This window comes from Pseudoduganella sp., assembly GCF_041914865.1.
GTDB lineage: Bacteria > Pseudomonadota > Gammaproteobacteria > Burkholderiales > Burkholderiaceae_D > Rugamonas.
This window is the reverse complement of the sequence record NZ_JAYSCO010000012.1, coordinates 1-56,340: the sequence shown is the minus strand read 5'-3', so window position 1 is coordinate 56,340 and position 56,340 is coordinate 1. Positions and strand designations below refer to the sequence as shown.

Below are 56,340 nucleotides of genomic sequence, written 5' to 3'. Positions count from 1 at the left end.
GGCTCAGCTGCGAAGCTGGGCTGAAGTGGTACTGCGCCAGCAGGGTCGGCGGCAGGTGCTTGAAGGTGCCGATGGTTTTGCCATCCAGGTACACGTCATGCTTCTGCGGATAGGTCAGCACCAGCTCGGCCGAGATGTTCGGGGTGACGAAATAGCTGATATCCACTTCCGGAATGGTCTTGTCGCTGACGCCGATGCGGTCGGATGCGCCGGTGCCGCCTACCGGATCAGACTTGTCCGCCGGGTTGATGTGCACGGCACGTGCGCGCACTTGCCATGGATTGTCGACCGCCATTGCATTCAGTGCCAGGCCACCCAGGATAACTGCCAGAATCGCTTTCTTCATTTCACTACCTCTTTCATGTGGTCATCGATATTCGATAAGTGAAAGTCTATTGACGCGACGCAGCAAAATCTTTGACCTAAGTCAAAATTGTCCAAACGAGTACGAGTTGGCAAAACGGGAGTAAGATCACGCGAGTTCATATCCCCCAACATCCCACCCACATCCCCGGAGGCAGGAAATGAAATTGAACGTCAATGGCCAGGTCCGCGAGTTCGAGGCGGAAGAAGATACCCCGCTGCTGTGGGTGATCCGCGAGCAGCTGGGCCTGACCGGCACCAAATACGGCTGCGGCGTGGCGCAATGCGGCGCCTGCACCGTGCACATTGACGGCGAGCCGACCCGCAGCTGCGTGCGCCCGGTCTCCACCGTGACGGCCGACCAGAAGATCGTCACCATCGAAGGCCTGAGCAAGGATGGCAGCCACCCGGTGCAGAAGGCCTGGGCCGCGCTGGATGTGCCGCAATGCGGCTTTTGCCAGTCCGGCATGATCATGGCCGCCGCCGCGCTGCTGAAACAGAAGAAGAAACCGACCGACGCCGACATCGACGCCGCCATGACCAATATCTGCCGCTGCGGCACCTATAACCGCGTGCGCAAGGCGATCCACGTGATCGCCAAGGGCGGCGATGCCAAGCTGGCCGGCCTGGATATCGTGGAAGGGAGCAAAGCATGAGCGCCCCGACCTCCGCTTCCCGCCGCAGCTTCCTGGGCAAGTCGCTCGGCGCCACCGCCGGGCTGATGTTCGGCTTCCACATCCCGTTCGCGCAAGCGCAGCAAGCCGCCGCCGACGCGCCTGAAATCAACGCCTGGGTGGTCGTCAAGCCGGACGACACAATCGTGGTGCGCATCGCCCGCTCCGAAATGGGCCAGGGCACGCTGACCGGCCTGGCGCAGCTGGTGGTGGAAGAGCTGGAAGGCGACTGGGCCAAAGTCACCACTGAATACCCAAGCCCTGGCCGCCAGCTGGCGCGCAACCGCGCCTGGGGCAGCTTCTCCACCGGCGGCAGCCGTGGCGTGCGCGAATCGCACGACTACGTACGCAAGGGCGGCGCTGCGGCGCGCATGATGCTGGTGCAGGCCGCCGCCGCGCAGTGGGGCGTGCCAGCCGCCGAGTGCACAGCGGCGAAGAGCGTGATCACCCACACGCCGACCGGCCGTACGCTGACCTTTGGTAAGGTCGCCGACGCAGCGGGCAAGCTGCAGGCGCCCGCCGCCGCCGACATCAAGCTGAAGGACCCGAAGGACTGGAAGCTGGCCGGCAAACGCATGGCGCGCCTGGATACGGTAGACAAAACCACCGGCAAGCAAATCTACGGCATGGACCTGAAGCTGCCCGGCATGCTGAACGCAGCGATCAAGGACTGCCCCGTCTTTGGCGGCAAGGTAAAGAGCTTCGACGCGGCCGCCATCGCCAGCAAGCCCGGTGTAAAGAAAGTGCTGCAGGTAGGCGACAGCGCCGTCGCCGTGGTGGCCGACACCTGGTGGCGCGCCCGCAGCGCGCTGGATGCGCTGCCGATCGAATGGGACAAAGGCCCCAACGCCGGCATGAACAGCAAGGACACCGCCGCCTGGATCAAGGCCGGCCTGGATGTCGAGGAGGCCGCCGTGGGCAACAAGAACGGCGACGTGAAAGCCGCCCTGGCCAGCGCCCAGCGCAGGATTGAAGCGGTATACAGCTACCCGCACCAGAACCACGCCACGATGGAGGTGATGAACGCCACCGCCGTGTGGACGCCGGAGCGCTGCGAAGTCTGGACCCCGACCCAGAACGGCGAAGCCGCCCTGGCCGCCACCAGCGAAGCGGCCGGCCTGCCGCAGTCGAAATGCGACGTGACCAAGCTGCACCTGGGCGGAGGCTTCGGCCGCCGTGGCGCCACGCACGACTGGGTAACCCAGGTGGTGAAGATCGCCAAGGAAATGCCCGGCACCCCGGTCAAACTGATCTGGACGCGCGAAGAGGACATGCAGCACGGCCGCTACCACCCCGTCACCCAATGCAAGCTGACGGCCGGCCTGGATGCCAAGGGCGAGATCACTGCACTGCACATGCGCATTGCCGGCCAATCGATCCTGGCCGCGCTGTTCCCGCAGAACGTCAAGGACGGCAAAGACCCCGCAGTCTTCCAGGGCCTGAACCCACCCGGCCCGGAAGCATCGATCGGCTACACCTTCCCCAACCTGCTGATCGACCACGCCATGCGCAACCCGGCGGTGCCGCCAGGCTTCTGGCGCGGCGTGAACCTGAATCAGAACGCGATCTACCTCGAATGCTTCCTCGACGAGATCGCCCACGCCACCAAACAAGACCCGCTGGCGTTGCGCCGCAAGCTGATGAAGGACAGCCCGAAACACCTCGCCGTGCTGAACGCCGTCGCCGAGAAGGCCGGCTGGGGCAAGCCGCTGAAGAAAGGCGTCTATCGCGGCATCGCGCAGACGATGGGCTTTGGCAGCTACGTCGCCGCCGTGGCCGAAGTATCGGTGAACAAAGACGGCAAGCTGAAGATCCACCGCATCGTCGCCGCCACCGACCCAGGCCACGCCGTCAACCCGCAGCAGATCGAAGCCCAGGTGGAAGGCAGTTTCGTCTACGGCCTGAGCGCCGCCCTGTACGGCGAGATCACGATCAAGGACGGTGCCGCCGAACAAACCAACTTCGACACCTACCAGGTTCTGAAGATGGACGAAATGCCCAAGGTCGAAACGCACATCGTCGCCAGCGGCGGCTTCTGGGGAGGCGTAGGCGAACCCACCATCGCCGTAGCCGCCCCCGCAGTACTGAACGCCATCTTCGCCGCCACAGGGAAACGAATCCGCGACCTCCCACTGAAGAACCACAGCCTGAAGAAAGCGTAAAAAAGATGGCCCCCGGCCGCCGAGCAGACAGTGTCAGACCCTTGGGTCTGACACTGGTTTCCGGGTTTCTGCTAACAGCACTGCTAGCAGAACCAACCCAAGCCGCCCCCGGCGACGCCAAGCGCGGCCGCGAGATAGTCGCCAACCGCCAGGTCGGCCTCTGCCTGCTCTGCCACAGCGCCCCCATCCCCGAAGAACGCTTCCAAGGCAACCTCGCCCCCGACCTGGCAGGCGCCGGAAGCCGCTGGACAACAGAGCAGCTGCGCCAGCGCATAAAAGACAGCAGCGCGATCAACCCCGACACAATCATGCCCTCGTATAACAAGACGGAAGGCCTGACCCGCGTAGCGCCCGCCCAAGCCGGCAAGCCCATCCTCAGTGAACAACAGATAGAAGACGTCGTCGCCTACCTGTCCACCCTGCGCGAGGCCAGGAAATGACCACCCGCCGCCGCCTGCTCGCAGCGCTGCCGCTATTGGCCATCGTCCGCCCCGCCCAAGCCACGCCGGAAGAAATGGCGCAGGCAATCGCCGCCTACACGCAAAACGCCAAACCGCAGAAAGGCCGCGTCGCCATCGACATCGCCAAGCTGATCGACAACGGCAACGCAGTCCCGATCACGGTAAGGGTGGAAAGCCCCATGACCGAGCAAGACCACGTCACCGACATTGCCATCTTCAACGAAAAGAACCCGCTGCCGGACGTGGTCCGCTTCCAGCTCACACCCGCCAGCGGCAAGGCAGAGATCAGCACCCGCATCCGCCTCGCCACCAGCCAGACGATTACCGCCCTCGCGCGCACCAGCGACGGCCAATGGTGGCAGCAGACGATAGACGTCATCGTCACCCTGGCCGCCTGCATAGAAGGGGAGGCAATCTGACATGGCCACCGCCCTGATCCACATGCCAGCGAGCGCCAAAGCCGGCGAGATCATCGAAGTACGCGCCCTGATCGCCCACCCCATGGAAACCGGCTACCGCCCTGGCAGCGACGGCAAACCTATTGCCCGCGACATCATCCGCCGCTTCGAATGCAAGTACAACGGCAAGACAGTGATCGCCGCCGACCTGCACCCCGCCATCAGCGCCAACCCCTACCTGGCCTTCTTCATCAAGGCCAGCGCAAGCGGCCCGCTGGAGTTCACCTGGAGCGGCGACAACAGCTTTACCCAAACGGAACGCAAGCAACTCACGGTGCAGCCATGAAGCCGATACTCGCGCTGCTGCTAACGCTCCTGCTCACCACCAGCTGCCGCACAGACGGGGTCCGACCCCCCCGGGCGGACCCCCGTTTAACGGCGGCAAAAAAATCCCGCGCCGCCGACAAGGGCCCCCCCCCCCAAGCCATGCAGCGCGACGACACACAGAACCCCGCCATGCTCTGGGTAGCCAACGGCCAGGCACTCTGGCAGAACGCACCGCAAGGCGGCAACGGCAAATCCTGCGCCACCTGCCACGGCGACGCCGCAAAGAGCATGCGCGGCAAAGCCGCCGGTTTCCCGCGCTTCTCCGCCCCAGCCGGCAAGGTCATCACCCTAAGCCAGCAAATCAACCAATGCCGCACCAGCGCCCAGCAAGCCCCCGCGTTAAAGCCCGAGACAGCCGACCTGCTGGCGCTGGAAGCCTACATCGGCATGCAAAGCCGCGGCCACCCCATGTCCCCCGCGAGCGACGAGCAAACCAGGCAAGCCGCAGCCCGTGGCCAGAAGCTCTTCACCACTCGCATCGGCCAGCTCAACCTGAGCTGCGCCCAATGCCACGACGACAATGCCGGCAAACGCCTGGCCGGCGCCCCGATCCCGCAAGGCCACGCCAACGCCTACCCCATCTACCGCCTTGAATGGCAAGGCGTAGGAAGCCTGCAGCGCCGCTTGCGCAACTGCATGAGCGGAGTACGAGCCGAAGTCCCGCCCTACGGCGCCCCCGACCTGGTAGACCTGGAAGCCTACCTCGCCCAGCGCGCCCAAGGCATGCCGATGGAAACGCCAGGAGTCAGACCATGAAGACAGCCGCCGCAACCCGCAACGCCGCGCTCCGCACCGCGCTAGCCAGCGCCTGCCTCGCCGCCGCAACGAGCGCCGCCCAAGCCGCCGACAGCATCCCGGCAGGCGCCCGTCTCGCCGCCAGCTGCACCGGCTGCCACGGCACCAACGGCGCCACCCAGGGCAATGCGCTACCGCCCCTGGCAGGGCAGCCGAAAGAGCAGCTGCTGGCCGCCCTGAAAGACTTCAAGGCCGGCAAGCGCCAGGCCACGATCATGACCCAGCTCACCAAAGGCTACACCGACGAACAGCTGGAAGCCCTGGCAAGCTACTTCGCCGCCCAGCGCCAAGGAGACGCCAAATGAAACGCCGCGACTTCCTGCAAGCCACCGCGATACTGGCCGCCACCACGGGCTGCGCCAGCATCGCAAGCAAAGCGCGCCCGCACGTCGTCGTCGTGGGCGGCGGCTATGGCGGCGCCACCACCGCCAAATACATCCGTATGTGGAGCCAGGGCAGCATCGACGTCACCCTCGTCGAACCCAACGCCAGCTTCGTCAGCTGTCCCCTCTCCAACCTGGTACTCGGCGGATCGCGCCAGCTGCAAGACCTGACCCGCAGCTACGACGCCCTGAAACGCCGGCACGGCGTAAGAATCCTGCACGACAGCGCCTCCAGCATCGACCCCGACAAGCGCACCATCAAACTGCTCAGCGGAGAAGTGCTCAGCTACGACCGCCTGGTGCTCAGCCCCGGCATTGAATTCCTGTGGAACGAAGTAGCCGGCATGGACGTCGCCGGCGCACAGGACAAGATCCTGCACGCCTGGAAAGCGGGCCAGCAAACCACAGCCCTGCGCGCCCAGCTCGAAGCCATGCACGATGGCGGGGTGTACGCCCTGGCCATCCCACCCGCTCCCTACCGCTGCCCGCCCGGCCCATACGAACGCGCCTGTCAGGTCGCCCACTACTTCAGCCAGCACAAGCCAAAATCCAAAGTGCTCCTGTTGGACGCCAACGAAGACGTGGTCAGCAAAGGCCCATTGTTCAAAAAGGTCTGGAAGGACCGCTACACCGGCATCATCGAATACCGCCCCAGCTACCGCACCACCGCAGTGGACGTCGCCACCCGCACCGCAGTATCCGAGCTGGGCGACAAGGTAAAAGCCGACGTGCTGAACGTCGTCCCGCCCCACCGAGCCGGCGCCATCGCCGCGCAAACGGGCCTCGCCAACATGAACAAACGCTGGTGCGAAGTAGACTTCACCACGTTCGAATCCACGCAAGCCAAGAACATCCACGTGATCGGCGACGCCATCCAGGTCTCCCCATTGATGCCGAAATCCGGCCACATGGCCAACCAGCACGGCAAGGTGTGCGCCGCCGCGATAGTAGACCTGCTGGCCGGCCGCACGCCCGAACAAGCGCCCCTTCTCACCAACACCTGCTACAGCTACGTAAGCGACAAAGACGTGATCCACGTCGCCAGCGTGCACGCCTACAACGCAGAGAAGAAGACGCTGCTGGTCGTCCCCGGCAGCGGCGGCGTCAGCCCCGGCCCCACCGAACTCGAAGGCCGCTACGCCGACAGCTGGGCCCACAACATCTGGTCCGACATGCTCACCTGAAATGTCCATGTCGGGGTCAGGAAGAAAAGTGGACATTTTCCGTAAGGCAGCCAGCAGCACCTTTGTGCTAACTCAAATGCTGCTGTGCTCGTAAGTGCCACCATTGGTCGGGCTAGCCCTGACTAATGGTGACACCATGCGTAATCCCAGATCCACTGCGCAGGCCGGACCAAATCTTTGGCACATTTCCGCCCTGTCCTGGGGCACATGCAATCTGCTGCTCTCGCTCTTTGCCATGCCGATCTCCTTCAACCCGACCGGCATGCGCCTGCAGCTTTGCCTGATGCTCGCCCACTTCGCGGGCGTGCTCTACCTGTGGCGCTTGGCCTCCCGCCGCGGCAACCCCGAGCGCTTGCTGGATACCGCACTGGTCACCATGGTCTTCATCTTCTTCGTCCCGCTCTGCATGCTCGTTACTCCCGCAATCGTCCTGGCCGCGTACGCCCTGCCATCGCCAGCATGGAAGGCAGTGGCAATACTCATGGTGTTAGCCGGCGCGATGCTCGCGCTGATCCGCACCTGGTGCATAGCAACCGACAAGGATACAGGCCGACGCTTCGAATCGTTCCTGGCAGACGAGCTCAAAGAACACGTCATCACCACCCGCTCCATCACCACGCTGCTCACGCATATAGGCCGCCACCCCATCGGCCCCACCCGCATCGACGGGTGGTCAATGGTCGCCGCAGTGGTTGCCGGCGCGCCGATCCTGCTCTCCAACATCAGCTACGACAAATCCAGCTCCAGCCTCGCCATCTGCGCGCTCATCACCACACCGATGGCCGCGCACACTTTCTCCCGCCTGGTCGTACACACCTACCTGTGGGTATATCGCCTGGCCCGTTTTGAACGCGAGGTTGGAATAAAAATCGTTGTCACCATACGCCAATGACCATGGACAAACTACTGCAGCACTACGAGCAAGAGCTGGGCCGCCTGCGCCACGCCACCCGCCAGTACGCAGAAGCCCATCCCGCCACCGCCGAAGCGCTGGAACTCGGACCCGACGCCAGCACTGACCCGGAAGTTGAGCGCCTGCTGCAATCGGTAGCCCTACTCAATGCTTCCATGCAGAAGTGCATAGAAGAGAACCGGCGCGAGTTCCACAGGGCCCTGCTGCAAACGCTGCAACCGGAATATCTGAGGCCAATGCCAGCCTGCGGCATTGTGCAAGTAGATGTACCGAGCCTGCACGCGCATGCAATTACCACCGTGGGCCATATCCCGCGCGGCGCAATACTGCGCGGCGGCGAGCAAAAGTTCACGACCGCGTACGACGTAGCCATTACACCCTTCATCATCGCCAGCGCAAAGTTCCAGCCCACGCTCAACCTGCCCGCCACCTTGCGCCTACCTGGCAATGCAATCTCCGATTTCATTATCACCATCGAGTCCGCCGCCAGCAGCATCGCCTTCGACCAGCCGCCGATCCCCAAGCTGCGCATCTTTGTCGACGCCGAGCCACCATTGCGCGCCGCGCTGCTGGACGCGATGCTGATGCGAAGCCTGTGCATCTCCCTGGAACTTGAAGGTACATGGCGCGTGTTGGCCCATTCACCCTTCGCCTCTGCTGGTATCGAAGCCGGTGAATCCATGCTGCCGTGCGAACCGGGCCCCCAAAGCCCGCGCCTGCTCTCGGAGCTCTACCTGCTGCCAGAGAAATTCAGCTTCGTCGACCTGGACCTGGAAGGAATGGCCAGCTTCTGCCCCAGCGGCTGCCGACGGATGTCGCTGCACATCCTGCTGCCGGGCGGCGCGGCAAACCTGCGCCAGGCGCACGCGAAGAACTTCCAGCTCGCCTGCACACCGGTGGTCAACCTCTTCCCCCAGACCGCCGAATCGATCCTGCTGGATGGACGAAGCGAGTGCTACCCCGTTGTGCCGCGCAAGCCGGGATGCGAAATCTACAGCGTGGGCGAGGTGACGCGGATAGATATGGAAGGCGAAAAGGCCATACCGCCGTTCCACGGCACGAATCACTCCATGCCAGGCCCGTTCTGGCAACTTGATTGCAACGACGGCTGTGCGCTCAGGTTTGTAGACCGCGAACAGCGCCCGGCCGGCCTGAAAACTGGAACCATAGGCGTGCAGCTGATGTGCACCAACAAGGAAATCAGCGAGTACCCCGGTGACCTGGTGTGCGACTCAGGCAGCTGCGGTTTCCCCATCCGCTTCCTGCGCGGAATGGCGGCCAGCGACGACGTGTCCGAACCCGGCGCGCTATGCGATGCCTTGCTTGGCGAAGACGTATCCCTGCCCATCCTATGCAAGATGCTAGAGCTTCGCGGCTGCAAATACACTGCCAGCCTGAAACGCCTGGTAGCCAAGCCAGCCACCGCCTGGATGCATCACCCCATGGGGCGCGTGCATATGCACGGCATCGAATACACGCTGGTGATCGACGAAGCCGGCTTGCGCGAGCACAGCATACACACCATGGCAGCACTGCTGGCGCTAACGCTGGCCGACAAGCTGCGCGAGAACCGCTTCGCCCAGCTGCGTATAGCGAATGAAGACGGCCTGGTGCTGCACTGCACCGAGCCGCAGCCCGGCACACGCAGGCTGGCCTGATTCAGTTGTAGACCTCCCAAGGCCACTCCATAGCGCCGTCGCCATTCGGCCGGCGCCGAACGATCTCAAAGGAGAGCCGGTCGTCTATGGATTCGATCAGCGCGCGGTACTCAGCCACTTGTTCCTTTGGTTGCGGAAGTGAGGTATTAATCGAACGCCGCTCGCGGCATGCCATGAGACGGGCGCGCTCCTGTAACACCAGCGAATGGTTGAAAACCCAGTAGAGGAAACGCTGCTCAACCAGGGCCTCTTCCCAAAGATCGGCATAGGAGCCCAGATACTGCTTGGCCAGGGGCGGCATCTCGTTAGCCCAGAAATGCATGACAGCATAGGGATTGGGCACATGGCCGTTAAAGATCATCTCCGCGATATAGGGATTGATCGCAATGCCTCGCCGGAAGGCGGTGGCAGCTTGCACATACTGCTCGTCGCGCAGGTGACATAGGCCAAGCTCGTAATAGTAGGGCGCGTACTCGGTGCCATGGTCGACAAACCACGCCTGCGCTTTCTCCTGCTCGCCCGAGCGCAACAGCGCATGGCCCATGACGAAGCGCACACCGCAGCTATCGTCCGGATCGGCGCGTTGGACTATGCCGCACCATTCAGCCGCCTTGCCGAAGTCGCGGCTGGCGATGTGGCACAGCAGGATGGTCTTCAGCAGGTCCAGATACGGGCGGTTGCCGTCGTGGTGCCAGGGAATGGGGCCGCAGAAGTCATCCGGGAACATCTCGTTGACCGCGCCAAGCCCGCGCAGCGCGGTGTTCAATGCCTTTGCATGCTTGCCTTTCGATAGATGGATTGTGGCCAGGATGTGGTAGGGCCGCAGCAACGGCGGGAAGTCGCGCATCATGTTCTCGCAAATGGAAGCCATGCGCTTCTGGTGAATGCGCCCGTCCACAAAAGCCTCCACCAGCAGCTCGAACCTGTCTGCCGTTTCCTTCGAACCGGGGGCGTTAAAGACGAATGCACCGGACTTGTCCTCAAAGACCTTGAATTCCATGGCGGGCTCCCAAGCGCAGTCGATCGGATGTGAAACCGATTGTAGGCAGCAGGGATGGATGGGGCCTTTGACAAGCATCAATCCGGCGCCGGCATTTGCTCTATCTCAACGTCGGCAAAACTTACGCGTGCCACCATAGGCCTTCGCGTCAACCAGACGAACGGAGACCGCCGTGGATAGCGCCCTGCTTAGCTTCTTCCAGCTGGATAAGGACCTGGTCACAGATAGCCGTCCCTTACGCCTGCGACTGGCGCACCCAACGCAGATGCTGGAAGACGTACTGCTGCCGCAGCAGGTGCACGGCAGCGAAGCCATTTGCGGCAGCCTGGAGTACCGCATTCTTTGCGTTTCGCTGGACGCCTTCATCCCGCTGAAGGAACTGATCGCGCTGCCCATCGCGGTCGACATCGTGACTGACCGTGGCGACTTGCGCAGCATCTGCGGCATTGTCACCGAAGCCAGCGCGGGCGACAGCGACGGCGGCCTGGCCAGCTACCAGCTGGTGATGCGCGACGCGCTCTCCATCATGGAAAAGCGCACCAACACGCGCGTGTTCCGCAACAAGAACGAGATGGAAATCGTCGAGGTGATCCTGGACGAATGGCGCACGACCAACCCCATCATCGGCACCTGCTTCCGCTACGAGACGGATGAATTGTTCCGGTCCGAGAAGTACCCACAACGCGAATTCACCATGCAGTACAACGAATCGGACGCCGCCTTCATCCGCCGCATGCTGAAGCGCCGCGGCATTGCCTGGTATTTCCGCGCCGAGCAAGACAAGTCGCCCACACATACGATGGTGCTGTTCAACCACCCCCACAGCCTGCAGCCGAATGCCGCCGGTGTTGTGCGCTATCACCGCGACGCCTCGACTGAGGAACGCGACACAATCACGTCATGGTGCGCGGTCCGAACCCTGCAGCCGGCCAGCGTGACCCGCTTCAGCTGGGACTACAAGCGGCCAGGCACTCCCGGCCTGATGTTCGCCAGCGCCGAGGGCCGTTCAGACCAAGGTGCAAACGGCAACTTCATGGCCGCCAGCCTGGATGACTACCAGGTACTGGCCCCGCACGCAGGCGACGACTACGACGACCTCTGCCAGCTCGGCGAACTTGCCATGAAGCGCCACGACTTCGACTCCAAATGCTTCTACGGCGAGGGAAGCGTGCGCGATATGTGCGTGGGTGAGTACTTCACGCTGGAAGGGCACCCGGAAGTCGACAGCCACTACGGCAAGGAATGCGACTTCGTTGTCACCTCCATGCAGGTTACGCTCACCAACAACTTGAGCCAAGCCATGGCGGAGAGGGTTCAGGGCCTTTTCTCGCGAAACCGCTGGATGGCCGACGCCGAGCACGCGCTGCCAGGCCACTCACGCTACAACACCAGGATTCAAATCGGCTTTACCGCCGTGCGGCATGGCATTCCTATCGTTCCTGCCTACGATGCGCGGACAGAGGTGCCAAACGTGCCGATGCAAAGCGCAATGGTCGTTGGGCCAAGTGGTGAAGAAGTGTATTGCGATGAACTGGGGCGCGTGAAGATTAGGTTCCGCACGACACGCAAGAAAGACCATGACCATGCACAAGGTGCAGGCGCACGGGACAATGAGATGGACTCGGCGTGGGTTCGAGTTTCTAGCAACTGGGCTGGAAATGGGCCAGGAATCAATTACCAGTGCGGTGCACTGCACTTGCCGAGGATCGGAAGCGAAGTGCTGGTGATGTTCGTAGGGGGAGACCCAGATCGGCCAGTAGCTATCGGTCAAGTGTTCAGCGAAGCAGGGAGCCCGCCTGGGCTGAGCCGGAAGGGCGAATTGCCAGGGAACCGGTACCTCTCGGGCTTCCGTAGCAGGGAGGTTCACGGCGGACGAGGAAATCAGCTCCGGTTTGACGACACCAAAGAGCAGATAAGCGCACAACTAGCCAGCGACCATGGGGAGACACAGCTTAACCTTGGTTTTCTTACGACTGATCGCTCGGACGGCGTGGCTGAAAGTAGAGGGGCGGGGGCCGAGCTACGGACAGAGTTAGCGGCGACGATTCGAGGTATGGCGGGTGTACTCATCACCAGTGAGCAAAGTGGAGGGGAACAATGTGGTTCTCTTCACCGCACCGAACTAATGGAGCTGTTGGGTGGAGCGCGGAAAGTTGCGGAACAGCTAGCGAGACTTGCCAAGCAGTATGCGGCTGACGACGACGAATGTAAAGAGATAGGTTGTATAGAGAAGGTGCTGGCGCAATGGGATAAACACGGCGAGCCTGTGACCGCAATAAATGGGTCATCTGGCGTTGCAATCACGAGTGGCGAATCAATACTGGTAGGCGCTGCAAATGACATTGATGTTTGCAGTAGCGAAGCGACTCGTCTTTCGTCGGCAGGAATTACCTACATTCGTTCGGCCAAGGGCGTACGCGTGTTTGCGAACCGTGGTGGAGCGAAAATCGTGGCAGCAACCGGAAAGATTGAGATGAAGTCGAACCTGGACGCAATTGAACTAGTAGCGAAGAAGGTAGTAGAGATCATTAGCACGGCAGATTGGATAAATCTCAAGGCAAAGCAAGGGCTGCGCTTGCACGCAGGCGGAAGCGAACTGGTGATTAACGCGGATGGGATTAAGGGGTATACGTCTGGGAAAAGTGAGATGCACGCATCTGATCACCAGACGAAGAAAGGGAAGTCTGTGAAGGTGAACTTCCCCGGAGGAAGCGGCTGCGAAAAACAGGCTGGGAGCGCTGCGCAATCAGGCCAGGCTTCTTACCCTCTTAGTGGGAGTTAGCCATGAAGCTCCTTGAAGAATCGTGGCAACCACCGGCTGACCATGGTTATGCACTGCTGGAACCATCCAACCGCCCACATTTTGTCGAGGAAGCTGCCCTGGCAGGACTTCCATGTACGCCTTGCGGAGCGGAGAGAAGCGAACATCTGATGCCACGGCTAATTGACCTGGGCCGTGCCTCTGAGTCGGATCGAGAGCTTTTTCAAGATTTGTGTTCTGGCGAGCTTTCCGAAGTACGGCCACCATTCATCTGTGCCTGGTTCGCAAGTGACCTGACGGTGAATGAGTTGAGTGCATTAGTTGCGGAGCCGCTGGTCGGAAGTATAGGGGGCCGTCGTTTGTTATGGCGATACTACGATCCGCGCGTACTTTCGCTGGCATACAGCGTGTTGACGCCTATGCAACGCGATGCGTTATTTCATGGGATCAAGAGCTGGGCCTTTCCTTGGTCTTCTCAATGGTGGTGTATCGAGGGACATCAGTCTTGCGCCACGCATCTAGAGCGCGCCTATCAGTCTTGGCCAAGCAATGATCAATGGATGACGATCTCGAGTAGTGAGATCGTTCACCGAATCCATTCCGAGATTCGCGCGAGACGAACCATTCAAGTGCGAGATTTGCATGTGGTTCAGCAACTTTTAGTTAGTGGTATGCGCGAGGCAGCCGTCTTATTAAGACTGCAAGACAGTATTGAACAGGCCGAGTATGCAAGACTGCTTGTCCTTTATGGCGACGCCTTCAGATACCACCGCTCGTTGGAAGGTCTTCGTTCGAAGGTGGCATCGGGGAGGATGGCCTGGGCTGAATTTTGCAATGCGGTGAGCGAGGATGAACTTGAGCGCCTTATAGATGGCGTTAGAAGCTATTCACTTTCATGAGGCACAGCATGGAAAAGCAGACCTGCAATTTCTGCAGTCGGAGCGGAATATTCTTTTACCCAGTACGGTATGCCGTTGCGTGCCCTGCGGGAGTGGCTGGCGTCCCTGGCCTCCCGGAGAATTTTCGGGTTGAGCGTGGCCCACAAGATATCAGCCCTGCCAAATACGCATTGCGATCCCTCAGGTCTGGGTACTTTTATGTGTATGACGAAAAGAGAAAGAAGCTATCTGCATACATTGTGCAACCAACTGGGCTACTTGTTCAGTTCGACCACGAATATGAACCAGGTAAGCCCACCGCGGGTGGTACGGAAAGTTGCTCAAACCCCATGAGGATGATAGTTCCAAATTGCTTTTGCGTAGATCACTCTGAATCAGACAAAGTGGGGCGGATCTGGTGCGGTTGGTCCAATACGTTCTGGACCAAGCGGCTTAGGTCAATGGTTAGTGATGGGGCTTGGCGGAAATTGCATATGCAGTGCATTGATGTGCCGGCTTTGCTGAAAGGGTCTACAGCACATGCTGGAGAGTTCAACGCGGTGGCGGAAAGCATTCCACACCTGAACTCTAGTGATAAGGCCTTTAAGGCTGCCTTCGGATTTAGTGGAGCATCCGCTGATATAGAGTCAAGGCGCCGACATCTGCGTACCCGTCTCGCAGGAATCTTCCCCAAAAGTAGCGCCGTCGGGAAGGGTTTCGTTATTGCTGTCAACGACCCGGTCGGGATAGCGAACGACATGAGTGAACTCACTTTGCCGACTGACTACGCTGGCTTTGACGAATCAGTACATCGCGGCTCCGTGTGTCTCAATCTGCTGGAATCGCTGGAAGCGGGAGTCAGAGACAAGGCTCGACTCAATGCTGAACAAAGGCACGTCCTTGGTCCAAAACCAAACTTGGAATTTTTTGTGATACGAGGCGTAGCCGTTGCCAAAGAGGAGCGAAATATTTTCCACAAAAGCGAGGCTGAGCGGGGGAAAGCTATCCAGGAGGAGGTGGAAAAGGCTTGGAATGAGGTCGTATTTGAGGATGGTAGGTCTTTGTTGGAAACCGTTCAAATTAAGAACTTTCCCGTGACGTACGCCAGTGCATTGCGAAAATTTGAATCGAAAGCTGCGAGGCTCGCGACATTACACCGAGATTGGCTCAAGGCCGACCAACTTTCCGAGTGGATGCAAGGCGTACATGACGACCAAGATATTCGGAGTGGATATGCATATCGCGAATCCCTCGCGCAGTGCATTGGACACGGTGCCAGCACTAGCCAATGCAAAGAGCTTCTCCATGCATGGCTTAGCGCTGAAAGCGTTAGTGAGACGAGGAATTTGTTGAGCAGGGCGATTCTGTTCAATCAGACCCAGCTTGTGAATGCTACATCCCCGCATATGAAGTTGAGTGACTTTCCAACGGAAGGAATTTTAAATCTTTACAAGCGGGCACTCGAAACAGTATCTAAAGGCGAGGAAGCTAAGCTTATCGATCGTCTGATTCTTACAATCGCAAACGTATTGATTGAAGTGCTACGACATACTACCTCGGCCTTAGTTCGCAACAAGGTTACGATTTGTCTTGCCCTTGTCGGAAGAGTGGTTATCCGGACAGCAGCCAAAACGAAACAGGATCTGTTGGACTGGGTCTTGAAAGCGGCGAAAATCACATCCAGATCTTCTACGCCATTTGCCCAGAGTGCTGGAACTGAGATTTTCAGTTCGGCCAGTACGATCACAACTCGTCGAGGTGATTCTCGGAAGGTTTTCATCCTAGAGATCGATGTTGATTCGAAGGGGTTGGGGACGGATCAATTTATAAAAGGTAACGGCGAAGTGAAGATACCGTACCTAGATGCGGAGCGGGCTGGCGGGGGAGCCTCAGACTTTAGGCTGGGCTTGGTTACTGCAATAGTTCAAATTGTTGCCCTTTACTTCGCGTTAAACGACTTGGAGGAAAACAACCGGTTTAATAGAGTTGAAACCCAGGCTAAAGCTGTCGGCGCTGGTCTTAGCGTATTAATGACCGCTACAGAAACGGTCGGGAGTACGGTGACCAAGTCCGTTGGTCACCCGCTTTCCCTTTATCTTCTTGAACACTGGAAGGTGACATCCGCCACATGGGGAAGGGTCGCTGGGCTTGCGAAAGTAACTGGTGCCTTAGCAGGCTTGGTGGGCGCATTCTTTGACTTCCAAAAGGCGCACATTGCTGTGAGCAAAGGTCGCTATGGCACAGCGTTTACCTATACAGTATCTGGTGTAGTTGGCACGGGGCTAGTAGCTCTTGCCTTTACTACGATCCCAGCGTTGTGGATTTTGCTTCTGGGTGCGATTGCCTGTGCACTTATTTTACCCTACTTGAATCGTGCGGAACTTCGTACCTGGATCAGTCGATGCTACTTTGGCGCTGACTTGGACAAGTATCTTTCAGCGGAGGAAGAGCTCAAGTGCTTTAACGCGGCGGTTGGAGGGTAGTATGGATGAACGGATCTTTCCTCGAAAACTTGGAGAACCAGTCCCTGAGTGGGAGCGTAATCATCGTCTGCCTATCAATGGCAGAGTGGGGCCGACTTGTTCGGACGATGGGACGATTTTTCGCCGCAACAGAGTCTACATGGATGTTTGTGATCAACCATTCTGCTCCAGGCAGTGGATAGCGGCGGCCGTATTGGTTGCGATAGTTGGCGCGTTTGTGGGCCTGTATTTCTCGGTGTTGCCATTTTATCTCGGCCGAATAGATCCGAAGCATCTGTCTGGCGTATTTTTACTGGTTTCTTGGTCGATGCTTTCGATGCTCGGTTTTGGATACGCGGCATTTTACTTTGGTCGGGATGAGTTCTTTTCGCTAACACGCCGAACTCTACGCTTTCATCGGCTACAAAAAAAGTTATTTATCGTGCGACGTCGAAGATTCTTTGCGAAAACTGGCGAAGGTGATATTTTTTGGGAAGTTCCATGGAGTGACGAAACCATATTTTGTGTTCATGCAGGTAAAAAAAATGGAGTTAGAAATTACCAGATAGTGGGCTATATTCTGGATGGTGCAGGCAATGTTGATCGTGCCTTTGCGATCGGTAAAGACTGGGAAGGGAGCGAAGGTCTTGAGAACCTTTTGGCGCAATGGAATTACTATTGTTCCTATATGAATGAAGGGCCGGAAGCCACACCCGAGCCAATGCTTTACTTAGCTGAGGAGGAGAATTTCCGAGAGTCTTTCTTACATTGTATGTATGAGTTTGGCCACTCCGCCGGTTTGGTATTTCGTGTGGTTCTTATGCCAGCGTTCCTGGTGCTGACGGGTATACGAGTTCTGGCGTTGGCGACCTGTCGTCCGCCCATCTGGCCGGCTGAGGTGGAGCGTCTTTGCGTGATAAGCGAAAACGATCCCCATACGCAGCCATCCGGGGAAACCCCTGTCGGTTGGGCCGCAACGGTGGTGGCCAAGCACCATGGCAAATACCCGTCCTTTCCCCAGCGAGAAGTCGCAGCTTGGTCCGGTCCCGGTTCGGCCGAGAATGCCAGGCTCTGGTCAGCTGAGTTATCGCCGCTGAACTATGCAGTGCTATATCCTGCGGAGGTTGTATGAAGGACAGTAAAGGCCGCGGCATCATCCGCCTTGGTGACAAGACCACGCACGGTGGAAAGGTTATCAGCGCCGTGAGCGACTTCAAGGTTCTCGGAAAGCCCGTTGCTGTTGACGGCGACATGACATTTTGCCCGCAATGTCGCGGTACGTTCGCCATCAAGCCAAGCCATAGCGAGCGTACTCATAACGGTAAAGAGGTTGCTTATGAAGGCCATCGAACGACCTGCGGTGCTAAGCTGATATCTTCGACATGACGGGAACGCTCATTTGGAGTTGACCGCTGTGACAGATTAGGCATGCCGATGCAGGATTCCTCGCATCAGAACATCAATCAGCACATCCAAATGCCGATCAAACTCGTCATGCTGAAACCATTCCTCACCATCGCCAAATACCAGGCGTAGCGACACCATGCCATGCAAGCCCTCCCAATAAATCTGAGCCATGGCTTCCGCCTGGCCTGCGGGAATTGCCCCAGTAGCGGCCAGGTCGGCAAAAAGCTGGCATGCGAACGCATAAGGATCCTGCATCGAATTGCCATGCTCAACGTGCGAGCTTTCCACTGGCGCGTGCGGACGGCGTTCCATGAAGACCAGCGCATACTGGTCCGGATGCCGCATGCCGAACGTCACATACGCCCGCCCCACGCGGCGGATGTTCTCCAGCAGCGGCAGCTTGGCATCCATCGAGTTGCGCATGGCCTTGACCAGGTCGAGCAAGTCGCTGTCCATGGCCTGCGTAATCAGCGTGGCCTTGTTCTGGAACAGGTTGTAGACCACGGTCGTTGAGAACCCGGCCTTCTCCGCAACCTTGCGCAAGGTGATTTCGCGTGCACCGCCGGTTTTAATGAGTGAGCGGACGGCCTTGATAATGTCTTTGCGGCGCTGCTCTGACTCGCGCGCCTTGCGCTGTTCAACGGTATTGGATTTGTTCATGCTGTATTCATTAATCTGCGCCGGGTTGGAGGAAGCGCGCAACTTCGTCGCTGGTGGCGGGGACATCTTCTGAAGTTGGCCTGCTGATGATCTCGGTCAGATGGTATCGCCCTGGTGCGCCATCAATAACGATGACGTACCCACTCTTGGTGCACATGCTAATGCCGCCCCAGCCTGGATAACTGGCGCTGAATGTATAGAGTTCCATGCCGGGTTCGATCACGGCCTTGAACTGCTCCCAGACGTGGTTGAGGTGCCCGAATGGCAAGCGTGGCGCCCCGCCTAAAGGATCGCCTACCATTTCGCATTGCTCAACCTCTTCGATTGTGACCCTGCGCCCAAGTTCTCCAGGCTCAATCTCGAATGCGAAATCATCCCGGCAACGCATGCGAGGCGCCAGCTCCTTGCTGCGCAACTCGCCAATGAAGAGCGGCAGCCCCAATGGCCAGATAAGGGCAAACAGAACGAGTGCTGTCCATGCAAGACGCTCTTCTTCTTTTTGCGTCACAAGCCGATGGACGTGTACAAACATCGCAAGCAGCGCGCCGATGCCAAGATACCAGTACAGGTACATCATGAGCGGTCCACCCTGGCATCCGGTTCGGACTTCAACCATACTGGCTGGCCGGAACGCATTCTCACGCCGGTTACAACGCCGCGCTGCAAGGAAACGATCATCTCGTCTTCATACTCGCTGGCCCAGCCCATATGGACGTACTTGCGTAGCTCACCTGTGGGAACGCGCAGTTCGGCGCTGAACCAGTGCGCAAACACGCGCTTGGGGTAGCCGGGGAAGAAATGCTCCAGCGTTGCTTTGCCTCCGCACTCCATGGTCGCGCTGATTCCCACCAGGTACAGGCGGCCATCCAGTACTTCCCAACTGCCGATGTAGCCGCGCCAAAGAGCCGTATTGGTGCGGGGTTTTAGACGAACAGCCCGTCCACCCAAGGCAAAGAAGTCGGATAGGGGCGCGGTGCACATCGCCATGGCGACGCCTTCGTACACCAGGTTCTCCATGAATTGCGCAGTCATTGCCCGCTTCCCTGGCGTGGGTGGCCGGGGGCGTAATCACTCGTCATCCTGCTCCCAATCCTCAATCTCGATTTCCTCCTTGCCCAGGTCCCACACCATGGATGAAAGATGTATGTCGAACCAGTCATGCAGCATCTTCCTGCTACGCGCCTTCGGCCACATAGATTCCACTGTAAACCAGCCCATGAGATAGTTTTCCAGGAATGTCCTCCAATGCTGGTTGACCCAACGCACAGCATCTTCGTGCGTTTCCAGCGTTTGAGAAACCAGGAAGACTTCTGGCTCCTCGCGAAGCTCTTCCAACGTTATGTCCATTGGGTTGGGATCCACCCGCAGCAGCCAGTCCAGAACGGGCTGTTTAGGCAACAGGAAGATGGCTGAACGATTGATCGAATAGCGCGGTGGACTTTGCATAGGTGTTGTTGGCATGTTGGGGCGCAGCCATTTTACGCGGAATTGCAGGCCGCGCGCCCCCCTTTTCAGTTGACCTGGAAAGTCCTGCTGGTTCCCGCCAAGCCATACACATTGCCGTTCCATCCGTTCTTATAATCGCCATAGTGCCGGATGCGGTACTGCCCGACCGATGCATTGGCAGGAATTTCCCAGCCAATCACGGCGCGCGACGTTCCCCATACAGGGTCCACGCGCTCCCACCGGTAGGTGGTATTCCAATCCCCATCCGTCGCGACCGTGCGCCAGGCAGCGCCGTCCCAGCGCTGCACCTCGAGGAAGGTGCCGTTCTGGCGTAGGTTGTTCTTGGGGTGGCCCGTCCAGAACGAAACTTCCACGCGCTGTCCGCGTGCATAGCTTGCGTTGGCCTGGCGCTCCACATCGCCAAAGCTTTTGAAGATGGGGGTGTTGTCCAGCACCACGCCGGTCTGGAAGGACATCTGGTTATTCGCCAGGTCGCGCACGGCCGCGCTACCGCCGGCGGGAATACCTTGCCGCAGGGCTGTCGCCAGCTCGTTGAAGCTTTGCTGGTACGCCCCTAAAGTCCATTTGCCGAAGTGCGTGGACGCGCCTTCATAGTGCTGCGCATCGTACTCCTCCGGCGTGGTGACATAGCCGGAATAGGCATTCGAATAGCCAGCAAAGACCAGGTGCCGCACGCTATCGCCCAGCGCCGCCTTCACGGTATCGCGCACGCGCCGCCCTGCCATGATCGTGAATTCAGCCGGCGCCGCAATAATCGCCAGCTGCCCGATGCGAACGATGGAAACCGGCAGCACCTCAGGCGACCAGGGGAAGGGCGCTTGCGTACCCGTGGCCAGCAGCACAGGCTTCACGCCATGGCAATCGCGCACCCACTGCGGCGCTGGCGCGATAACGCCGCCCAGCGCCGTGAAGAAGGGATTGCCCGCCAGGTCGCCTTCATCAAAGCCGTCCAGCCCGCGCCCGTCCTCAGTGCCGGCCGCAAACGCGCTGCCAATCGCTGCGGGGCAGGTGTTGCGCTGCACGCCATCCGCAAAGCTACCCGCTACCGTTACGCGCGAGAAGTCGATATAGCGCTGGCGGTAATCGACAGTGCCCGACAGTGGCTCCAGCGCGCCGTTGTAGATCGACAGCGCCTTCTGCAGCTGCCGCTCACCGATAATGCGGGTGTTTTCCAGTTCGTTCGCCGTTGGGCCAGTGCCGTCCAGGTTCAGGTTTGGCGTCATATCGCCGGCGTTCGATTGCGCGAAAGCCGCTACAAAGTCCGCATCGGAGTTGTAGCGCACCCCTTTCAGCTCATGCTCCCAACGCCAGGCTGCGTAGCCTTTGTTATCCGGCGTGATCAGGCGATTGTTCGGCGTCATAGAAACGCCGTGCGTAGCGAACCAGCTGATTGCCCCCACATCCGTGCTGCCTTGCTTGAAGCGCAGTACCGTCATCTCCGGATCGATATTGCGCCCCCAGCGGTCGCGCTCCGCCTGCGGGTTGCGCAGGTACGCCGGCATAGAACGGTTGTTGCTCGCATCCGTCAGTTCACCTTTGCCGATGGCGATGCTGCCGGGCTTCAGGTCGCGGTGCGCCTTGTCGATGGCGGCCACAATGCCGCTGACAATGGCGTCGAACGTACGCTTGTTGAACCCATACGTCGTGAAGTTGTACAAGGCATAATGCGAATGGCCGCCAGGCCCGCCATGCGTGTGCGTGGCCGACAGGATCACGTTCTCCGGCCCATACACGCTGCCGTACTTTGCCTGCAGCTGCCGCAGCACCGCTTGCTGAACGCCCTGGAACACCATGCCCAGGTCGTTATTGACGAAGACCATGCGCCTGCCGCTGGCCTGGTCCACCACGATGAACGCGCGCGCGCGTTGCCGCATGTGGATGCCGGCGGTGACCTGCGACGTGGAGCCGTAGCCCATCATTCCCACCTCTGCCGCCTCGCCCGTAATGTCGGACATGCCGCGCCCGACAAGGAAAGGATCAGCGTAAGCCGTACCGCAAACCAGGATTGCGCCCAACACAGAAGCCAGGCGCACGAACCGAACTGAATTCGTCATGAACGTCCCCTTCAAAGTTGATCAACTACCGGAAAGTGCTTAAGGCATGGCTGGCATAACGGGCCAGCGCTGGGTGATGCGACCCGCTTCCATGACGGCGATGTCGCCGAATTGCTGAAGAACCGACTCGCTCTGGCGCGGCCGGAAGAAGATGTAGTCGTCCATGTGCAGGTCCTGCGTTCCGGAGCCGAGCAAGGCCTGCTGGTTGGACGAATTGCCATACAGTCCGCTGGCCGCCAGCCCTGCGGGTGACACCGGGTCTGCCAGCCAGTTGCCGCCGTAGACGAAGTAGACGCGCTCCTGGTTCACATCCCAGGCGCGTGCGACATCGCCCAGGGCCTCCACGCCGCGCGGCATCTGGAAGTGCCGTTCCGCCTTCAATACCGGCGTGGCGATGAAGGCGGCCGGCGCCAGGTCTTGCAGCAGCTCCGTATCGAAGTCGCTGGGCTTGACCAGCGCCGATCCCAGCGCAATTTCGTTCGCGGCCCCGCTGGCATCATGCATGCGGTAAGTGGGCGAACCGCCGGCGTTGAATATCAATCCTTCCGCACTACCGGATGGGCGCAAGGCTTGCGTTGCCAGCCCGGCGTACTCGCGGTAGATAGACTTGGCGTCGGCCAGCGCCTTCTCGCGCACGCTCGCCAGCGGCAGCTTGGGCACGTGCGCGTCGTAGCCCATCATCCCGGCCCATTGCAGGCGCGGCTCCGCCTTCAGGATGGCGAGCATCTCCTGCAGCATCTTCGCGTTGTCCACGCCGCCGCGGTGCAGGCCCACATCTATCTCCAGGCTAACCCGCATGTCCAGCTGCTGCGCGCGCGCCAGGTCGCGGTACTGGGCCAGGCGCTGCGGCGTATCCACCAGCCATTGCAGCTGCTTGCCTGGCTGGAAATGGCCCCCCTGGAAGTTGCGGTAGAACTCCGCCGCTGCCGCAACCGGCAAGGGCTTGCCCAGCAACAGGTCCACGTCCTCGCGCTGGGCAGCCAGCTGCTGCAGGTAGGGAAGGTTGAACACCATGAGCCGGCGTGTCTGCATGGTTTGCATCAGCAAGTCCAGCAAGGGCAGGCAGGGCAGGGACTTGGCCACCAGGCGCAAAGGCAGGCGGCCATTCATGTTGGCCATGACCTGGCGCGCGTTGGCCAGCAGCCTGTCCTTATCGATCACCATGGTTGGCGTGGCAATGCCCGCTGTGCGTAAGGCCTGCGAGGCGCGCGCGAAGTACTCGGCATGCGGCGCGCCTTTGTCGCGCGGACGTAGCGCCAGTGCTGTAGCGCCAACCAGGCCGGCGCCAATGGCGGTGATGACTATGCGTCGTTTGAGCGCCACCATCATGCCACCCCGAACAGCGTACGCAAATGCTGGTTCAGCATGCGACCTTTGGGATCCATCTGCTGTCGTAATGCCAGGAAGTCGTTCCAGCGTGGGTAGAGCGTGGCCAGTTCTTTCGCGCCCAGGTTGTGCAGCTTGCCCCAGTGCGGCCGTCCGCCATGCTTGCGGAAGATGGGGCCCAGGTCGGAGAGCAGGTAGTCGTAAGCCTCCCCATGCGCCGCGTGCACGGCAATGGAGCAGCTGTCGCGTTTGTAGAAGGGGCTAAGCCAGGCTTCGTCGCCCTTCACAAAGCGGAACTCCATGGGGAAAAAGACTTCATTGCGCTTCTCCAGCGCAGCGATCACCTCGCGCACGCAGGCAATGCCCGCCTCGCGCGGCACGTGGTACTCCGTTTCGTTGAAGCGTGTTGGGCGCACTGTGGAAAGCAGCTTCCAGGAGCGGTTCTTCGCCTCCTCGGTCAGGTCCGGGTCGATCAGTTTGCCCGCCGTCCAGCGTCGCAGGTCAGGGAACCGGCCCAGCCAGTCGCGCAGGGTGCGCAAGTCGCCCAGCATCTCTTCGTCTTGCGAATGGGGTACCAGCACGTCGCTGCCCTTGTACTCGTCGTGCGCAATGGCCGCTGCATAGCCGGTAAAAGGCAGGTAGTAGAACTCGAAATGCCTGTGCTTTGCCGCCAGCTCCCCCGCGCGCTCCAGCATTTCGCCGATGGGCCGCAGCCACACCTTTCGGTGCAGGCTGAAGGCGGGCACCACGCGCACGGTCGCCTGCGTGATCACGCCCAGGCTGCCGAGGGAAACGCGCGCCGCCGCCATCTGCTCCGGGTGGCGCTCCTGGTTCCATTCCACCACTTCGCCCTGCGGCGTGACCAGGCGCAGGGCCGTTACGTCCGCATGCATGGCCTGGATGGTGGCGCCGGTGCCGTGCGTGCCGGTGCTGATAGCGCCCGCCAGCGACTGCATGTCGATATCCGGCAGGTTGCGCAGGGCAACGCCCTGGGCGTCCAGCTGGCGTGACAGCATCGAAAGGCGCGTGCCGGCGCGCAGCGTGGCTGTCATGGCCGCCTTGTCGTGCGATAGCACGCCATGCATGCGTTCGAGGGAGACGATCGTATCGTTGGTCGGCACCAGGGGCGTGAAGGAATGGCCGGCGCCCACACAGCGCACCGTGCCGGAGGCATTGCGCAGCAGGTCGGCTAGTGCCTGTTCGTCGGCCGGGGTGGCCAGCGACTTCGCCTGGCATTGCTGCACCTCGGACCAGTTCTTCCAGCGGATGGTGCGTGTCTGCGCCTGTGCGGTGTGCGTGCGTCCCGCGAGCAGGCCTGCCGCCGCAGCCATGGCGCCGGCTTTCAGGAAAAGGCGGCGCTGCTTCATGTTCCGCTCCTTGCCATGAACAGGGTGAGGGCGCGCAGGTCGTCCGTGCTGCAGTCGTTGCACTGGCCCATGGCGGGCATGGCGTTGAAGCCTTCGCTGGCGTGGCGCACCAGCTGGTCGATGCCTTTGTCCAGGCGTGGCTTCCAGTGCGGGGCAAAGCCGGCTAGCGGCGCGCCGGTGCCGTTCACGGAATGGCAGGCCATGCAGGAGCGTTCGTAGCGCTCGGCCAATTGCACGTTCGCAGGCCGCGACGACTCGGCCCATTTCAGGTCTGCCGGTTCCGGCTCCTGCGTCGACGCCGAACAGGCAGTCAGCAAAATCGCAATCCACAACAACCAGCGCATCGATTCTCCTTCATCGCGAGGAACAACGTCTGAGAAGAATAACGATGAACTTTAAAAAAAACAATGTTTTCCAAATTGTCTGTTGTAGAAGTGTGCGGAGTTCCTTCCGAATTCGTTTCGCCAGTGCGGAATGGTTGTCCCATATCAACGTCGGTATTCTCGTGAATGCAATCATAGGCCTAATGGCGGCAAGCATTGGAACAACTGGCTGGGTGCCCCAATCTCTTTATGCCTTGAGAATGGAAAGTCAAGGTAAAGGGCTATCAATGCTTCAAGCTGCGGATATTGCAGCGGGTGTTTGAGCTACTTCATGACGAGTAATGCGCTGCACGAAGAATGGTGACCCCATCCACAATGAAGCGGAGCGATCCATGACTAACTTATTAAAGTTGACGTGGATGTTGGCTGTTTCGGTAGCCCTGGCGGTTAAAGGCCTGCCAGAAGCTTGGCAAGAAGGCGCATCCGGGGACGGAATGACTAGTGCCACGAATCGTCTAGTTGGATTGACTGAGCATATGCGACCCATTTGTGTTGGGCGCTTCGTCATTGACGTTCCGGAGAGCGCCGAAGTGATTTATGGTCCCGCGCGGTTACCGGTAGAAATATGGAGGCGTGAGGGGGAGGGCGTAGATTTTGACTTGGCAGTGGGGCGCGCGGTTGCGGAAAGCGAAACAAGGCGATGGCTAGGCTATGGTCCTCCGGCGGAAAAGGGATCGTTAGTGGGAAAAGTGATGGATGGTTTCACGAACAATCAGAAAATTGTTTTCGGTGTCGGGCGAGCTGATGGCGCCTACTACAATGTCCAATCGCTCATCAAACTTGGCGACGATCTCTATATCCAGGAATATCAAGCCTTTGGTGAGGGGCACAAATACCAAAAAGCTTTGACCGATGCTACGGAAATCGCGCGCCGGCTTCGCCGCCGGGCGGATGAAGAAATTCCGAGCGAACCCGGGATATGCCTGGACGGCGCATTTTTGCATGAGCCGCATCGCTACATGGTTGAAGCCGTTTCGCTTGGCATACGCTTAAAAGAGTTCGAAGACGTCCGAGTTTCGATTGAAATGACCAAAAAGGAGATCCGTATCGAATCGGATGCCCTTGAGCCCAGGCTGAAAGCCGCAGAGCGCGATGCTATTGCGAGTGGCAAAGGCGCTTGGTATGACCGGATCAGAATTTTGCGTAAGGGCACGAGGCGTGTGGGTAGTTGGGATGGATATGAGGTCGGGGCCAGAATACCGGCTCAGAAGGAAGGGGAAGAGCACCATGAATTTGCCTATCTGAGTCAGGGGGAACCTAAGAACCCTCTGCTCCCTGTATTGGATATCCAGATGCAGAGTGGCGTTAAGGGCAATGTGATAGGTCGCGTCAAACCAAGCATCAATGACGAAGAAGCCCTTTATCTATGGGAGAAATTTCTTGGATCAATCAGGCCTCGGACGGTACGGGCATCAATGCACGAGAGTGGACAGTAATACGAATCCTGAGAGCATGTGACTGGAGGTCTAAGGCACCAGGAAACTGCAGGTCCCCTCAAGCGGAATTACTGCAGCCGAATAGCCGTATCGAACACCCAGGTGCGGCGAATCTCGATCACGTCATACTGCCGCGCCAGTGCAGGAGGAAAGGCGGAATACGGAGCATGGCTCGCCACCACTTTGCGAATGGCCTCGTCTATCGCCGGCACGCCGCTGGAGACCACGAACGTCACCTTCTCCACCGAGCCGTCGGCCCGCACCGCGATCGTCACCATAGGCGGGACGTGACGCTGCTTCACTACATCGCGAACCATATCGAATGCCATATTGATCTCGAACTTTTTGCTGATGGCTTCCGCATACAGAACAAGGTCAGCGTTCGGATCTGCGCGGCCGAAGAGCCACCCCCGGCGCAGGCCGCTGACCGTTGGAAGCAGTGAGCGCGACGGATTCTTCAGCGCGGCTTCCCGCTGGGCAGCTTCTTCATTGAGCTGCCTGCCGATCGCCCGTAAGCGCTCTTCACGTTCGGCTTCCTGCCTGGCCTTCTCGAGCTGCGCCTGTTCTTTTCGCGCCTGCTCCAGCTGCGCGGCCTCCTGTTTGGCCGCCTCCTGCCGCGCCGCTTCCTTTCGTTCGGCATCGAGCCGCGCGACCTGGGCACGCTCCTGCTCCTTCCGCGCCTTTTCCTCTTGCAATGCCTGCTCCTGACGGAGTGCTTCGCGCCGCAAGTTCTCCTGGCGCACCAGCTCAAGACGTTCCGCCTCCCGCCGCGCCGCCTCCGCCTTTGCCAATTGTTCGGCACGGGCCACTTCTTCTTGCTTCGCTTGTTCCAGGCGAAGCGCCTCACGCCGCGCAGCCTCCTGGCGGGTGAGCTCGATGCGCGCGGCCTCGCCCCGTGCGGTTTCGATTCGTGCAGCCTCGACTCGCGCAGCTTCCGCACGAGCCGCCTCGGCGCGCGCAGCCTCGGCGCGGACGGCCTCTTGCCGCAGCAGCTCCTGCCGCGCAGCTTCGCGTTGGGCTTCCGCGATGAGTTCGGATTGCCGGAGCTTTTCTGCAACCAGCTTCTCCTGCTCGAGGCGCGCCTGCTCGTTAGCGCGTTCGCGCGTTTCCTGCTCGAGTTGTTTTTGCTTTGTCTCGGCGATGGCGGGCAAGACGACTGGCGGCGCCGCCGGAGCAGTGGGCAAAGGAATATCGGGCGTTTTCGCCGCGGTGGTGACCGGCGCAGGTGCCACTTGAGCGGGTGGCGCAACTGGCATAGGCTGGGGCGCCGATGCCACAGGGCTGGTGACTGGCGGTTTTTCTGCTACCACTGCCGGCGCGGCAGGCGCTATTGGCAGGGGGATGTCAGCGGGAGGTGGTGGCAGCGGCGAGGCTGGCGCGGCGGGCCGTGCCGGCAGAAGCAGGATCTCCAGGTCGTTAGCATGCAGGCGACGCTCCTGCCAGGGGAAGTGCAAGCCCGGAAGGCCGAAGCCTTGGCCACCGATAGACATGCTCAAAAGCAGCGCATGCGCGAGCATGGAAAGCAGCACCGCAATGCTCAGGCGCCATGGATCGCGCTGGCTGAAGACAGTCGAGCTCAAATTGCGAGCTCCCTGCGTTGAAACGCTCTGTCGTTCAAGTTCGCTGGATTGCTGGCCATTGCGGTGGTGTGAGCGGAGTTGTGAGAAGGTTAATGCAGCCTACCATAAGGCAAGCGGGTGGTGAGTGAATGGGGACTGTAGTGTGGCGGCCGAGCCATGTGAGAGTCTGCCTTTCCCGAGGTCGAACTTGACGAGGTAATGCACTTGCATTGCCATGAACAGCTGGTCCGACACCTGCGCGCACTGACCAAAGAAGTCGATATCGACCTCGACGCGCCGCTTTCGCTGGATGACGAATGATGCAGGTTCATGGATGGACTGTATTCGCCCATCCGCTATTCCTTAGCCAGCTTGAAATTCTGGTCACGCAGGTGGAGACGCTGAAGCGAAAAGATCCCATTGGCTATGTAAAGAAGAACGCGGCAAAGCGCCTGGCAGCCATCACTAAGCTGGCGATCGATGTTATCCCGCAGGAGACCCCACGCGGCCCGAATATCGACAAGGCGACTCGCTAGGCTGTATTCCGCGACCTAGACCTTCGGCGGCCGATACCGAACTTGGGAATTTCGGAAATTCAACCGATGTTGAGCGCGACGAAGTAATACACGAGCACTGCCAACTTATTTCGCAGGATGATTTACTGGTCGGAGGCGAACAGCTCGCGAATCTCTACTAAGCGAATTGCTTGTTTTTCGGATGGAAGCTTCCGTGGCATTGTGCATGCGATGTCGAGAATGGAAATATCTGATGGCTTTACATCAAGACTACCATTTGCCCATGCACGGACCGTTTTCCAGAATTCAGCACCAGCGTTGATTACTTCGATATATGCCTCGGCATCAGACACGCTTCTCTGCTCCTTCCTCGCATCCTTTACCTCAGAGCGGTTTTCGGACAAACTCTTGAGAAGCAGCGTAAATGCCGCAGACATTGGAACTGAATTCTGTTGCGCGAGATCCCAGCATGCTTTTCGTTTCGCCCATTCGGTAACGTTAATTACGTTATTATCTCGAGCTCCGTTCACAATTATTGCTTGTGCCAGCTCACATGTCTGAAGCAGTTGCTGTTCAAACGTCTCACTAAGGGATTGCTCTCGCCAGATCTTTTGATAATCAAATTCTGCTCCCCTTGCGCGAATAGCCTGCGCCAACATTGAGATCCCGTAGGTAACGGTTTGAGCGCGATAGCCCTGTGCATACCAAGCGGCCTTTTGAACCAAGTATTCCGCTCTTCGGAATATTATTATCTGGGCTATAACAACTTTGAACCAATATTCATTGAAATCGTGTTGACTATGTTCCCAGGTCGAGCTGATAAACTCGGCGAACTTTGCGAAGTTTTTCTGGCCACCTAAGCTAACCTCATGCGGTAAGCACCGGAATGTCTGGACATACTTCGCCAGTTCAGTCTTATCGAAGACTTGTTTTTTTGGATACCGTGCGAGGAACTCCCTCTTCTTCGCATCGGAGAGGTAAGCCATCGCGTTTATGTACTGTCCCTTAGTCCGCTCATAGAACCAATTTGTCAAGATTTGCGAGCCATTGACCGCAGGGGCTAAAAGTTTGCGGGAAAGGTTTTCAACGACGATATGGAATGGATGATTGGAAAAGAAGTCTGAATCACTGATCCGATTCTGACTATTGGCGAATCGAGAAATTTTTGGAACAAGTTCAGAAGCAATTTGCGGCGGAACGACCGAAAGTTTCATTTGTACACTAACCTGCTCAATCTGTGCGCTCTTGTCTTTTTTCGCCACGTTAAAGATGGACGCAGTAGTTTGGCCACCATTTACGATTTGTAGGTTCCTTACCGACTTAACAAACGAAACTCCCCCCGCCCGTTCCTCTAAGATTTCCTCAGCGGTAGCAGAGATTCCATTGTTGTACGGAAAGAAGCGTCTTGGCTCGTCAAGAATCGTTTTCCGAATGCCTTTGTTGACTTTTCCGCGGACCTGTAAAAACGTCCTAACATTTTGTTCAAGCAACCGGCTTCCGTACTGATCGTAAATCTTTGCTAGCCAATCCCCGGGTATCACGGATAAATAGCATTTCACTTCACCATTGCCGTCGTCGGCTGGCAGCCCAACCATTGCCTTACCAAACATTTCCTCGAAATTTACTTCGATTGGTTCCGGTTCGCCTTTACCTACTGTGAGAGCTAGGCGATCGAGATCCCAAATTCGATAGGTACACTCCCGCCCAGCGATAATTTTAGGAGTAAGCTCCTTTACCTTTGTAGTGAGCAACGCATTCGTAATCAAATAGAACCGAACACGTTCGATTTGCGGTCCCTGTTCCAAAATGGTGCATGCAAGCCCATAAGCTGGGTGCGAGGTTTCCATTTGCTCCACGAAATCTGCCGTGCAACCCTTTTCGAAGAAGGTCTCTACACGTTTGAAGGCCTTGTCCATTTCCTGCTTGCTCATGCGTTCAATGGATTCACTAGCTCGACAGTCAACCACGTACAACTCTAGCAAGTTGTCTTCCCAGTTCAACGAATAGCCGTCGACACGTGTCGAGTCGTGGATGTACTTGCAGGGCGTGAAATCTTCTATTGATCCGGCTTCTGCGAGATATTCGGTAACTATTTCCGCAAAGGCTTCGTCGGTGAAATTCGAAAAGACATCGGCTCTTAGCGCCACGTCCTGCATTAATGCCTGATGAAACATTTCCAGATCCATTCGCTTCTCCACTAATTCCATTCAGGCTCAGACTCGAAAGGTAAACACGCGCTGAGCTCTATTCCATAATTAACTGCTGTGATTCCTAAAGGTAAATTCATGCTTAACCTTGGAAAACCGTCCCGAACCTTGTAGTAGCGAGGACTTGACAAACGGAAGAGTCTACGGCGATAGACAGGATGATCCACATAGCCAAAAAGCAGAAGTTGATCGTCAAATCTGTCGACGGTCTCTTGATTCTGCAGCATTCCGCGAATATTCTCGATCAAGGACGGCGCGGATACGGAAAGAGCATCCGATTCAATTGTTTCGCCAATCGTATAATGGACAAGATATAGGTTGGCATCGGTCACCCAAAGCTGCTCAATACTCGATATCCGAATAACATCGCTTGAACCTGCAAGCTTGGTCTTCACTTCGAAGACCTCTCTCCCAATTGAGAAGTCTTGGGGAGCTCCACTTGGCCCGAGCCAGAAGTTGATCGATTTATCTCCGAAACGTGGAATCAGCTGAGAATAGATAAAGTACAGCTCACCAATCAGCCCTCGAAGTTCTGAATCGTTTAGGAGCCCGGAGTTTGGTTTGCTCAGAAATGCTTGCCATTTAAATAGCTGCTCAAGTGTAGCGTTGAGGAGCTCTTCATCGGTCATCGCTATCTGAGTTCGGGCCACGATATTGCGGCAAAGTGCCACGAAAATCTCTACCGACGTTACGTCTTGAAGGCGTAGGACCAAGCGCCCCTCTGACAACGTAATAGCGATACCCCTTAAACTAGGAAGTTCGCAGGTAGTCGAGAAACCGTTTTTGCTCTCTAAAACTAGAAGCTTTCTTCCCTCGGAGTTTAAGGCCCAAAAAAATGAATGTGGATGCGATGAATCAATCCTTCGTGCCCGGAGTTCCCCGATGGTCGCTTTGCTGTCAATTGCTGCCCACGGGTTATTTTCCGACGCCACTTGCTGCCTCATTTTCGTCGTCCTCATCCATCTGGTCTTGGTATTGGGTTTTCCACCAAACAGTGTTGACCATGTATTCAACCTCGACGCCGCGCCCCTTTCCTTTGAGGCCAGGGAAGCTAATACCCCATGCACATACGTCGTTTGCGATGACGTCCGTTTTGTCATCGGGAGTGACAAGGTTCAAAACGTGAAGCATGAGTAACGGCCGTGTTCGCACGTTTCGATATTCGACGTCAGCTATATTCTTGTTCTCTGCACCAGATTCGGCGGTAGCAATCTGAGTCTTAGTTAGACCTGCCTTCTCCGCGCCTCTCGACGCTACGCGCATTTTGCTCCCCCCAACCAAGTAGCAGCCGGCCTTAATTGCAGTTGATCGTACTTGTGCGGCAACCCCTACAGGACCAACGGGCGTTTCGTGACCGGCTCTAAGGGAATAGAGGCAAACGTCCCAGTTCTTGAACGTCCCCATGTTGGCTTTGATGAACTCGATGACAGGCCTTGCTTGGGTGATTGCGCTTGCATCATCGTGATTGTCAAAGCGATTTAGGAAATTGCAAACATCATTTGCGTCTATTTCGGACCAAAGGTGTCCATGCTCACCCCTCTCGTATGCCTTCGCGCTGATGGAGGCCGTTTTAATGAACTCTACGAGGGCAGAAAAGTTGGATGAAATCGCGTGGGCGTCTGCCTTCAAATAAGCCGTTTCGATCAGACGCCCGGCTAGGGAGACTGAATGCACAACTTTTTTGCCGGTACGCATCTTGTTGCGAGCCGTTACGATCAAGGAATCCGGGTGGGTTCGGACCTTTAAGCCAAACTCTTCTGGCGTTCGAGCTTGCTTTTCCATTAAGCGGAATTCGGAGCGGAGTTCGTCGATTGCATTCGATATGTGCGAATACCAGCCAACCGCCTCACTAGTCATGTAAATGCTACAAAGATCTAGGTAGCCATCTCGATAGCCGAACCAGCGTCCCATTTGCAGAAGGGTGTCGTACATGATTGAGTTACGGATAAAGTAGCTCGTCATGAGGCCTTCTAACGTAAATCCGCGAGAAAGGCTTAGCCCGCCGACTGCAATGACATGTAAGCCGTTTTCAGAGTGATTTTTATAGTCAAGGCGGTCAGGTGACGAATTATTAATAGTCCGTACAACAATCGCGCCTACCGCCTGTGGTAATGCCTTTTTTACTTGCAGCCATTCTTCACTGCACTCAGGAAAAAAAAGGTCCCATGTCTGCTTAAGAGATGAATATGTGGGATCTTTCAGCGCGGCCTGATCGGGAAGGGCACCATGCAACTTGACAGCATTCAGTATCTCATCGAGATAGTCGGTCAATAGACCTGTGACCTGGCGTTGGACAGTATTAAACCTCGAAACATTTACAAGCATGGAAGAATGATCTTGACCTCTCCCTCTCAGTATTCGAACTGCTCGCGCAAGTACAAATCGCCGAGTTGCCTCTAGTAAACTTTGGGGAAGTGCTCCTACGCTTAAATCAATTTTATGCTTCTCGGGGAAATGTTTGGTATGGTCAGAGACGGGATTTATCAAATGCGCGAGGTCTCCAGATTCACCAAAAATTCTTGCAGCGCTTACGTAATTTGCGGGAGCGTCCAGTGTAACAACAAAGTCTTTCGGGAAAAGATCATCTTCGAACATGGAATGGTTCGATTCCGGGTCGATGTAAATGTTTGCGAAAGGTGTTGCTGTATACCCGACGTAGCTGTTTTGATCAAAAAGCGCCAACAGTTTTCGAATCAAGCCATTAATTTTGGTTGGATCACCCTCGCCCTTTGCCACGTTTACCGACGCGTTGTCGGCTTCGTCATCAATCAAGAGCATTGGAGTACTTTGAATCTTCCCGCCCTTAATGTCATTCAGGCTAAGGAGCCATTCGTATAGATTTTGAAGTACCGTAGCCTGCTTCTTGACAACGAAAATTACCGGTTCACTGATTGAATTCAAGGAGAATGTTGCAGCCTTAGCCGAATCTTTTCGAAAATCGTACTCGCGTGAGGTCAAGCTGAATGGGAGTCGCGTAACGTCTGAAATACGGCCCACACCAATCTTGATATCCTTCAATGGAAGGTTGCGGTCTTTTTTGTCGGTGTCCACACCAATAAATGCTTCTTCAACTCGCTGTTGAGTTTGGCTTCGCAAATTATTGTGCACCCCGGCTAAAAGTATAATGACCTTGTAACCGTAGTCGGCTCCTTTGCAGACCACTCCATTATAGTTTGCGGTCTTTCCAGATTGCACATGTCCGACTACTAGCCCCCGGCGCTTCCAAGGTGCAGCCAGATGCGGGTTCTGTAGAAGGCCTACGATTTTATCTGTATCCCGGCCGATTGTGCCAATCACGTTTTTGGGAAAACCATTCTGCAACAAGTAGTCACGATAGCGATTCCAATAGAATAACTCGGTTTCCGCTCGTCGATCTGAAAGCCATTCCTTAAACGGCAACTGAACTACGGTTGCATCTGGCATTGAAATGTCCAACTTCTCTTCGATCGACTTGGAAATCTGTTCGATGAAAAGAGCCTCATTGTCGAACTTCGGCGCATCGGTATCTTGAATTTGCAGGGTCAGTTTCACTACGCTGCGGATTAGTTCGGAGGTTACTGTTGTGCGCCGGCTTAAGTTGCTTTTAACTTGGTTCTCGAATTCTTGAGGGCTCAATTGTTCATCCCTTTCGTTTGAGTCGCAGGATGTAGGTGGAAATAAACTTCTGTGCGGAGCTAAAAGGTTCGGTAGTCCGCATTACGTGTTCGATCTCTGATATCTCAAGCTGAGGCTGGTCCCCAAAAAGCAATTCAGCCAATTTTTCTAACGTTTCCTCGGGCTCCACAGGTGCATCGGTTGCCTTCGGATCCGCTGCCATATCGTTAAACAAGGTGGCGAATGGGAGTGATGCGCCCAAAATATTCATTAGTCCATCAAACCGTTGCCTCAAACTCGCTGGTAGATCTAACCGCAATTCGCTCAGAAGTGGATGAGCTGAATTAGGAACATATGAAATCCGGTTATTGTGATGATGTCTGGTCCAAACAGGAATGTTTTTGGAGCTTAGGACTGAAGTACCACGGTGAACATAGGGCCGCTTCGCTCCCTCTCTAATTTTCTCAAGAATTCCTCGAAGACGCCTTTTAACGGCCTCCGGTGGATGGGCACGCGATTTACGCACATCGATGGTCCACAGATGGTCAAGGGTATTTGGAATGTCTACTTGGACTCGCGCGAGCTTAGTTATCTCATCTTGTGTAGCCATTCGGAACCAGGTTCCATGGATGATAAGTCTGCGGTTTCGGTATATGTAAAAGCCTTGGTTTCGGAGATAGCCCTCTTTTCCACCGGCGGCCTCATATGTTGACTGCGAAACCTTGCTATGATGTGGGAGGATATATGGCCGAAGAGTGACCGTCTTCCCTTCAATTTCTAGAACTTCTTCCCCGAGATGCATTGTTGCAGGGTGCCGTGCATTGAACGGGTCATTTGGTTCAATCGAAAAATTGTTTACTTTAAACGATATCTTTGGCTTGCCAGGCTCACCCGAGATAAATCGATGAAAAATGAGCGATACATGTTCACAAATTGCATTAATACGCTCGTTGAAGACAATGTGGGAACTCGTTGGGTTCGAGCCTAAGTCTAAGCGGTCAAGCTTCCGCCAGAGGACAATCGTTCCACCTAACTTGAGCTCGTTGGGACCGATTGGAAAGCTTTCGATCTCTGGCGTTAAAGGTCTTCTTAACAGCCATTTATTTCGATCACGTACAATGTCAAGATCCCATTGGCGACAATGCACTTCACCTTCTTTTGCCGTAATGACGGTGAGTTCGCGGCATTGCGAAAATGATGCAGTTTTCAATCCCAATCCGAACCTACCGAGGTCATTAGGCTTGCGAGTTTGAAGCGGGTCTTTACCGCCTGGTCGCATTGCCTCAACGAGCTCCTTCTCTAGCATGCCATCGCCGTCATCGACCACCGCTATCCAAGGTTGATTCTGATGGCACCATCCAAATCTAATATCAATATTGCGCGCTGATGCTGAGATTGAGTTGTCAATGATGTCGGCAATCGCTGACTCAAGTGAGTAGCCGATATCTCGAAGAGCCTCAATCATGTTCGAAGCCGCAGGCTCGATTACTTCAAAATCCTCACGGGGATGCTCTCTATTGCTTGATGTCGTCAACGCGGTTGTCATCGAAATATTTGCGGATGTAAGCCAACGGTGTCAGTTACAAACAGTATAACTGGAAGTTTCGATATGTAACGATATATTTTTAGGTTTACCGGGTGGCGGAACCGTGACCTAGAAGGGCCAATAAGTGAATGTGCCGACGTAAGCGCCGGCACTTGATTAAATGGTCAGGATAATATTTCCTTAACTATCTTCGCGATTTTACTGGCCAGATATGGAGGAACTGCATTCCCAACCTGCTGAAACTGCTGGGTCCGGTTTCCTTGGAAGTAGTAATCGTCTGGGAACGTCTGTAATCGAGCTGCCTCCCTGACGGTTAAGCTACGGCACTGACTTGAATCATAATGAATGAAATAATGTCCATCTTTCGCGATATGACTTACAACTGTCGTAGAAGGGGATTCGGCGATCTGGACCCGGAATCGGTCTGAAAAGTACCCGCTTTGCCAGTTGTCGTGTTCGGGGGCCAACCCAGGCAGACAGAAGTCCTCATGGCCTTTTGGTGCATAGCCTCTGGCCTTCGCAAATGCGGAGGCAAACAAATAGCGACGAAGGTCACTCTCCATATGGCCGCGAGCCTCATGATTTAGCACGAAATGCAAATTGGAGAGTGCTCCTTTGCTGTACCAGTTCCGAAGCTCGTCAGGGCAATACTTGGGGGCTTTATATTTCCGCGGCCAAGTACCAGTATCTGAGGGCAAGTTGCTAATTGATCGAACTAGGTCGAGTTCCCGCCCAACATCCTCCATGCCAAACTTTCTGGATTTCGCGAGGAGGGCGAGTTCCTTGGCATTGCCATAGAAGATCTCTTTCCATTTATCGGCATCATCACCTTTTGAAATGCTGCTCCGAACGCGCGGCAAATCACCGATCGCTTGCCTCACTGTAACGGACTGCTTCAACTCGATTAAGGTTTGTGGCTTCCATCCGATTTCCTTCTTTGCATGAACATCTTCCCTGATGCCAAGTAAGATTACTCGGTGACGTGCTTGGGGGATCCCATACCGCTCGGCCTTGACTACAAACTCTCGCGCATCAATCTCGTGCGGGTCATCATGGCGCGTAAAGCAGGCAGGTGTCACCAGTGAATGTATTCGATAACCACATCCAGCCAGATCCTTCAGGATATTGTGGAAGATGCGCTGTCCCCCTACTTTTGACGACAGAATACCCTTCACGTTTTCCATTACGAATACGTGAGGCTTATACTCCAAAATAATTCTCAAGTATTCCCGGTATAAGAAATGCCGGTGATCATTCTCTGCTTTATAGTCGGCCTTACCTTTGTTTCTTGATCGCCCAACTAGCGAATATGCCTGACACGGAGGGCCTCCAATTAAGACCCAAGGTATCGTCGCATCGATCTTGTGGGCAGCTATCGCTTTGTCTAGCAGTGTATTACTTTGCGGCTCCCCCAACGTTAGCTGGAGTGCTTCCCCACAAGCCTCGATCCACGCCTCCGCTGTACGTGCATCCCACTCCGGCAACGGAGTTGAGTCTCTTGGTACCGGAAGCTTACCATTGCAAAGATCAAAGTACGGCGCAATGGCGGTTGCGCCCCGTCGTTGCAAGATTCTGTAGAATGCGCGGAGACGAAGCGTCGCATGAGCGGACGACTCCATTTCCGCAGAGACCGCAATACGGAAGGATTCTAGCGACGAGAATCCTTCTCCGAGCCCGCCTGGGCCAGCAAAAAGATCCACAATTTTGATAGCATTTTTACTCATCGTTCGTTCAATTTTCTAAGTCTCGCCAGGTTACCAGGAATGGCTGATATTGTCGATCCCAGCGCCCGCTCGCGCATGATGGCCGGTATTCGTGGAAAAGATACAAAGCCAGAGTTGTTTCTTCGACAGGGGCTTCATCGATTAGGCCTGCGCTATCGATTACATTGTCGAGATATGCCGGGGAGGCCGGATCTAGTTTTTCCAAAATATAGAGTTGCGCTGTTCGTACACGGCTGCTATTGGCATCGTCATCAAGGGTGTCGGCTTTGTAGTGTTCCGGCCCAGAACAGCGAGTTTTGGCGAGAGAAATTTGAAAGAAACATGAGTCGTGACAAGCGACAGTTTGCCGAACTAAGAGAGGCAGGTTGGAGGGTTCTCATAATTTGGGAATGTGTATTGCGAAGAAAAGAAGCGACGGAATTATTCGTATCTATAGCTGGGGAAATTCGAGATGGAAAATCGGATTTCCGTGAGTGGCCAGCAAGGCTGAAGCTCCCCGGAACATAAAGAAAAATCGCATTGCCCCGTATTCAAGTGAAACAACGCTCATGAAGGTAAATTGCAGAGCTGAATATTAGGGTACGCCAGTCCGAGTACATTTTGCGATACCACCGAATGATGTTTTGATGCCGGTATCGGCATGGTCGCGAATGGTGGGGTATTGGAGTAGGGCGGAGGCAGTCCTATAGTTGGCGCTAAAGATCGCTGACTTCAGCAATATCTGAAGGTTCTTGTCGCGCAGCGCATTATAAAGTTATTTTGGCAACGTTTTCGGATGAGCATCGCGACGATGGCGAAGGAAAAAAAAACGGCCCCCATTGGAGGCCGTGATGAACGTAAAGATTGCCGTTATACGTCGATGTTGCCTGCGCGCAATGCGTTGGTTTCGATGAAGTTGCGGCGTGGTTCCACGTCGTCGCCCATCAGGGTGGTGAAGATCTGGTCGGCGGCAATCGCGTCTTCGATCTGCACCTTCAGCAGGCGGCGGACGGTTGGGTCCATGGTGGTTTCCCACAGCTGCTCTGGGTTCATCTCGCCCAGACCCTTATAGCGCTGCTTGGACACGGTGCGTTCGGCTTCTTCGCGCAGCCAGTTCATCGCGTGGTGGAAGTCGACCACGGCGCTTTCCTTGGTGCGCTCGCCTTCGCCGCGGCGGATCACGGCGCCTTCGCCAATCAGGCCGGTGAAGGTCGCTGCGGCTTCGGCCAGCACGCGGTAGTCGGCGCTCTGTACGAAGTCGGCGTCGATCAGGGAGACCTTCACGTTACCGTGGTGCAGGCGTTCGATGCGCAGGGTGTGCTTGTCGGTCAGTTCGTCGGTGGTGACGGTGACTTTGACGGCGGCGTCGTTGATGTTGGCTTCCAGCGCTTTGGCCGATGCCTGGGCGGAGTCCAGGGTGTCCAGGTTCAGCGTAACGCCAGTCATGATGGCGGTCAGCGCGGCGCGGTCGATCACGCGGGTCAGGCGGGTCATGATGGCGTTGGCCATGTTGTACTGGCGTGCCAGTTCGCCCAGCGCTTCGCCCTGGATTACTTCCGCGCCTTCGCGCGGGGTCAGCACGGCGGTGTTCAGCGCTACGTTCATCATGTAGCCGGCTTCTTCCAGGTCGTCCTTCAGGTAGCGTTCATCGCGGCCGGCCTTCACTTTGTACAGCGGTGGCTGTGCAATGTAGATGTGGCCGCGCTCTACCAGCTGCGGCATCTGGCGGTAGAACAGCGTCAGCAGCAGGGTGCGGATGTGGGCGCCGTCGACGTCCGCGTCGGTCATGATGATGATGCGGTGGTAGCGCAGCTTTTCGATATTGAATTCGTCGGTGCCGATGCTGGTGCCCAGGGTGGCGATCAGGGTGGTGATCTGCTCGGAGGACAGCATCTTTTCGAAGCGCGCCTTCTCCACGTTCAGCACTTTACCGCGCAGTGGCAGGATGGCCTGGAACTTACGGTCGCGGCCCTGCTTGGCGGAGCCGCCTGCGGAGTCACCCTCGACGATGTACAGTTCGGACAGGGCTGGGTCTTTTTCCTGGCAGTCGGCCAGCTTGGCGCTCAGGCCCAGGCCGTCCATCACGCCTTTGCGGCGGGTCAGGTCGCGTGCTTTACGGGCCGCTTCACGGGCGCGCGCTGCTTCCACGATCTTGCCGCAGATGATCTTGGCGTCGTTCGGCTTTTCCATCAGGAAGTCGGTCAGCGTCTTGGCGACGATCTCTTCGACCGGGCCGCGCACTTCGGAGGACACCAGCTTGTCTTTGGTCTGGGACGAGAACTTCGGCTCCGGCACCTTCACGGACAGCACGCAGGTCAGGCCTTCGCGCATGTCGTCGCCGCTGATTTCGACCTTGGCTTTCTTGGCGAAGTCGTTCTCGTCGATGTACTTGTTGATCACGCGGGTCATTGCCGCGCGCAGGCCGGTCAGGTGGGTGCCGCCGTCGCGCTGCGGAATGTTGTTGGTGAAGCAGAGCACGTTCTCGTTGTAGCTCTCGTTCCACTGCATGGCCACTTCCACGCCGATTTCGGTGCCGGGAATGCCGCCATAGCTGTCGGCCGGGCGGCTGCCCGTGGCGTGGAAGGCCGTGGGGTGCAGCACCTTCTTGTTGGCGTTGATGAACTGCACAAAGCCCATCACGCCGCCGGCGCCCGAGAAATCGTCTTCCTTGCCGCTGCGCTCGTCCACCAGGCGGATGCGCACGCCGTTGTTCAGGAAGGACAGCTCGCGCAGGCGCTTGGCCAGGATCTCGTAGTGGAAGTCGTTGTTCTGCTGGAAGATTTCGGTGTCGGGCAGGAAGTGCACTTCGGTGCCGCGCTTGTCGGTGGCGCCGGTGACCTTCATGGGCGAGACTTCGACGCCGTCCACCGATTCGATGATCCGGTTTTGCACAAAGCCTTTGGCGAACTCGATCTGGTGCACCTTGCCATCGCGGCGCACAACCAGACGCAGCCACTTGGACAAGGCGTTCACACACGACACGCCCACGCCGTGCAGACCGCCCGAGACCTTGTAGCTGTTCTGGTTGAACTTGCCACCGGCGTGCAGCTCGGTCAGCGCGATCTCGGCAGCCGAGCGCTTGGGCTCGTGCTTGTCGTCCATCTTGACGCCCGTGGGAATGCCCCGGCCGTTGTCGGTCACGCTCAGGGAGTTGTCGGTGTGGATGGTGACCACGATGTCGTCGCAGTGGCCCGCCAGCGCTTCGTCGATCGAGTTGTCCACGACCTCGAACACCAGGTGGTGCAGGCCGGTGCCGTCGGACGTGTCGCCGATGTACATGCCGGGACGCTTGCGGACTGCTTCCAGGCCTTCCAGGATCTGGATCGAGGAGGCGCCGTATTCTTCTGCTTTGGCCTTTGGTTGTTCGTTGTGGCTTTCGGACATGGACTGCTTTCTCTCTTAACGAATTTCTTCTTCTAAACCCGGTAAACCGGGGTCAGACCCAAGGGTCAGACCCTTGGCGGCTCTCAGGCCTGGGGCTCCGGCATATTTGGGTCAGACCCTTGGGTCTGACCCAGCCTTGCTGGGTTTAAATGCGCATCGGCATTACAACGTATTTGAAGTCTGGATTGTCAGGAATCGAGATCAGGGCCGACGAATTGCTGTCGCCCAGGGCGACGTTCACCTGGTCGCATTTCAGGTTGTTCAGCACGTCCAGCAGGTAGGTCACGTTGAAGCCGATGTCCACGCTGTCGCCGCCGTAGTCGATTTCCAGTTCTTCGACTGCTTCTTCCTGGTCCGCGTTGGTGGACGAGATCTTCAGCGAGCCCGGGGTGATGATGCAGCGCACGCCCTTGAACTTATCGCTGGTCATGATCGCAGCGCGCTGCAGGGAGCGCAGCAGCTCTTCGCGGCCAATGGTGAAGTTGTTGGTGTAGCCCTTCGGGATCACGCGGGTGTAGTCAGGGAACTTGCCTTCCACCAGCTTGGAGATCAGCTCGATGTCGGCGAACTGCAGCTTCACCTGCGAAGCGGCGATGTCCAGCGATACGGCGTCGTCGCTCTCTTCCAGCAGGCGTTGCAGCTCGATGATGGTCTTGCGCGGGATGATCACTTCTTCGCGTGCGAAGTTCTGGTCGGTCTCCACCTGGCAGAAGGCCAGGCGGTGGCCGTCGGTCGCCACGGCGATCACCTTGTTGCCGTCCAATACCAGCAGCAGGCCGTTCAGGTAGTAGCGGATGTCCTGCTGCGCCATGGAGAAGTGCACCATGTTGAACAGGTGCTTCAGGGTCTTTTGCGGCAGCTGGAACGATGCGTTGAAGCTGTCTGCCTGCTGCACGGTCGGGAATTCTTCGGCGGCCAGGGTTTGCAGGGCGAAGCGCGATTTGCCGCTTTGGACGGTCAGGCGCTTGTTCAGCAGGGTCATGGTCACGTCGCCGGCTTCCGGCAGCGCGCGCAGGATGTCCAGCAGCTTACGGGCAGCCACGGTGGTACCGGTGACTTCGGCACCCGAGCCAATGTCCGCCAGCGTGGTGATCTGCACTTCCGTGTCGGTGGAGAGGAAAGAGACGCTTTCGCCTTCCTTGCGGATGAGGATATTGGCCAGAATCGGCATAGTGTGCCGACGCTCGACAATACCGCTCACAATCTGCAGTGGCCGGAGAAGCGTGTCTCGGGTGGTTTTGACCAGTTGCATAAATATCCTCAGTTAATGGGTTGTTACGTTAGTTCTTTTGTTAACTTGGCAGTATAACAGCCTGGACCCGGTAAACCGGGGTACGACCCAAGGGTCGGACCCCTTCCTTGCCGCAGTCCGTGGCTTCAGCACACAGGGGTCTGACCCCGCTTTACCGGGTTAGCCTTTCAGTGTCTGCTCCAGTACGTGCAGCTCGTGGTTGCACTCCGGGTTCTTGGTGCGGTCCATGGCGATCTTGCGCACTGCGTGCAGCACGGTCGTGTGGTCGCGGCCGCCGAACAGTTCGCCGATCTCCGGCAGCGATTTCTGGGTCAGCTCCTTGGCCAAGTACATGGCAATCTGGCGCGGGCGGGCGATATTCGCCGGGCGGCGCTTGGAATACATGTCGGCGACTTTGATGTTGAAGAAGTCGGCCACCGTCTTCTGGATGTTCTCCACCGAGATCTGGCGGTTCTGCACCGACAGCAGGTCCTTCAGGGCCTCTTTCACGATGTCGATCGAGATATCCTTGCCGTGGAAGCGCGAGTAAGCCAGGATCTTGCGCAGCGCGCCTTCCAGCTCGCGCACGTTGGAGCGCAGGTGCTTGGCCACGAAGAAGGCCACGTCGTCGTTCAGCGTCACGCCTTCCGATTTGGCTTTCTTCAGCAGAATGGCCACGCGCATTTCCAGTTCCGGCGGCTCGATCGCCACCGTCAGGCCGGAGTCGAAGCGCGAGATCAGGCGGTCGTCCATGCCGGTGATCTCTTTTGGATAGGTATCCGAGGTGATGATGATCTGCTTCTTGGCCGCGATCAGCGCTTCAAACGCGTAGAAGAATTCTTCCTGCGTGCGGGACTTCCCGCCGAAGAACTGGATATCGTCGATCAGCAGCATGTCCAGCGAGTGGTAGTAATGCTTGAAGTCGTCGAAGCCTTTGCGCTGGTAGGCGGTCACCACATCGCGCACATACTGTTCCGCGTGGATGTAGCGGATGCGCGCGCCCGGCTGGTCGGCCATCACCTGGTTGCCGATCGCGTGGATCAAGTGGGTCTTGCCCAGGCCCACGCCGCCGTAGAAGAACAGCGGGTTGTACGAGACGCCCGGGTTGTTCGCTACCTGGATAGCCGCAGCACGCGCCAGCTGGTTGGCCTTACCGGTAACGAAGGATTCAAAAGTCAGGTCTGGGTTGATGCGGCTGTTCTCGCGGCCTTTCGGGTTCGAGTATTCGGCGGCGGCGGTCGGCGCGGCGGCGGCGGCCGGGGTTTCCGGGCGCATGTCGGTCAGCGGGCCGGACACCACGGCGGGTGCGGCCGGCTTTTTCGGCGCGTGGGTGCGCGGGTCCAGCACGAACTGCACCTCGATGGTGGTTTCCCAGTACTGGCAGGCCAGGGCCGTGATGCGGCTCGCGAACTGGGTCTTTACCCAATCCAGCTTGAACCGGTTAGGCGCGGCAACGCGCAGCTTGTTGTTCTCGAAATCGAGAGGTACAAGCGGCTTAATCCAGGCACTGAATTGTTGCGGCGTCAGCTCAAGCTCCAACTGCGCGGAGCAGGTCTGCCAGAAAGTTTCCATGAATCGTCTATATGCAAAAAAGTGTGGGAGGGCGTTCGAATCGCCACACGTAACGCGCTATTCTAGCCGCTAAGTCGGAAGTTATCCACAGGTTAACCAGAATTTTTGCACAAGCGTGCTATGGTTGGCTTTTTCGCAACCACCCCGATAAGGCGGGGCCGGAGCCAAGGGTCGGACCCTTGGGTCCGACCCAGGTTTACCGGGTTTGGTGGTTGACACGCAGCCCAAAAATCCTGATAATTCTGGGTTCCCCGCCCGTAGTCCGTGATTTTTCAGATACGATGCGCGGATTTTAGCGGGCAGTGAGATTGGCGCAGTGCGCGAAATGTCATTGGCACCAACATTTTTAGGGACACCACCGTCCCGATTTTGTATTTTTAAGCGAGACCAACATGAAACGTACTTACCAACCTTCCGTTGTGCGTCGCAAGCGCACCCACGGCTTCCGCGCCCGTATGGCTACCCGTGGTGGCCGTCAAGTCCTGAACGCACGTCGTGCAAAAGGCCGCAAGCGTCTGGCTGTAGTTTAAGCCCGCTTGTAAGCTGATCGCGTGGACAGCTGTCAAAACAGCTCGACAGGCGAAGGCAGACACGACTTCGCTCGCGCTCGGCGCATCATAAAAACGGATGAATTTTCATCCGTTTTTAGTTTGCGCCCAACGCACAAGAGCGCGCACTTCGTGCTCTATACCCGCCAGAATCAGCTGCCGAATGCGCGGCTGGGCATCGTCGTTGCCAAACGCTTTGCACCGCGCGCGGTTACCCGCAACACCATCAAACGCGTTACGCGCGAACTGTTCCGCGTCACCAGCCTCCCTGCCATCGATTGCGTGGTGCGCCTGTCGCGCCCAGTCAATAGCAAGGACGGTCCGGCCACCACCGCCAAACTGAAGGCCGAACTGCGCCAGGAGCTTACGCGCCTGTTCGCATCCGCCAACAAGCCCAGGCCGGCGAAATGAAAACGCTGCTCACGTTCCTGATTCGCGTCTATCAATTGGCCATCAGCCCGATGCTGGGGCCGCGTTGCCGTTTTTACCCTAGCTGCTCCAACTATGCGCTGGAAGCCCTGCGCGTGCACGGTGCGGCTAAAGGCAGTTACCTGACCGCGCGTCGGGTGTGCCGCTGCCATCCCTGGAATGCGGGCGGGGTCGATCCCGTGCCGCCCAAGCACTTCAACCACTCCTGAAGAACCGAATGGATATCAATAAACGCTCAATCCTGTGGATCGTCTTCGCCGTATCGCTGGTTATTCTGTGGAATAACTGGCTGGTATCGACTGGTAAGCCGTCCATGTTTGCTCCGGCTCCCGCCAAGCCAGCCGTGGCTTCGGCCTCCGCTACCGCTGCTGCGGGCGGCGTGCCTGCTGCTGCCGCCGCGCCGGCCGCCGCCGCTGCTGCGCCTGCCGGCGACGCTGCCGCCCCGGCCCCGATCAAGACCGAAGTGGTAACCATCACCACCGACGTGATGCGCGTGGACATTAACACCCTGGGCGGCACCATCCAGCGCCTGGAGCTGCTGAAACACAAAGGCCGCACCGATCCGGGCTGGCTGGGTGGCTGCTTTGGCCTGTTCGAGTTCTGCAAACCGAAGGGCGGCAAGGAGAATGAAGTGCTGTTCCGCCAGGAAGGCAAGCACACCTACCTGGGCGAGACCGGCCTGGTGGGCGCGCCTGGCCTGCCGAACCACCTGACCCCGTTCGTGGCCCAGCCGGGCGCGCGCATGCTGAACGACGGCGACAAAGTGCAGCTGGTGCTGGAAGCGGAGCAGGGCGGCGTCAAACTGACCAAGACCTTCACCTTCAAGAAGGGCGACTACCTGGTGGACGTGCAGCATACCGTCACCAACACCAGCGGCGCGCCGCTGTCGCCGCAGCTGTACCTGCAGCTGAAGCATGACGGCTGGGAGCCGGAAGGTTCGTCGTGGATGAACCCTTCGTTCATCGCGCCGACCATGTACACCTCGGAAGCCAAGTACAAGAAGTACGAGTTCAAGCACATCGAGAAAGACGCCAAGTATATGGCCGAGAATCCTGGCAAGGAGTCGCCGGCCGACCACGTGAAGAAAGGCACCGACGGCTGGATTGCGATTGCACAGCACTTCTTCGTCTCCGCCTTCGTGCCGCAGGATAAGCTGCCGCGCGATATCTTCACCAAGAAGGAAGGCGAGAACCTGTACTCGGTCGGCGTGGTACAGCCGCTGGGCTCCCTGGCGCCCGGCGCGTCCGTGACCAACAACGCCAAGCTGTACACCGGCCCGCAGGACACCGACACCCTGAAGAAAGTCACCGAAGGCCTGGACCTGGTGAAGGACTACGGCTTCCTGGCAATCGTCGCGCGCCCGATGTGGGCAGCGATGGATGCGATCCACTCCGTGGTGGGCAACTGGGGCTGGACCATCATCGTCTTCACCATCGCGATCAAGCTGCTGTTCTTCCCGCTGTCGGCCGCTTCCTTCCGCTCCATGGCGAAGATGAAGACCGTCACCCCGAAGATGACCGCCATCCGCGAGCGCTACAAGGGCGACCCGCAGAAGATGAACCAGGCCATGATGGAGCTGTACAAAACCGAGAAGATCAATCCTCTCGGCGGCTGCCTGCCGATCCTGGTGCAGATGCCGGTGTTTATCGCCCTGTACTGGGTGCTGAACGCGTCGGTTGAGATGCGCGGCGCACCATGGGCGCTGTGGATCACCGACCTGACCCAGCACGACCCGTACGCGATCCTGCCGATCCTGTACGCGATCTCGATGTACATCACCACCAAGCTGAACCCGCAGCCGGCCGATCCGATGCAGGCGAAGATGATGATGTTCATGCCGATCGCCTTCTCGGTCATGTTCTTCTTCTTCCCATCCGGCCTGGTGCTGTACTGGGTTGTGAACAACCTGCTGTCGATTGCGCAGCAGTGGGTCATCACCAAAAAGTTTGAAACTGGCGAAGCCAAGTAACTCATAAAAGCCCGCGCCAGCCGCGGGCTTTTTTTATTGATATGAACCTAGACTCCTCCCCCATCGCAGCCATCGCCACCGCCCCCGGCCGCGGCGGCATCGGCGTAGTACGCGCCTCCGGCAAGAATCTGCAGGCGCTGGCCCAGGCCCTGTTCAACGGCACCGAGCTGAAACCGCGCCACGCCACCTACATTCCGTTTACCCAGGCCGACGGCGGCATTATCGACCAGGGCATCGCCATCTACTTCAAAGGCCCGCATTCCTACACCGGCGAAGACGTGCTCGAACTGCAGGGCCACGGCGGCCCGATCGTGCTGCAGATGCTGCTGCAGCGCGTGCTGGAAGCCGGCCATGACCTGGGCCTGCGCCTGGCCGAACCGGGCGAATTCACGCGCCGCGCCTACCTGAACGACAAGCTCGACCTGGCCCAGGCCGAAGCGGTGGCCGACCTGATCGACGCCTCCACCGAGGCGGCCGCGAAATCGGCTTCCGCCTCCCTGTCCGGCGCCTTCTCGCAGACCATCCACGCCCTGGTGGAGCGCGTCACCCACCTGCGCATGCTGGTCGAGGCCACGCTCGACTTCCCGGAAGAGGAAATCGACTTCCTGGAAAAATCCGACGCGCGCGGCCAGCTCAAAGGCATCGTCGAAGCGCTCGACCACGTGTTCAAGCAAGCCTCGCAAGGCGCGCTGCTGCGCGAAGGCCTGAACGTGGTGCTGGTGGGCCAGCCGAACGTGGGCAAGTCCTCACTCCTGAACGCGCTGGCCGGCGCCGAAGTCGCCATCGTCACCCCGATCGCCGGCACCACGCGCGACAAAGTGAGCGAGACCATCCAGATCGAAGGCATCCCCCTCAACATCATCGACACCGCCGGCATCCGCGGCCACGACGAAGCGGTGGACGTGGTGGAGCGCATCGGCATCGAACGCACCTGGGGCGAAGTGGGCAAGGCCGACGTCATCCTGCACCTGCTGGACGCCGACCATGGCCCGACCCGCGCCGACGAGGCCATCGTCGCCAACTTCCCGCAAGGCGTGCCGGTGCTGCGCATCTGGAATAAGATCGACCTGTCCGGCCACAAGCCGTCGGTCGACGCGATGGCTGACGCCACCCACATCTACCTGTCCGCCAACGAAAAGACCGGCATCGACCTGCTGCGCGCCGAGCTGCTGCGCATCGCCGGCTGGCAGCAAACCGGCGAGTCGCTCTACCTGGCGCGCGAACGCCACCTGATCGCGCTGCGCAACGCCGCCAAGCACCTGGACTACGCCGGCCAGCATGCCGCGCAGACCGACCAGTCGCTCGACCTCTTCGCCGAAGAGCTGCGCCTGGCGCAGGTGCAGCTCTCCACCATCACCGGCGAGTTCTCGTCCGACGACCTGCTGGGCGTGATCTTCTCGCGCTTCTGCATCGGCAAGTAAGCATACGCTGACTTTGCTCAAGCCATAGTTGCCGATGCTGCGTGAGAATTGGGAGACCAATCCACGACAGCAGAGGCAACATGGCAATCGACGTCTATTTGCAGATTGATGGCATCCGAGGTGAATCCACTGATATCGGACACCAGGGCTGGATCGAAGTCACATCGGCTCATCTAGCCGATGGCCAGGGCGACCGCATCAAGTACTGCGAGGTCGAACTGGAAAACGTCCTGATTGCCAGCGCCAATCAAGCGGTGCACGAGGGCGACGTCTTGCATGAGTCACTTGAGTTTTCCAAGGTCCGCTGGCGCTACACGCAGCAGACGATAGCTGGAGGCGCCGCTGGAAACACTTCCGGCGGATGGGATTTGGCGAGCAACCGGTTTGCTTAGCGGGGCAATCATGGCACTCGAAGCCCAAGCCCAGGATGCTCGTGGCTACTTCATCCTTCCACAGGCTCCAGAAGACGCCGGCTACTACATGTATGGCGCGCCCGCGAACGGCGCGGGGCAATATGCACACCCTGTGCTCATGTCTGTTTTGCTCGTTGTGGAGCGCGAATGGCAGTCATAAAAATGGGCTGCAGGTCGACATTCGCCCGTTGCGAAAAGATGGGCGCCAGCTCGGCGTAACACGGTTTGATCACCAATACGATCGCGACGCGACGGCCAGATTGATCGCGGTTAATCATGACAACCATTTCCACGTATCGATCCGGAGGGCGTCAGAATGAGGCACATGATTGCGCTCGCGGCACTCCTGGCCGCACCTTTGTGCATGGGTCATACGAACCAGCCCATTACCAAACAGCTTAAAGCCGAATACACGATATACGCGGGCGAGCTTGGTGATGAGCTGCCCCCTACCCGGGCTGACCGTAAGCTTGCAATTGAAATTTCAGGTCAAGCGGCCAAGGATATTTTCGATTCGATTTATCCGGACGCTACGGTGAAGTGTAGCGCGGAGGAGGGGGAGCGCTTGCGCCGCAAGAAGAACTTATGGTGCAGTTTCCACCCGAAGGATGGATACCGATGCTATATGGGGTTCGACCTGCGTACCGGCGATAGTATCCCAGGCGCCAGCTGTTAAGTCCCTATCGCGCCCGCGCATCCAATTGGAATTTTTTTGTTTCATTTGGTGTGTTGGCGCACGTTGCGCCCCCTATGTGGCTGATTTAATCCTGCTATTATTTTGTTGAGGCAGGTCATGCTCCTGTCCTGGCAATGCAGTAACCTTGTTTTACCAAGGCTTGTCTGTAAAGGGGAATATCGTGGAGACGCAACAGGAAATCCCACCCAGTGAGAATGTCGTGGCGGCCGTGCGGCCGAGCGGCGTGCGCCAGTCCTTGCCGCCCAAGGGCTCCTGCTGGTACTGCGAAAAACCGTTGGATGCGGTGCGCCGCTTCTGCGGCAAAGAGTGCGCAGACTCCTTCGATGAAGAGGCCAACTATACCGGCTGAGCGCCTACAGTTCCATCTCCAGCGCGTCCAGCGCCGTTTCAAAATCGAATGCATGTGTCGCCGCCGCCACCATCTGGTAGGTCGGCACACCCAGGGCCGCTGCCAGCACCGGCGCCGATTTCTCCACCAGGTCGATCGCGGCGCCATCGCCATCCCGCAGGAGTTCCACCAGTTCTTCGATCAGTGCGCGCAGCTGTGCGGCATCGATCGCCGGCGCTTCGGACGGCGCGACGTGGTCGCCATGCTCACACAGCAGCGTGTCGATGCTGTTGCAGGCTTCTTCCAGCAGCGCGGCCAGTTGCGGCAGCAGCGGCGCGCTGTCGGCGCCCGCCGCAATGGCGTTTTCCACCAGCACCGCATGGTCGTGCACCAGCTGCGCGCCTATCAGTCCGGCGGAGCCTTTCAGCGAGTGGGCCGCCAGCTGCGCCTGGCTGTCACGCTGCTGCACCAGCAGGGCGCTGATGCGCGTGCAGGAATCGCGGTGGTCCTGCAGGAAGCGGCGCAGGATCTGCAGGTAGAGCGGGCGCTCACCCATCAGGCGATCCAGTCCCTCCTCGATGTCGAGGCATTGGCGTGTTGTTGCGCTGGAAACTGGGTTGCTCATCAGGACAGAATTTAGCACTCCGGCCTGATGCGGGCTAGGGGCGGCCCTCTATTTTGTCGTAAACGACCAGTTTCGCGACACCGCCACGCCGTCCACCGTGCCGCTGTAGCTCACGTCGTAGGTGGTGTTGGCGGCAAGCGTTGTCAGCGGGACAATGGCGGCCACCTGCGGCTTGGTGTGCGTGTCGGTGGCGCTCGACAGCAGGCGCGTGCTGAGCGCGGCGCCGTTGCGCGGCTTGATGGTGAAGCTGCCGACCGTGATGCTGGACGTAATATCGGCATGCACGCTGACCGGGTAGCCCACCGCGTTCTGGTTCGGCACCGGATCGGGCGACTCGGTATCGCTCAGGAAGGTGGTCGGCACCATCACCTGGCCGTCGCCGGGGTAGGTGACGATGCGGCCGCGACCCAGGCCCGGCCCGTAGCCGCTGCTGGCGGCAAAGTCGGCGGTGAAGTAGGTGTAATTGCTGGCGGTGCTGGAGGCGCCCGTGCCCATCTCCTTGAACACCGGCTCCAGGATCACAAAGCGGTGGTAGATGGCGGTGATCAGTTCTTCCGCGTGGTAGAAGCCGGAGCGGTCGCCGGCGGCGGAAATCACTTCGCCGAAGGCATAGGGGTTGGACAGCGTGTAGCCGGCCGCCGTAATGCGGTTCTGCAGCGAGGCGCCGGTATAACCCGGGTTGCCCGGCACCTGGTCGTGCGAGACGGTGTTATTCAGCCGCAGGTAGTTGGAGTGGCCGGCGGCGGCGGCATCGAGCCGCGCATTGCGCGCCAGCGTGGACAGGCCGATGCCGGCACGGCGGTAGTTGAACCAGTTGTAGCCATCCAGCGCCGTATCGCCGGTGGCGACGGGCGCACCGGGCAGCGTGACCGGCGGCGTAACGGGAGGCGGCGTGACCGTTGTGGAGCCGCCGCCACCGCCGCCGCAAGCTGCCAGCAGGGCAGCCAGCAAAAGCGTGAGCGAGCGCATGATTGACTCCTCCATGGGCCGATTCTATGCCAATTTCCGGCAGGATGCGTTTCTTTTCGGGCGGGTTAAAATAGGCATACCATTTCTTTATCATTGCCAGAATTTGAATACTCCACGTCAACAGCGCCTGCAGCGTGCCAAATTTGCGTTACCGAGTTCGGTGACGCTGCTCTCCATCGCCTGCGGTTTCGCCAGCATTGTCATTTCGGTCGATAACGCCCACTACGGTTTTGCGCAGGACTACCGCCTGGCAGCTTTCCTGCTGGTGCTGGCGGGGATTTTCGATGCGCTGGATGGTTTCGTGGCGCGCGCCACCGGCACCAGTTCCGAATTCGGCGTGCAGCTCGATTCGATCGCGGACGTGATGAACTTCGGCTGCGCGCCGGCGGTGCTGCTGTATTGCTACGGCTTTGTGCAGATGGGGCCTGCCGATCCTACCCTGCTGCGCATCGGCGGTATCGCGGCCTTCTTCTTTGTCGCTTGCGGGGCGCTGCGCCTGGCGCGCTTCAATGTGAATGTGGGGCGTACCGATCCGAAGTATTTTGTCGGCATGCCGATTACGGCGGGTGCGGCTTGCGTGGCGTCGGTGGTGGTGGCGTGGCCGGAGTTCCCGGATACGCGGCTGGAAGGCTACCTGGTGGTGGCGCTGCTGTTTGTGGTGGGCAGCCTGATGGTGTCCACGATCCGCTTCCCCAGCTCAAAGCAGAAGAAGAGCGTGGCGGCGCTGGTGCTGCTGGCGGTGAATCTCGGCTTGCTGGTGTGGCTGCGGGCTTACTACTTTGTGCTGTTCTTTGTGGTGTATATCGCGTTTACCGTGGCGCTGAACCTGGCGTGGCGGGCGGGCTGGCGCGGGATCGCGCCGCCGCAGGTTTTTAATGATGATTGAATCAGGTTTCAGGCCACCTCGTGCCCGCGCGCGGCGCGCAGGATCTCGAACCACTGCGGCCGGGAAAGCTGGAACTGCGTCGCCTCCACCGCCACCTTGATCGACTCGATGCGGCCGGAGCCCGTCAACGGTACCGGCTTGCACGGCAGCTGCATAATCCAGGCAAACACCACGCTCGCAAACGGACGATTCAGTTCGTCCGCAATCTCCTTGATCTTCAGGCGCAGGCGCTCGCCCTGCTCGTCGCCGGCGGTGAACAGGCGTCCCCCGCCCAGCGGCGACCAGATCATCGGCCGCACCGCCAGGTCCTGCAGCCCGTCGAAGGTCTCGTCGAACAGCGGATCGAGGTGCAGCGGAGAAAACTCCACCTGGTTGGTCGCCAGCGGGATACGCTTGTTCAGCGTCTCGAACTGGTGGCGCGAGAAGTTCGACACGCCGAACTCCTTCACCTTGCCCTCCGCCCGCAGGCGCTGGAACGCCGCCGCCACCTCGTCGAAATCCATCAACGGATCGGGGCGGTGGATCAGCAGCAGGTCCAGGTAGTCGGTGCGCAGCTCCTTCAGCGAATTTTCCACCGACGCCGCGATGTGAGCCGCGCTGGTGTCGTAATGCTGGATCGTATGCGCAGGGCGGCGGCCGGCGACCAGCTTGATGCCGCACTTGCTCACGATCTGGATCTGCGCGCGCAGCGAGGGCTTCAGGGCCAGCGCCTCGCCGAACAGGCCTTCCACGCCATAGCCGCCGTAAATGTCGGCATGGTCGAAGGAAGTCACGCCCAGCGCAATGCACTGCTCGATGAAGTCCAGGCGCTGCTGCGGCGTCATGTCCCACTCGGTCATGCGCCACATGCCCGCCACGACGCGGGAGAGGTTCAGCTGCGCCATTACTTCAGCCACAGGCGCACGGAATCCCATGCGCGGCCAAAGATCGAAGCCTGGTCGACGGTCTGCAGCGCCACCACCGGCAGTTCCAGCAGCGGCTTGCCGTCCACCATCATCTTCAGGGTGCCGACGCGGGTGTTGGCCGCTACCGGCGCCACCAGCGGGTCCTTGCGCTCCAGCACAGGCTTCATCTTGGCGGCTACGCCCTTCGGCACGGTGACCAGCACGTCGCTGGTGAAACCGATCTTCAGGTTCGACTGCGAACCCTTCCAGATTTCCGGCGTGTCGATCGCCTGGCCCTTGGAGTACAGCTTCACGGTGTCGAAGTTCTGGAAGCCCCAGTTCAGCAGCTTCTGGCTTTCCGCGGTGCGGGTGCCGTCCGAGTTGGTGCCCATCACCACCGAGATCAGGCGGCGCTCCAGATTGCCGGCGGGACGCTTGGCAGAAGCCACCATGCAGTAGCCGGCGGACTCGGTGTGGCCGGTCTTCATGCCGTCCACGGTCGGGTCCAGCCACAGCAGGCGGTTGCGGTTCTGCTGGGTGATCTTGTTATAGGTGAAGCTCTTCACCGAATCGATCTTGTAGTACTCGGGGAAGTCCTGGATCACGTGGCGCGCCAGGATCGACAGGTCGCGCGCGGTGGTGTAGTTCTCCGGCGACGGCAGGCCGTGCGGATTGGCGAAGCGCGAATTGGTCATGCCCATGCGCTGCGCCTCGCGGTTCATCAGGGTGACGAAGGCCGCTTCGTCGCCGGCCACGGCTTCCGCCAGGGCCACGGCGGCATCGTTGCCGGATTGGACCATCAGGCCGTGCAGCAGGTCGTTGATCGAGACCGGGGTGGCCGGGTCGATGAACATCTTGGACGAGCTGGAGTCGACTTTCCAGGCCTTGACCGACACGTTCACCTTCTGGTCGATGGCCAGCTTCTTGTCGCGCAGTGCCTGGAAGGTCAGGTAGGCGGTCATGATCTTGGTCAGGGAAGCCGGTTCCACGCGCGCGTCCGGGTCCTGGGCGGCAATCACTTGCCCGCTGGTGGAGTCCAGCAGCAGCCAGGATTTGGCGGCGATGGTTGGCGGCGGCAGGGTTTGCGCCACCGCGGAAGTCATGAGCAGGACACTGGTGGCCAGTGCAGCGATGATCTTTTTCATTGGTGCTTCTTTACTGTAGGGGTTGCGGGAAAAATTAAAGCGCTTTCGATCCCCACAAGGCGATCACCCAATTCTTGATGTGACCGAGCTTGCGGTGGAAGAAATGGTCCGCGCCGGGAATCACGATCACAGGAATGTCCTGCGGGCGTGCGTAATCCAGCACGTCGATCAGCGGAATGGTTTCGTCATTCTCGCCGTGGATCAGGATGGTGTCGGCCGGCACGTCGGCGATCTGCCATTTGGCGGCGGCGGTGCCGACCAGCACCAGGCGCTCGGCCGGGGTGCCGGCGGCGGCCAGGCGTTGCGCCAGGTGCGACTGCACGAAAGTGCCGAAAGAGAAGCCCGACAGCGAAACCGGCAGGCCGGGGAAGCGCTCCACCATGTAGCGGTACAGGATCATCATGTCGTCGGTCTCGCCGTGGCCGTGGTCATGCACGCCCTCGGACGCGCCCACGCCGCGGAAGTTGATGCGCGCCGCCACATAGCCCAGCGTGACGAAGGTGCGCGCCAGGGTCTGCGCCACCTTGTTCTCCATGGTGCCGCCGTACAGCGGGTGCGGGTGCGCCACCAGGGCGATGCCTTTCGGCGCGCCGGACGGCATGTCGATCAGGCCTTCCATCAGGCCGGCGCCGCCCTGCAGCGTAATCTTCTCGGAAAACTTGTTCATCATTTGATTTTCAGACGTTCTACTTCTTTGCCGTTGACCAGGTGGCTGTCGATGATCTCGTCGATGTCGCTGGTGTCAACGTAGGTGTACCAGATGCCTTCAGGGTAGACCACGGCCACCGGGCCGTGCTCGCAGCGGTCCAGGCAGCCGGCCTGGTTGATGCGCACCTTGCCGGCGCCGTTCAGGTTCAGCTCCTTGCAGCGCTTCTTGGCGTGCTTCTGGGCGGCTTCCGCGCCGCGCGGTCCGCAGCTTTCGCGGCCGTCATCACGGCTGTTCATGCAGAAGAACACGTGGTGTTTATAGTATTGGTTGTCGCTCATGTGGTGCCTCGTATCGTATGCAGGCGCTTATTTTACCGGGGTTTCCCTGTTCAGCTTGTGCGATGGCAGGCAAAGGTACCAGAGGGTCGCCAGCGGCCAGGCCAGCGACAGGAATTGGCCCGCGCCGTAGAAGTTAAGGAATTTGCCTTGCACCCAATTTTGCAGCGTCTCGCTGAAGTAGGGGTTAACCGGCGTGGTATTCACGATCAGAAGGCTGAGCAGCAGCGTTGCCACCGCCAGCCGGCGCTGCGCCACATGGGGCGCGAAAATCAGCCCGCCCAGCATGATGATGCCGATCAGGAAGCCGCCCTGGGCGCCCGGCGTAATCCAGGCAAAGGCGTCGTCCGGGCCGAACTGCAGCGCGGTGGAGAGGGTTTTCACCAGCACGGCGCTGGCCACCAGCAGGGCCACCAGCGGCGCGCGCGGGGCCGGCTTGCGCAGGATGCACAGCAGCGCCAGGGCCGCGCCCACCATGCCGCAGGCGGTGACGATGGTTTCGGACAGCCAGTACTGCTCCACCGTCAGCGACACGTCGGGGCGCACCATGGCGGCCAGGTCGATCTCCATGTCCAGCAGCTCGCTCAGCCACTCGGACAGGATGGGCAGCAGCTGGCCCAGGCCGAACAGGAAGCTTTGCGGGTAGATCTGCGCCAGCGGCCAGAGCGCCACCAGCACCAGGCCCTGGCTGGCGTGCTGGGCGAACCAGCGCTGGCGCAGCTTGTACAGGTGGCTGGTGTCCATCAGCTTGCGCGCCGTCAGCGCTCCGATGAAGGCACCGGCAATGGTGCCGGCGCTGTTGGTGTAGAAGTCCAGGTTGGACGAAACCCGCGTCGGCAGGTAGGTCTGCACCGCCTCCATGATGCCGGACACCAGCATGCCAGCCAGGCTGGCCAGCAGGAAGGCCCAGAATCCGGTCACCCGCGGCCGCATCGCATACACCAGCAGCATGCCGAACGGGATGTAGCCGATCACGTTGATGCCGGCGTCGAATACCGTCCAGTAGCGCGGCAGCTCGGTCCATTGCAGGAAGATCAGCGGCGACAGGCCCTGGTTCTGCCAGCCGGAGAACGGGAACCAGCTGGCATAGACGATCAGCATGGCGTACGCCAGCAGGGTGGCGCGCGCCACCGGCGAACCGCTGCGCGCCGG

Annotated in this window: 55 protein-coding genes (1 of these 55 only partly in view); 29 read left to right on the top strand and 26 right to left on the bottom strand. The window is 58.6% G+C overall.

Translation table 11 applies throughout. The features are described 5' to 3' along the window. Nucleotides 1-346 carry the 5' portion of an OmpW family protein gene (locus ACE3TQ_RS08420; RefSeq protein ID WP_374581617.1) on the bottom strand. Its footprint begins 257 nt before the window's first position, so 346 of the gene's 603 nt are visible here — the first part of the coding sequence; its start codon is at nt 344-346; the stop codon falls past the left edge of the window. A gap of 178 nt (nt 347-524) precedes the next feature. On the opposite strand from ACE3TQ_RS08420, the gene ACE3TQ_RS08415 reads away from it, so the two are divergent. From ACE3TQ_RS08415 to tssF, 10 genes are all read left to right on the top strand, one after another. Further along, nucleotides 525-1,019 (top strand): (2Fe-2S)-binding protein, encoded by a 495-nt coding sequence (locus ACE3TQ_RS08415; protein ID WP_374581616.1) that lies wholly within the window; start codon nt 525-527, stop codon nt 1,017-1,019. Beyond that, nucleotides 1,016-3,199 (top strand): molybdopterin cofactor-binding domain-containing protein, encoded by a 2,184-nt coding sequence (locus ACE3TQ_RS08410; RefSeq protein WP_374581615.1) that lies wholly within the window; start codon nt 1,016-1,018, stop codon nt 3,197-3,199. The genes ACE3TQ_RS08415 and ACE3TQ_RS08410 overlap by 4 nt, the downstream gene beginning before the upstream one ends. 41 nt (nt 3,200-3,240) lie before the next feature. Further along, the gene (soxX, locus tag ACE3TQ_RS08405) at nt 3,241-3,639 is read left to right on the top strand and encodes a sulfur oxidation c-type cytochrome SoxX (RefSeq protein WP_374581612.1); all 399 of its coding nucleotides are present in this window, start codon (nt 3,241-3,243) and stop codon (nt 3,637-3,639) included. Further along, entirely contained in the window at nt 3,636-4,079 is a 444-nt protein-coding gene (locus ACE3TQ_RS08400; protein ID WP_374581610.1) for a SoxY-related AACIE arm protein, read from the top strand. The genes soxX and ACE3TQ_RS08400 overlap by 4 nt, the downstream gene beginning before the upstream one ends. Before the next feature lies 1 nt (nt 4,080). Further along, nucleotides 4,081-4,404, top strand: a complete 324-nt coding sequence (gene soxZ, locus ACE3TQ_RS08395; protein ID WP_374581609.1) for a thiosulfate oxidation carrier complex protein SoxZ — start codon at nt 4,081-4,083, stop codon at nt 4,402-4,404. 170 nt (nt 4,405-4,574) lie between these two features. Continuing rightward, nucleotides 4,575-5,201, top strand: coding sequence for a sulfur oxidation c-type cytochrome SoxA (gene soxA, locus ACE3TQ_RS08390; RefSeq protein ID WP_374581607.1), 627 nt, complete (start codon nt 4,575-4,577; stop codon nt 5,199-5,201). Beyond that, a complete protein-coding gene (locus ACE3TQ_RS08385; protein WP_374581605.1) occupies nt 5,198-5,545 on the top strand; it encodes a cytochrome c in 348 nt (115 codons plus the stop codon). Before soxA ends, ACE3TQ_RS08385 begins: the two co-directional genes overlap by 4 nt. Beyond that, entirely contained in the window at nt 5,542-6,807 is a 1,266-nt protein-coding gene (locus tag ACE3TQ_RS08380; protein WP_374581604.1) for an NAD(P)/FAD-dependent oxidoreductase, read from the top strand. Before ACE3TQ_RS08385 ends, ACE3TQ_RS08380 begins: the two co-directional genes overlap by 4 nt. Nucleotides 6,808-6,943: 136 nt before the next feature. After that, complete coding sequence (locus ACE3TQ_RS08375) at nt 6,944-7,699, top strand: hypothetical protein (RefSeq protein ID WP_374581603.1); 756 nt, start codon at nt 6,944-6,946, stop codon at nt 7,697-7,699. A 2-nt stretch (nt 7,700-7,701) separates the two neighbouring features. Then, the gene (gene tssF, locus ACE3TQ_RS08370; protein WP_374581602.1) at nt 7,702-9,378 is read left to right on the top strand and encodes a type VI secretion system baseplate subunit TssF; all 1,677 of its coding nucleotides are present in this window, start codon (nt 7,702-7,704) and stop codon (nt 9,376-9,378) included. A 1-nt stretch (nt 9,379) separates the two neighbouring features. Here the strand turns inward: tssF and ACE3TQ_RS08365 are convergent, their stop codons facing one another. Next, nucleotides 9,380-10,378 (bottom strand): tetratricopeptide repeat protein, encoded by a 999-nt coding sequence (locus ACE3TQ_RS08365; RefSeq protein ID WP_374581601.1) that lies wholly within the window; start codon nt 10,376-10,378, stop codon nt 9,380-9,382. A 172-nt stretch (nt 10,379-10,550) separates the two neighbouring features. Between ACE3TQ_RS08365 and ACE3TQ_RS08360 the strand changes: the two genes are divergently transcribed. Genes ACE3TQ_RS08360 through ACE3TQ_RS08340 form a run of 5 tightly spaced genes read left to right on the top strand, consistent with a single transcriptional unit; the run spans nt 10,551 to nt 17,865 of the window. After that, nucleotides 10,551-13,160 (top strand): type VI secretion system Vgr family protein, encoded by a 2,610-nt coding sequence (locus ACE3TQ_RS08360; RefSeq protein WP_374581600.1) that lies wholly within the window; start codon nt 10,551-10,553, stop codon nt 13,158-13,160. Between the two features lie 2 nt (nt 13,161-13,162). Then, nucleotides 13,163-14,038 carry a hypothetical protein gene (locus tag ACE3TQ_RS08355; RefSeq protein WP_374581599.1) on the top strand — a complete coding sequence of 292 codons (876 nt, stop codon included), beginning with the start codon at nt 13,163-13,165 and terminating at the stop codon, nt 14,036-14,038. Then, complete coding sequence (locus ACE3TQ_RS08350; RefSeq protein WP_374581598.1) at nt 14,035-16,500, top strand: T6SS effector BTH_I2691 family protein; 2,466 nt, start codon at nt 14,035-14,037, stop codon at nt 16,498-16,500. Before ACE3TQ_RS08355 ends, ACE3TQ_RS08350 begins: the two co-directional genes overlap by 4 nt. 1 nt (nt 16,501) lies before the next feature. Beyond that, the gene (locus ACE3TQ_RS08345) at nt 16,502-17,611 is read left to right on the top strand and encodes a DUF6708 domain-containing protein (RefSeq protein ID WP_374581597.1); all 1,110 of its coding nucleotides are present in this window, start codon (nt 16,502-16,504) and stop codon (nt 17,609-17,611) included. Next, on the top strand, nt 17,608-17,865 hold the full coding sequence (locus ACE3TQ_RS08340) for a PAAR domain-containing protein (RefSeq protein ID WP_374581596.1): 258 nt from the start codon (nt 17,608-17,610) through the stop codon (nt 17,863-17,865). Before ACE3TQ_RS08345 ends, ACE3TQ_RS08340 begins: the two co-directional genes overlap by 4 nt. Nucleotides 17,866-17,901: 36 nt before the next feature. Here ACE3TQ_RS08340 and ACE3TQ_RS08335 read toward each other — a convergent pair whose 3' ends face one another. The 8 genes from ACE3TQ_RS08335 to ACE3TQ_RS08300 form a co-directional block, all read right to left on the bottom strand. Continuing rightward, a complete protein-coding gene (locus ACE3TQ_RS08335) occupies nt 17,902-18,546 on the bottom strand; it encodes a TetR/AcrR family transcriptional regulator (protein ID WP_374581595.1) in 645 nt (214 codons plus the stop codon). Nucleotides 18,547-18,556: 10 nt separating this feature from the next. Continuing rightward, complete coding sequence (locus ACE3TQ_RS08330; protein WP_374581594.1) at nt 18,557-19,123, bottom strand: hypothetical protein; 567 nt, start codon at nt 19,121-19,123, stop codon at nt 18,557-18,559. After that, nucleotides 19,120-19,578: a hypothetical protein gene (locus ACE3TQ_RS08325; protein ID WP_374581593.1), complete on the bottom strand. Its 459-nt coding sequence runs from the start codon at nt 19,576-19,578 to the stop codon at nt 19,120-19,122. Before ACE3TQ_RS08325 ends, ACE3TQ_RS08330 begins: the two co-directional genes overlap by 4 nt. Nucleotides 19,579-19,614: 36 nt before the next feature. Beyond that, nucleotides 19,615-19,992: a hypothetical protein gene (locus ACE3TQ_RS08320; protein ID WP_374581592.1), complete on the bottom strand. Its 378-nt coding sequence runs from the start codon at nt 19,990-19,992 to the stop codon at nt 19,615-19,617. A 65-nt stretch (nt 19,993-20,057) separates the two neighbouring features. Continuing rightward, entirely contained in the window at nt 20,058-22,067 is a 2,010-nt protein-coding gene (locus ACE3TQ_RS08315) for a neutral/alkaline ceramidase (RefSeq protein WP_374581591.1), read from the bottom strand. Between the two features lie 39 nt (nt 22,068-22,106). Continuing rightward, nucleotides 22,107-23,396, bottom strand: a complete 1,290-nt coding sequence (locus ACE3TQ_RS08310; RefSeq protein ID WP_374581590.1) for an alanine racemase — start codon at nt 23,394-23,396, stop codon at nt 22,107-22,109. Beyond that, the gene (locus ACE3TQ_RS08305) at nt 23,393-24,760 is read right to left on the bottom strand and encodes a D-arabinono-1,4-lactone oxidase (RefSeq protein ID WP_374581589.1); all 1,368 of its coding nucleotides are present in this window, start codon (nt 24,758-24,760) and stop codon (nt 23,393-23,395) included. Before ACE3TQ_RS08305 ends, ACE3TQ_RS08310 begins: the two co-directional genes overlap by 4 nt. Then, nucleotides 24,757-25,104, bottom strand: a complete 348-nt coding sequence (locus ACE3TQ_RS08300; RefSeq protein ID WP_374581588.1) for a cytochrome c5 family protein — start codon at nt 25,102-25,104, stop codon at nt 24,757-24,759. Before ACE3TQ_RS08300 ends, ACE3TQ_RS08305 begins: the two co-directional genes overlap by 4 nt. 44 nt (nt 25,105-25,148) lie before the next feature. Between ACE3TQ_RS08300 and ACE3TQ_RS08295 the strand changes: the two genes are divergently transcribed. Continuing rightward, complete coding sequence (locus ACE3TQ_RS08295) at nt 25,149-25,406, top strand: hypothetical protein (RefSeq protein WP_374581587.1); 258 nt, start codon at nt 25,149-25,151, stop codon at nt 25,404-25,406. 69 nt (nt 25,407-25,475) lie between these two features. Next, nucleotides 25,476-26,579: a T6SS immunity protein Tli4 family protein gene (locus ACE3TQ_RS08290; protein ID WP_374581585.1), complete on the top strand. Its 1,104-nt coding sequence runs from the start codon at nt 25,476-25,478 to the stop codon at nt 26,577-26,579. A 68-nt stretch (nt 26,580-26,647) separates the two neighbouring features. Here ACE3TQ_RS08290 and ACE3TQ_RS08285 read toward each other — a convergent pair whose 3' ends face one another. Then, complete coding sequence (locus tag ACE3TQ_RS08285) at nt 26,648-28,159, bottom strand: TonB C-terminal domain-containing protein (RefSeq protein ID WP_374581583.1); 1,512 nt, start codon at nt 28,157-28,159, stop codon at nt 26,648-26,650. A gap of 296 nt (nt 28,160-28,455) precedes the next feature. Between ACE3TQ_RS08285 and ACE3TQ_RS08280 the strand changes: the two genes are divergently transcribed. After that, nucleotides 28,456-28,674 carry a type II toxin-antitoxin system YhaV family toxin gene (locus tag ACE3TQ_RS08280; RefSeq protein ID WP_374581582.1) on the top strand — a complete coding sequence of 73 codons (219 nt, stop codon included), beginning with the start codon at nt 28,456-28,458 and terminating at the stop codon, nt 28,672-28,674. Nucleotides 28,675-28,796: 122 nt separating this feature from the next. Here the strand turns inward: ACE3TQ_RS08280 and ACE3TQ_RS08275 are convergent, their stop codons facing one another. From ACE3TQ_RS08275 to ACE3TQ_RS08255, 5 genes are all read right to left on the bottom strand, one after another. Next, complete coding sequence (locus tag ACE3TQ_RS08275; RefSeq protein ID WP_374581581.1) at nt 28,797-30,839, bottom strand: AIPR family protein; 2,043 nt, start codon at nt 30,837-30,839, stop codon at nt 28,797-28,799. 11 nt (nt 30,840-30,850) lie between these two features. Beyond that, nucleotides 30,851-31,804 (bottom strand): PD-(D/E)XK motif protein, encoded by a 954-nt coding sequence (locus ACE3TQ_RS08270; protein ID WP_374581580.1) that lies wholly within the window; start codon nt 31,802-31,804, stop codon nt 30,851-30,853. After that, entirely contained in the window at nt 31,776-34,391 is a 2,616-nt protein-coding gene (locus ACE3TQ_RS08265) for a Z1 domain-containing protein (RefSeq protein ID WP_374581578.1), read from the bottom strand. The genes ACE3TQ_RS08270 and ACE3TQ_RS08265 overlap by 29 nt, the downstream gene beginning before the upstream one ends. An 88-nt stretch (nt 34,392-34,479) precedes the next feature. Then, the gene (locus tag ACE3TQ_RS08260) at nt 34,480-36,000 is read right to left on the bottom strand and encodes an ATP-binding protein (protein WP_374581577.1); all 1,521 of its coding nucleotides are present in this window, start codon (nt 35,998-36,000) and stop codon (nt 34,480-34,482) included. Between the two features lie 164 nt (nt 36,001-36,164). After that, nucleotides 36,165-37,724, bottom strand: coding sequence for a DNA cytosine methyltransferase (locus ACE3TQ_RS08255; protein WP_374581576.1), 1,560 nt, complete (start codon nt 37,722-37,724; stop codon nt 36,165-36,167). A 39-nt stretch (nt 37,725-37,763) separates the two neighbouring features. Between ACE3TQ_RS08255 and ACE3TQ_RS08250 the strand changes: the two genes are divergently transcribed. Then, nucleotides 37,764-38,231, top strand: coding sequence for a very short patch repair endonuclease (locus ACE3TQ_RS08250; RefSeq protein WP_374581575.1), 468 nt, complete (start codon nt 37,764-37,766; stop codon nt 38,229-38,231). 342 nt (nt 38,232-38,573) lie between these two features. On the opposite strand, the gene gyrB is transcribed toward ACE3TQ_RS08250, so the two are convergent. The 3 genes from gyrB to dnaA all read right to left on the bottom strand — a co-directional run bounded on the left by gyrB (nt 38,574) and on the right by dnaA (nt 43,890). Then, nucleotides 38,574-41,087, bottom strand: a complete 2,514-nt coding sequence (gyrB, locus tag ACE3TQ_RS08245) for a DNA topoisomerase (ATP-hydrolyzing) subunit B (RefSeq protein WP_374581573.1) — start codon at nt 41,085-41,087, stop codon at nt 38,574-38,576. A gap of 145 nt (nt 41,088-41,232) precedes the next feature. Beyond that, nucleotides 41,233-42,339 carry a DNA polymerase III subunit beta gene (gene dnaN / locus ACE3TQ_RS08240; RefSeq protein ID WP_374581572.1) on the bottom strand — a complete coding sequence of 369 codons (1,107 nt, stop codon included), beginning with the start codon at nt 42,337-42,339 and terminating at the stop codon, nt 41,233-41,235. A 159-nt stretch (nt 42,340-42,498) separates the two neighbouring features. Next, nucleotides 42,499-43,890: a chromosomal replication initiator protein DnaA gene (gene dnaA, locus ACE3TQ_RS08235; protein ID WP_374581571.1), complete on the bottom strand. Its 1,392-nt coding sequence runs from the start codon at nt 43,888-43,890 to the stop codon at nt 42,499-42,501. Between the two features lie 392 nt (nt 43,891-44,282). On the opposite strand from dnaA, the gene rpmH reads away from it, so the two are divergent. The 9 genes from rpmH (at nt 44,283) to ACE3TQ_RS08190 (ending at nt 49,716) form a co-directional block, all read left to right on the top strand. Next, nucleotides 44,283-44,420 carry a 50S ribosomal protein L34 gene (gene rpmH, locus ACE3TQ_RS08230; protein WP_078035393.1) on the top strand — a complete coding sequence of 46 codons (138 nt, stop codon included), beginning with the start codon at nt 44,283-44,285 and terminating at the stop codon, nt 44,418-44,420. A 21-nt stretch (nt 44,421-44,441) separates the two neighbouring features. Continuing rightward, complete coding sequence (gene rnpA, locus ACE3TQ_RS08225) at nt 44,442-44,849, top strand: ribonuclease P protein component (RefSeq protein ID WP_374581569.1); 408 nt, start codon at nt 44,442-44,444, stop codon at nt 44,847-44,849. Next, the gene (gene yidD / locus ACE3TQ_RS08220) at nt 44,846-45,076 is read left to right on the top strand and encodes a membrane protein insertion efficiency factor YidD (protein ID WP_374581568.1); all 231 of its coding nucleotides are present in this window, start codon (nt 44,846-44,848) and stop codon (nt 45,074-45,076) included. Before rnpA ends, yidD begins: the two co-directional genes overlap by 4 nt. 8 nt (nt 45,077-45,084) lie before the next feature. Beyond that, nucleotides 45,085-46,836 carry a membrane protein insertase YidC gene (yidC, locus tag ACE3TQ_RS08215; protein ID WP_374581566.1) on the top strand — a complete coding sequence of 584 codons (1,752 nt, stop codon included), beginning with the start codon at nt 45,085-45,087 and terminating at the stop codon, nt 46,834-46,836. Between the two features lie 41 nt (nt 46,837-46,877). Beyond that, nucleotides 46,878-48,257 (top strand): tRNA uridine-5-carboxymethylaminomethyl(34) synthesis GTPase MnmE, encoded by a 1,380-nt coding sequence (mnmE, locus tag ACE3TQ_RS08210; RefSeq protein ID WP_374581565.1) that lies wholly within the window; start codon nt 46,878-46,880, stop codon nt 48,255-48,257. Between the two features lie 80 nt (nt 48,258-48,337). Beyond that, nucleotides 48,338-48,649, top strand: a complete 312-nt coding sequence (locus ACE3TQ_RS08205; RefSeq protein WP_374581564.1) for an Hcp family type VI secretion system effector — start codon at nt 48,338-48,340, stop codon at nt 48,647-48,649. Between the two features lie 10 nt (nt 48,650-48,659). After that, nucleotides 48,660-48,830: a hypothetical protein gene (locus tag ACE3TQ_RS08200; protein WP_374581563.1), complete on the top strand. Its 171-nt coding sequence runs from the start codon at nt 48,660-48,662 to the stop codon at nt 48,828-48,830. A gap of 165 nt (nt 48,831-48,995) precedes the next feature. Then, nucleotides 48,996-49,346, top strand: coding sequence for a hypothetical protein (locus ACE3TQ_RS08195; protein ID WP_374581562.1), 351 nt, complete (start codon nt 48,996-48,998; stop codon nt 49,344-49,346). A gap of 181 nt (nt 49,347-49,527) precedes the next feature. After that, nucleotides 49,528-49,716, top strand: coding sequence for a hypothetical protein (locus tag ACE3TQ_RS08190; protein ID WP_374581561.1), 189 nt, complete (start codon nt 49,528-49,530; stop codon nt 49,714-49,716). Between the two features lie 4 nt (nt 49,717-49,720). Here the strand turns inward: ACE3TQ_RS08190 and ACE3TQ_RS08185 are convergent, their stop codons facing one another. Together ACE3TQ_RS08185 and ACE3TQ_RS08180 are read right to left on the bottom strand one after the other, a co-directional pair. Next, nucleotides 49,721-50,320: an Hpt domain-containing protein gene (locus tag ACE3TQ_RS08185; protein WP_374581560.1), complete on the bottom strand. Its 600-nt coding sequence runs from the start codon at nt 50,318-50,320 to the stop codon at nt 49,721-49,723. Nucleotides 50,321-50,368: 48 nt separating this feature from the next. Next, the gene (locus ACE3TQ_RS08180; RefSeq protein WP_374581559.1) at nt 50,369-51,289 is read right to left on the bottom strand and encodes a CAP domain-containing protein; all 921 of its coding nucleotides are present in this window, start codon (nt 51,287-51,289) and stop codon (nt 50,369-50,371) included. Nucleotides 51,290-51,416: 127 nt separating this feature from the next. On the opposite strand from ACE3TQ_RS08180, the gene pssA reads away from it, so the two are divergent. Then, a complete protein-coding gene (pssA, locus tag ACE3TQ_RS08175; RefSeq protein WP_374581663.1) occupies nt 51,417-52,175 on the top strand; it encodes a CDP-diacylglycerol--serine O-phosphatidyltransferase in 759 nt (252 codons plus the stop codon). Between the two features lie 8 nt (nt 52,176-52,183). Here pssA and ACE3TQ_RS08170 read toward each other — a convergent pair whose 3' ends face one another. The 5 genes from ACE3TQ_RS08170 to ACE3TQ_RS08150 all read right to left on the bottom strand — a co-directional run. Further along, on the bottom strand, nt 52,184-53,059 hold the full coding sequence (locus ACE3TQ_RS08170; protein WP_374581558.1) for an aldo/keto reductase family oxidoreductase: 876 nt from the start codon (nt 53,057-53,059) through the stop codon (nt 52,184-52,186). Next, nucleotides 53,059-54,204, bottom strand: a complete 1,146-nt coding sequence (locus ACE3TQ_RS08165; RefSeq protein ID WP_374581557.1) for a D-alanyl-D-alanine carboxypeptidase family protein — start codon at nt 54,202-54,204, stop codon at nt 53,059-53,061. Before ACE3TQ_RS08165 ends, ACE3TQ_RS08170 begins: the two co-directional genes overlap by 1 nt. Before the next feature lie 34 nt (nt 54,205-54,238). Next, the gene (locus ACE3TQ_RS08160; RefSeq protein WP_374581662.1) at nt 54,239-54,871 is read right to left on the bottom strand and encodes an alpha/beta hydrolase; all 633 of its coding nucleotides are present in this window, start codon (nt 54,869-54,871) and stop codon (nt 54,239-54,241) included. After that, on the bottom strand, nt 54,871-55,191 hold the full coding sequence (locus ACE3TQ_RS08155) for a ferredoxin (protein WP_374581556.1): 321 nt from the start codon (nt 55,189-55,191) through the stop codon (nt 54,871-54,873). Before ACE3TQ_RS08155 ends, ACE3TQ_RS08160 begins: the two co-directional genes overlap by 1 nt. Nucleotides 55,192-55,218: 27 nt before the next feature. Beyond that, nucleotides 55,219-56,340, bottom strand: a 1,122-nt coding sequence (locus ACE3TQ_RS08150) for a VanZ family protein (protein ID WP_374581555.1), incomplete at its 5' end; no start/stop codon positions are given.

Bases quoted from the DNA above. Each gene is read 5' to 3' on its own strand.
- ACE3TQ_RS08165 (WP_374581557.1), bottom strand. From the start codon at position 54,204: ATGAAAAAGATCATCGCTGCACTGGCCACCAGTGTCCTGCTCATGACT.
- ACE3TQ_RS08310 (WP_374581590.1), bottom strand. From the start codon at position 23,396: ATGATGGTGGCGCTCAAACGACGCATAGTCATCACCGCCATTGGCGCC.
- ACE3TQ_RS08270 (WP_374581580.1), bottom strand. From the start codon at position 31,804: ATGAGGCAGCAAGTGGCGTCGGAAAATAACCCGTGGGCAGCAATTGAC.
- ACE3TQ_RS08365 (WP_374581601.1), bottom strand. From the start codon at position 10,378: ATGGAATTCAAGGTCTTTGAGGACAAGTCCGGTGCATTCGTCTTTAAC.
- ACE3TQ_RS08330 (WP_374581594.1), bottom strand. From the start codon at position 19,123: ATGATGTACCTGTACTGGTATCTTGGCATCGGCGCGCTGCTTGCGATG.
- tssF (WP_374581602.1), top strand. From the start codon at position 7,702: ATGGACAAACTACTGCAGCACTACGAGCAAGAGCTGGGCCGCCTGCGC.
- rpmH (WP_078035393.1), top strand. From the start codon at position 44,283: ATGAAACGTACTTACCAACCTTCCGTTGTGCGTCGCAAGCGCACCCAC.
- ACE3TQ_RS08260 (WP_374581577.1), bottom strand. From the start codon at position 36,000: ATGACAACCGCGTTGACGACATCAAGCAATAGAGAGCATCCCCGTGAG.
- ACE3TQ_RS08380 (WP_374581604.1), top strand. From the start codon at position 5,542: ATGAAACGCCGCGACTTCCTGCAAGCCACCGCGATACTGGCCGCCACC.
- ACE3TQ_RS08250 (WP_374581575.1), top strand. From the start codon at position 37,764: ATGGCTGATATTGTCGATCCCAGCGCCCGCTCGCGCATGATGGCCGGT.
- dnaN (WP_374581572.1), bottom strand. From the start codon at position 42,339: ATGCAACTGGTCAAAACCACCCGAGACACGCTTCTCCGGCCACTGCAG.
- ACE3TQ_RS08415 (WP_374581616.1), top strand. From the start codon at position 525: ATGAAATTGAACGTCAATGGCCAGGTCCGCGAGTTCGAGGCGGAAGAA.
- ACE3TQ_RS08205 (WP_374581564.1), top strand. From the start codon at position 48,338: ATGGCAATCGACGTCTATTTGCAGATTGATGGCATCCGAGGTGAATCC.
- soxA (WP_374581607.1), top strand. From the start codon at position 4,575: ATGCTCTGGGTAGCCAACGGCCAGGCACTCTGGCAGAACGCACCGCAA.
- ACE3TQ_RS08160 (WP_374581662.1), bottom strand. From the start codon at position 54,871: ATGAACAAGTTTTCCGAGAAGATTACGCTGCAGGGCGGCGCCGGCCTG.
- ACE3TQ_RS08335 (WP_374581595.1), bottom strand. From the start codon at position 18,546: ATGAACAAATCCAATACCGTTGAACAGCGCAAGGCGCGCGAGTCAGAG.
- ACE3TQ_RS08185 (WP_374581560.1), bottom strand. From the start codon at position 50,320: ATGAGCAACCCAGTTTCCAGCGCAACAACACGCCAATGCCTCGACATC.
- ACE3TQ_RS08280 (WP_374581582.1), top strand. From the start codon at position 28,456: ATGATGCAGGTTCATGGATGGACTGTATTCGCCCATCCGCTATTCCTT.
- ACE3TQ_RS08200 (WP_374581563.1), top strand. From the start codon at position 48,660: ATGGCACTCGAAGCCCAAGCCCAGGATGCTCGTGGCTACTTCATCCTT.
- ACE3TQ_RS08305 (WP_374581589.1), bottom strand. From the start codon at position 24,760: ATGAAGCAGCGCCGCCTTTTCCTGAAAGCCGGCGCCATGGCTGCGGCG.
- ACE3TQ_RS08300 (WP_374581588.1), bottom strand. From the start codon at position 25,104: ATGCGCTGGTTGTTGTGGATTGCGATTTTGCTGACTGCCTGTTCGGCG.
- ACE3TQ_RS08355 (WP_374581599.1), top strand. From the start codon at position 13,163: ATGAAGCTCCTTGAAGAATCGTGGCAACCACCGGCTGACCATGGTTAT.
- ACE3TQ_RS08255 (WP_374581576.1), bottom strand. From the start codon at position 37,724: ATGAGTAAAAATGCTATCAAAATTGTGGATCTTTTTGCTGGCCCAGGC.
- ACE3TQ_RS08350 (WP_374581598.1), top strand. From the start codon at position 14,035: ATGAGGCACAGCATGGAAAAGCAGACCTGCAATTTCTGCAGTCGGAGC.
- ACE3TQ_RS08290 (WP_374581585.1), top strand. From the start codon at position 25,476: ATGACTAACTTATTAAAGTTGACGTGGATGTTGGCTGTTTCGGTAGCC.
- ACE3TQ_RS08340 (WP_374581596.1), top strand. From the start codon at position 17,608: ATGAAGGACAGTAAAGGCCGCGGCATCATCCGCCTTGGTGACAAGACC.
- ACE3TQ_RS08170 (WP_374581558.1), bottom strand. From the start codon at position 53,059: ATGGCGCAGCTGAACCTCTCCCGCGTCGTGGCGGGCATGTGGCGCATG.
- mnmE (WP_374581565.1), top strand. From the start codon at position 46,878: ATGAACCTAGACTCCTCCCCCATCGCAGCCATCGCCACCGCCCCCGGC.
- ACE3TQ_RS08325 (WP_374581593.1), bottom strand. From the start codon at position 19,578: ATGACTGCGCAATTCATGGAGAACCTGGTGTACGAAGGCGTCGCCATG.
- ACE3TQ_RS08295 (WP_374581587.1), top strand. From the start codon at position 25,149: ATGAACTTTAAAAAAAACAATGTTTTCCAAATTGTCTGTTGTAGAAGT.
- ACE3TQ_RS08195 (WP_374581562.1), top strand. From the start codon at position 48,996: ATGATTGCGCTCGCGGCACTCCTGGCCGCACCTTTGTGCATGGGTCAT.
- ACE3TQ_RS08275 (WP_374581581.1), bottom strand. From the start codon at position 30,839: ATGGATCTGGAAATGTTTCATCAGGCATTAATGCAGGACGTGGCGCTA.
- ACE3TQ_RS08320 (WP_374581592.1), bottom strand. From the start codon at position 19,992: ATGCAAAGTCCACCGCGCTATTCGATCAATCGTTCAGCCATCTTCCTG.
- gyrB (WP_374581573.1), bottom strand. From the start codon at position 41,087: ATGTCCGAAAGCCACAACGAACAACCAAAGGCCAAAGCAGAAGAATAC.
- ACE3TQ_RS08375 (WP_374581603.1), top strand. From the start codon at position 6,944: ATGCGTAATCCCAGATCCACTGCGCAGGCCGGACCAAATCTTTGGCAC.
- ACE3TQ_RS08315 (WP_374581591.1), bottom strand. From the start codon at position 22,067: ATGACGAATTCAGTTCGGTTCGTGCGCCTGGCTTCTGTGTTGGGCGCA.
- ACE3TQ_RS08345 (WP_374581597.1), top strand. From the start codon at position 16,502: ATGGATGAACGGATCTTTCCTCGAAAACTTGGAGAACCAGTCCCTGAG.
- ACE3TQ_RS08180 (WP_374581559.1), bottom strand. From the start codon at position 51,289: ATGCGCTCGCTCACGCTTTTGCTGGCTGCCCTGCTGGCAGCTTGCGGC.
- ACE3TQ_RS08155 (WP_374581556.1), bottom strand. From the start codon at position 55,191: ATGAGCGACAACCAATACTATAAACACCACGTGTTCTTCTGCATGAAC.
- dnaA (WP_374581571.1), bottom strand. From the start codon at position 43,890: ATGGAAACTTTCTGGCAGACCTGCTCCGCGCAGTTGGAGCTTGAGCTG.
- ACE3TQ_RS08400 (WP_374581610.1), top strand. From the start codon at position 3,636: ATGACCACCCGCCGCCGCCTGCTCGCAGCGCTGCCGCTATTGGCCATC.
- ACE3TQ_RS08410 (WP_374581615.1), top strand. From the start codon at position 1,016: ATGAGCGCCCCGACCTCCGCTTCCCGCCGCAGCTTCCTGGGCAAGTCG.
- ACE3TQ_RS08385 (WP_374581605.1), top strand. From the start codon at position 5,198: ATGAAGACAGCCGCCGCAACCCGCAACGCCGCGCTCCGCACCGCGCTA.
- yidC (WP_374581566.1), top strand. From the start codon at position 45,085: ATGGATATCAATAAACGCTCAATCCTGTGGATCGTCTTCGCCGTATCG.
- yidD (WP_374581568.1), top strand. From the start codon at position 44,846: ATGAAAACGCTGCTCACGTTCCTGATTCGCGTCTATCAATTGGCCATC.
- soxZ (WP_374581609.1), top strand. From the start codon at position 4,081: ATGGCCACCGCCCTGATCCACATGCCAGCGAGCGCCAAAGCCGGCGAG.